56 protein-coding genes and 1 CRISPR repeat array (2 of these 57 only partly in view) are annotated in these 57,671 nt (G+C 50.3%); of the genes, 44 read left to right on the top strand and 12 right to left on the bottom strand.

Features of this window, described 5'->3' with window-relative positions; genetic code table 11:
* From mnmE to HUN04_16060, 9 genes are all read left to right on the top strand, one after another.
* Positions 1-807, top strand: partial view of a tRNA uridine-5-carboxymethylaminomethyl(34) synthesis GTPase MnmE gene (gene mnmE / locus HUN04_16100; GenBank protein ID WDP91135.1) — the 3' portion only. It extends 573 nt beyond the left edge of the window; the window shows 807 of its 1,380 coding nt (coding positions 574-1,380); its start codon lies beyond the left edge, outside the window; its stop codon occupies positions 805-807.
* Positions 808-819: 12 nt separating this feature from the next.
* Positions 820-1,476, top strand: coding sequence for a YkgJ family cysteine cluster protein (locus HUN04_16095; protein ID WDP91134.1), 657 nt, complete (start codon positions 820-822; stop codon positions 1,474-1,476).
* Entirely contained in the window at positions 1,469-1,825 is a 357-nt protein-coding gene (locus HUN04_16090; GenBank protein ID WDP91133.1) for a hypothetical protein, read from the top strand. The genes HUN04_16095 and HUN04_16090 overlap by 8 nt, the downstream gene beginning before the upstream one ends.
* The gene (locus HUN04_16085; protein WDP91132.1) at positions 1,812-2,627 is read left to right on the top strand and encodes a 50S ribosomal protein L11 methyltransferase; all 816 of its coding nucleotides are present in this window, start codon (positions 1,812-1,814) and stop codon (positions 2,625-2,627) included. The genes HUN04_16090 and HUN04_16085 overlap by 14 nt, the downstream gene beginning before the upstream one ends.
* Positions 2,628-2,682: 55 nt before the next feature.
* Positions 2,683-3,312, top strand: coding sequence for a thermonuclease family protein (locus HUN04_16080; GenBank protein ID WDP91131.1), 630 nt, complete (start codon positions 2,683-2,685; stop codon positions 3,310-3,312).
* 166 nt (positions 3,313-3,478) lie between these two features.
* Positions 3,479-4,183 carry a hypothetical protein gene (locus tag HUN04_16075; protein ID WDP91130.1) on the top strand — a complete coding sequence of 235 codons (705 nt, stop codon included), beginning with the start codon at positions 3,479-3,481 and terminating at the stop codon, positions 4,181-4,183.
* Complete coding sequence (locus HUN04_16070; GenBank protein WDP91129.1) at positions 4,180-5,115, top strand: chemotaxis protein CheV; 936 nt, start codon at positions 4,180-4,182, stop codon at positions 5,113-5,115. Before HUN04_16075 ends, HUN04_16070 begins: the two co-directional genes overlap by 4 nt.
* Before the next feature lie 183 nt (positions 5,116-5,298).
* The gene (locus HUN04_16065; protein ID WDP93314.1) at positions 5,299-7,425 is read left to right on the top strand and encodes a chemotaxis protein CheA; all 2,127 of its coding nucleotides are present in this window, start codon (positions 5,299-5,301) and stop codon (positions 7,423-7,425) included.
* Between the two features lie 30 nt (positions 7,426-7,455).
* Positions 7,456-7,842 carry a response regulator gene (locus HUN04_16060; GenBank protein WDP91128.1) on the top strand — a complete coding sequence of 129 codons (387 nt, stop codon included), beginning with the start codon at positions 7,456-7,458 and terminating at the stop codon, positions 7,840-7,842.
* Positions 7,843-7,929: 87 nt separating this feature from the next.
* Here the strand turns inward: HUN04_16060 and ssb are convergent, their stop codons facing one another.
* Positions 7,930-8,505 (bottom strand): single-stranded DNA-binding protein, encoded by a 576-nt coding sequence (gene ssb, locus HUN04_16055; protein ID WDP91127.1) that lies wholly within the window; start codon positions 8,503-8,505, stop codon positions 7,930-7,932.
* A gap of 187 nt (positions 8,506-8,692) precedes the next feature.
* On the opposite strand from ssb, the gene HUN04_16050 reads away from it, so the two are divergent.
* The 6 genes from HUN04_16050 to HUN04_16025 all read left to right on the top strand — a co-directional run bounded on the left by HUN04_16050 (position 8,693) and on the right by HUN04_16025 (position 15,519).
* Positions 8,693-9,481, top strand: coding sequence for a TrmB family transcriptional regulator (locus tag HUN04_16050; GenBank protein WDP91126.1), 789 nt, complete (start codon positions 8,693-8,695; stop codon positions 9,479-9,481).
* 29 nt (positions 9,482-9,510) lie between these two features.
* Complete coding sequence (locus HUN04_16045; protein WDP91125.1) at positions 9,511-10,791, top strand: aspartate aminotransferase family protein; 1,281 nt, start codon at positions 9,511-9,513, stop codon at positions 10,789-10,791.
* A gap of 267 nt (positions 10,792-11,058) precedes the next feature.
* Positions 11,059-12,558: an SDR family oxidoreductase gene (locus tag HUN04_16040; protein ID WDP91124.1), complete on the top strand. Its 1,500-nt coding sequence runs from the start codon at positions 11,059-11,061 to the stop codon at positions 12,556-12,558.
* Positions 12,559-12,757: 199 nt separating this feature from the next.
* Positions 12,758-13,483 carry a GntR family transcriptional regulator gene (locus tag HUN04_16035; protein ID WDP91123.1) on the top strand — a complete coding sequence of 242 codons (726 nt, stop codon included), beginning with the start codon at positions 12,758-12,760 and terminating at the stop codon, positions 13,481-13,483.
* 25 nt (positions 13,484-13,508) lie between these two features.
* Positions 13,509-14,735, top strand: coding sequence for a tryptophan synthase subunit beta (trpB, locus tag HUN04_16030; GenBank protein ID WDP91122.1), 1,227 nt, complete (start codon positions 13,509-13,511; stop codon positions 14,733-14,735).
* The gene (locus HUN04_16025; GenBank protein WDP91121.1) at positions 14,728-15,519 is read left to right on the top strand and encodes a tryptophan synthase subunit alpha; all 792 of its coding nucleotides are present in this window, start codon (positions 14,728-14,730) and stop codon (positions 15,517-15,519) included. The genes trpB and HUN04_16025 overlap by 8 nt, the downstream gene beginning before the upstream one ends.
* Positions 15,520-15,615: 96 nt before the next feature.
* Here HUN04_16025 and HUN04_16020 read toward each other — a convergent pair whose 3' ends face one another.
* The 3 genes from HUN04_16020 to HUN04_16010 all read right to left on the bottom strand — a co-directional run bounded on the left by HUN04_16020 (position 15,616) and on the right by HUN04_16010 (position 18,002).
* Entirely contained in the window at positions 15,616-16,824 is a 1,209-nt protein-coding gene (locus HUN04_16020) for an IS256 family transposase (protein ID WDP91120.1), read from the bottom strand.
* Positions 16,825-17,155: 331 nt separating this feature from the next.
* Positions 17,156-17,518: a hypothetical protein gene (locus HUN04_16015; protein WDP91119.1), complete on the bottom strand. Its 363-nt coding sequence runs from the start codon at positions 17,516-17,518 to the stop codon at positions 17,156-17,158.
* 70 nt (positions 17,519-17,588) lie between these two features.
* The gene (locus HUN04_16010; protein WDP91118.1) at positions 17,589-18,002 is read right to left on the bottom strand and encodes a hypothetical protein; all 414 of its coding nucleotides are present in this window, start codon (positions 18,000-18,002) and stop codon (positions 17,589-17,591) included.
* Positions 18,003-18,612: 610 nt separating this feature from the next.
* Here HUN04_16010 and HUN04_16005 point away from each other — a divergent pair.
* Complete coding sequence (locus tag HUN04_16005; GenBank protein WDP91117.1) at positions 18,613-21,096, top strand: amino acid permease; 2,484 nt, start codon at positions 18,613-18,615, stop codon at positions 21,094-21,096.
* Positions 21,097-21,105: 9 nt separating this feature from the next.
* On the opposite strand, the gene HUN04_16000 is transcribed toward HUN04_16005, so the two are convergent.
* Together HUN04_16000 and HUN04_15995 are read right to left on the bottom strand one after the other, a co-directional pair.
* Complete coding sequence (locus HUN04_16000) at positions 21,106-21,435, bottom strand: inorganic pyrophosphatase Ppa (GenBank protein ID WDP91116.1); 330 nt, start codon at positions 21,433-21,435, stop codon at positions 21,106-21,108.
* Positions 21,436-21,502: 67 nt separating this feature from the next.
* Complete coding sequence (locus HUN04_15995) at positions 21,503-22,219, bottom strand: class I SAM-dependent methyltransferase (protein WDP91115.1); 717 nt, start codon at positions 22,217-22,219, stop codon at positions 21,503-21,505.
* 174 nt (positions 22,220-22,393) lie between these two features.
* On the opposite strand from HUN04_15995, the gene HUN04_15990 reads away from it, so the two are divergent.
* The 9 genes from HUN04_15990 (at position 22,394) to HUN04_15950 (ending at position 29,125) form a co-directional block, all read left to right on the top strand.
* Positions 22,394-23,044, top strand: a complete 651-nt coding sequence (locus HUN04_15990) for a DUF2959 domain-containing protein (protein ID WDP91114.1) — start codon at positions 22,394-22,396, stop codon at positions 23,042-23,044.
* A 31-nt stretch (positions 23,045-23,075) separates the two neighbouring features.
* The gene (mtnA, locus tag HUN04_15985) at positions 23,076-24,188 is read left to right on the top strand and encodes an S-methyl-5-thioribose-1-phosphate isomerase (protein WDP91113.1); all 1,113 of its coding nucleotides are present in this window, start codon (positions 23,076-23,078) and stop codon (positions 24,186-24,188) included.
* 8 nt (positions 24,189-24,196) lie between these two features.
* Positions 24,197-24,829 (top strand): class I SAM-dependent methyltransferase, encoded by a 633-nt coding sequence (locus HUN04_15980; GenBank protein WDP91112.1) that lies wholly within the window; start codon positions 24,197-24,199, stop codon positions 24,827-24,829.
* Positions 24,830-25,011: 182 nt separating this feature from the next.
* Positions 25,012-25,509, top strand: a complete 498-nt coding sequence (locus HUN04_15975; GenBank protein WDP91111.1) for a hypothetical protein — start codon at positions 25,012-25,014, stop codon at positions 25,507-25,509.
* Positions 25,510-25,574: 65 nt separating this feature from the next.
* On the top strand, positions 25,575-26,411 hold the full coding sequence (gene murI / locus HUN04_15970; protein ID WDP91110.1) for a glutamate racemase: 837 nt from the start codon (positions 25,575-25,577) through the stop codon (positions 26,409-26,411).
* Positions 26,412-26,516: 105 nt separating this feature from the next.
* Positions 26,517-26,993 carry an Lrp/AsnC family transcriptional regulator gene (locus HUN04_15965; protein ID WDP91109.1) on the top strand — a complete coding sequence of 159 codons (477 nt, stop codon included), beginning with the start codon at positions 26,517-26,519 and terminating at the stop codon, positions 26,991-26,993.
* Positions 26,983-28,341: a cobalamin B12-binding domain-containing protein gene (locus HUN04_15960; GenBank protein ID WDP91108.1), complete on the top strand. Its 1,359-nt coding sequence runs from the start codon at positions 26,983-26,985 to the stop codon at positions 28,339-28,341. The genes HUN04_15965 and HUN04_15960 overlap by 11 nt, the downstream gene beginning before the upstream one ends.
* Positions 28,342-28,406: 65 nt before the next feature.
* The gene (locus HUN04_15955; GenBank protein WDP91107.1) at positions 28,407-28,853 is read left to right on the top strand and encodes a DUF1178 family protein; all 447 of its coding nucleotides are present in this window, start codon (positions 28,407-28,409) and stop codon (positions 28,851-28,853) included.
* Positions 28,854-28,945: 92 nt separating this feature from the next.
* Positions 28,946-29,125 carry a hypothetical protein gene (locus HUN04_15950; GenBank protein WDP91106.1) on the top strand — a complete coding sequence of 60 codons (180 nt, stop codon included), beginning with the start codon at positions 28,946-28,948 and terminating at the stop codon, positions 29,123-29,125.
* Between the two features lie 15 nt (positions 29,126-29,140).
* Here the strand turns inward: HUN04_15950 and HUN04_15945 are convergent, their stop codons facing one another.
* A complete protein-coding gene (locus HUN04_15945; GenBank protein WDP91105.1) occupies positions 29,141-30,175 on the bottom strand; it encodes a proline racemase family protein in 1,035 nt (344 codons plus the stop codon).
* A gap of 209 nt (positions 30,176-30,384) precedes the next feature.
* Here HUN04_15945 and HUN04_15940 point away from each other — a divergent pair, with 209 nt between their 5' ends.
* The 4 genes from HUN04_15940 (at position 30,385) to HUN04_15925 (ending at position 33,357) form a co-directional block, all read left to right on the top strand.
* Positions 30,385-31,290 (top strand): zinc ABC transporter substrate-binding protein, encoded by a 906-nt coding sequence (locus HUN04_15940; protein ID WDP91104.1) that lies wholly within the window; start codon positions 30,385-30,387, stop codon positions 31,288-31,290.
* Between the two features lie 107 nt (positions 31,291-31,397).
* Complete coding sequence (locus tag HUN04_15935) at positions 31,398-32,081, top strand: ATP-binding cassette domain-containing protein (protein ID WDP93313.1); 684 nt, start codon at positions 31,398-31,400, stop codon at positions 32,079-32,081.
* Between the two features lie 3 nt (positions 32,082-32,084).
* Complete coding sequence (locus HUN04_15930; GenBank protein WDP91103.1) at positions 32,085-32,915, top strand: metal ABC transporter permease; 831 nt, start codon at positions 32,085-32,087, stop codon at positions 32,913-32,915.
* A gap of 1 nt (position 32,916) precedes the next feature.
* Entirely contained in the window at positions 32,917-33,357 is a 441-nt protein-coding gene (locus HUN04_15925; protein WDP91102.1) for a transcriptional repressor, read from the top strand.
* 27 nt (positions 33,358-33,384) lie between these two features.
* Here the strand turns inward: HUN04_15925 and HUN04_15920 are convergent, their stop codons facing one another.
* From HUN04_15920 to HUN04_15905, 4 genes are all read right to left on the bottom strand, one after another.
* The gene (locus HUN04_15920; protein WDP91101.1) at positions 33,385-34,257 is read right to left on the bottom strand and encodes a hypothetical protein; all 873 of its coding nucleotides are present in this window, start codon (positions 34,255-34,257) and stop codon (positions 33,385-33,387) included.
* 109 nt (positions 34,258-34,366) lie between these two features.
* Positions 34,367-35,629 carry a tyrosine-type recombinase/integrase gene (locus HUN04_15915; protein WDP91100.1) on the bottom strand — a complete coding sequence of 421 codons (1,263 nt, stop codon included), beginning with the start codon at positions 35,627-35,629 and terminating at the stop codon, positions 34,367-34,369.
* A gap of 70 nt (positions 35,630-35,699) precedes the next feature.
* The gene (locus HUN04_15910; GenBank protein ID WDP91099.1) at positions 35,700-35,993 is read right to left on the bottom strand and encodes a hypothetical protein; all 294 of its coding nucleotides are present in this window, start codon (positions 35,991-35,993) and stop codon (positions 35,700-35,702) included.
* A gap of 784 nt (positions 35,994-36,777) precedes the next feature.
* Complete coding sequence (locus HUN04_15905; GenBank protein WDP91098.1) at positions 36,778-37,677, bottom strand: helix-turn-helix transcriptional regulator; 900 nt, start codon at positions 37,675-37,677, stop codon at positions 36,778-36,780.
* 485 nt (positions 37,678-38,162) lie between these two features.
* Here HUN04_15905 and HUN04_15900 point away from each other — a divergent pair, with 485 nt between their 5' ends.
* The 9 genes from HUN04_15900 (at position 38,163) to HUN04_15860 (ending at position 45,671) form a co-directional block, all read left to right on the top strand.
* Positions 38,163-38,414 carry a hypothetical protein gene (locus HUN04_15900; GenBank protein ID WDP91097.1) on the top strand — a complete coding sequence of 84 codons (252 nt, stop codon included), beginning with the start codon at positions 38,163-38,165 and terminating at the stop codon, positions 38,412-38,414.
* A 240-nt stretch (positions 38,415-38,654) separates the two neighbouring features.
* A complete protein-coding gene (locus tag HUN04_15895; GenBank protein ID WDP91096.1) occupies positions 38,655-38,927 on the top strand; it encodes a hypothetical protein in 273 nt (90 codons plus the stop codon).
* Between the two features lie 469 nt (positions 38,928-39,396).
* Positions 39,397-39,669: a hypothetical protein gene (locus tag HUN04_15890; protein WDP91095.1), complete on the top strand. Its 273-nt coding sequence runs from the start codon at positions 39,397-39,399 to the stop codon at positions 39,667-39,669.
* A 535-nt stretch (positions 39,670-40,204) separates the two neighbouring features.
* Positions 40,205-41,644 (top strand): IS21 family transposase, encoded by a 1,440-nt coding sequence (locus HUN04_15885; protein ID WDP93312.1) that lies wholly within the window; start codon positions 40,205-40,207, stop codon positions 41,642-41,644.
* A complete protein-coding gene (locus tag HUN04_15880) occupies positions 41,641-42,390 on the top strand; it encodes an ATP-binding protein (protein ID WDP91094.1) in 750 nt (249 codons plus the stop codon). The genes HUN04_15885 and HUN04_15880 overlap by 4 nt, the downstream gene beginning before the upstream one ends.
* On the top strand, positions 42,390-42,608 hold the full coding sequence (locus tag HUN04_15875) for a hypothetical protein (GenBank protein ID WDP91093.1): 219 nt from the start codon (positions 42,390-42,392) through the stop codon (positions 42,606-42,608). The genes HUN04_15880 and HUN04_15875 overlap by 1 nt, the downstream gene beginning before the upstream one ends.
* A 1,033-nt stretch (positions 42,609-43,641) precedes the next feature.
* Positions 43,642-43,992 (top strand): hypothetical protein, encoded by a 351-nt coding sequence (locus tag HUN04_15870; GenBank protein WDP91092.1) that lies wholly within the window; start codon positions 43,642-43,644, stop codon positions 43,990-43,992.
* Between the two features lie 338 nt (positions 43,993-44,330).
* Positions 44,331-44,852, top strand: coding sequence for a hypothetical protein (locus tag HUN04_15865; GenBank protein WDP91091.1), 522 nt, complete (start codon positions 44,331-44,333; stop codon positions 44,850-44,852).
* A 327-nt stretch (positions 44,853-45,179) separates the two neighbouring features.
* Positions 45,180-45,671, top strand: coding sequence for a hypothetical protein (locus HUN04_15860; GenBank protein WDP91090.1), 492 nt, complete (start codon positions 45,180-45,182; stop codon positions 45,669-45,671).
* A gap of 306 nt (positions 45,672-45,977) precedes the next feature.
* Here HUN04_15860 and HUN04_15855 read toward each other — a convergent pair whose 3' ends face one another.
* Positions 45,978-47,168: a TIR domain-containing protein gene (locus tag HUN04_15855; GenBank protein ID WDP91089.1), complete on the bottom strand. Its 1,191-nt coding sequence runs from the start codon at positions 47,166-47,168 to the stop codon at positions 45,978-45,980.
* A 690-nt stretch (positions 47,169-47,858) separates the two neighbouring features.
* Here HUN04_15855 and cas1f point away from each other — a divergent pair.
* Genes cas1f through cas6f form a run of 6 tightly spaced genes read left to right on the top strand, consistent with a single transcriptional unit; the run spans position 47,859 to position 56,064 of the window.
* Positions 47,859-48,818 (top strand): type I-F CRISPR-associated endonuclease Cas1, encoded by a 960-nt coding sequence (cas1f, locus tag HUN04_15850; GenBank protein ID WDP91088.1) that lies wholly within the window; start codon positions 47,859-47,861, stop codon positions 48,816-48,818.
* Entirely contained in the window at positions 48,815-52,231 is a 3,417-nt protein-coding gene (gene cas3f, locus HUN04_15845) for a type I-F CRISPR-associated helicase Cas3 (protein ID WDP91087.1), read from the top strand. The genes cas1f and cas3f overlap by 4 nt, the downstream gene beginning before the upstream one ends.
* 2 nt (positions 52,232-52,233) lie before the next feature.
* Positions 52,234-53,499, top strand: a complete 1,266-nt coding sequence (csy1, locus tag HUN04_15840) for a type I-F CRISPR-associated protein Csy1 (protein ID WDP91086.1) — start codon at positions 52,234-52,236, stop codon at positions 53,497-53,499.
* Entirely contained in the window at positions 53,496-54,449 is a 954-nt protein-coding gene (csy2, locus tag HUN04_15835; GenBank protein WDP91085.1) for a type I-F CRISPR-associated protein Csy2, read from the top strand. The genes csy1 and csy2 overlap by 4 nt, the downstream gene beginning before the upstream one ends.
* A 27-nt stretch (positions 54,450-54,476) precedes the next feature.
* Entirely contained in the window at positions 54,477-55,502 is a 1,026-nt protein-coding gene (gene csy3, locus HUN04_15830) for a type I-F CRISPR-associated protein Csy3 (GenBank protein ID WDP91084.1), read from the top strand.
* A gap of 10 nt (positions 55,503-55,512) precedes the next feature.
* A complete protein-coding gene (gene cas6f / locus HUN04_15825; GenBank protein WDP91083.1) occupies positions 55,513-56,064 on the top strand; it encodes a type I-F CRISPR-associated endoribonuclease Cas6/Csy4 in 552 nt (183 codons plus the stop codon).
* Between the two features lie 142 nt (positions 56,065-56,206).
* Positions 56,207-57,671: a CRISPR direct-repeat array (repeat unit 28 nt; unit sequence GTTCACTGCCGCACAGGCAGCTTAGAAA) (it continues 63 nt past the right edge of the window).

Raw genomic sequence — 57,671 nt, 5'->3', positions numbered from 1 at the left:
TTCACCGCCAGAGACCGGGAAGAGCTGGAACAGCTCATGGACCGCTGCCGGACCCTGATTCAAAAACACGAAGATGCCAGCTTCCTGAAAACCGGCATCCGGGTCGCCATCTGCGGTGAACCCAACGTGGGCAAATCCAGCCTGATGAACCGGCTTCTGGACAAGGAACGGTCCATCATCACGGCGATCCCCGGCACCACCCGGGATCCCATTGAAGAGGGCCTGAACATTGAGGGGATTCCCTTTGTGGTCATAGACACCGCTGGCATCCATGACACCGACGATCTGGTTGAGATTATCGGCATCGGCAAGGCCAAGGACCATATTGAAGCCGCCGATATCATCCTGTACATGACAGAACCCGGCCGCCCCTTTTCCGAAAAGGCTTTTTTGAAAATCATTCCCCAGGGCAAAAAAGTGATCCACGTGGTCAATAAAATCGATCTGGCGGAAAAAGGCGGTACACAGGAGATGCCCGAAGCCTGCTCCCGGATCCCCCTGGTTGAGATCTCTGCCCTGAAAAACCAGGGCATCGACAGGCTCCGCCAATGCCTCACGGACACCTGCATCCGAAACCTGGACATGGAAAACGACGCCGTCATCCCCAACCTGCGGCATAAAAACGCATTAACCCAGGCCCTCACCCATCTGGAATACATCCATACCGGCATGGCAACAGGGCAGGAAGAAGAAACCCTGGCAATGGATGTGAAAAACAGCATCGAATCCCTGGGATTAATTACCGGGGAAACTGCATCAATAGATATATTGGATGCTATTTTTAACAACTTCTGCATAGGAAAATAATAAGGAACTCCCATGGCAATTAATTTAGAAGAACACTTTGCAAAATATGAAGCCGTGGTCCAGATGGTGGACCAGATATTTGAACGGGTAAAACAGGAATTTCCCAAGGAGGTCTTCTGCCGGGAAAAATGCTCAGACTGCTGCTACGCCATTTTCGACCTCACCCTCATCGAAGCCCTTTACCTGAACCATAAGTTCAAAGAAAAATACGCCGGCAGGGAAAAGGCAGATCTCATTGCTGCCGCCGACAAAACCGACCGGGCCCTGGCAAAGATGAAACGGGACGCCTTCAAAAAGATCAAGGACGGGGCCAACGAGCTGGAAATCGTAGGCCGCATGTCCCAGGAACGGGTGCGCTGTCCCCTGCTGGGAGCGGATAACCTATGTCTCCTTTACGACTCCCGCCCCATCACCTGCCGGGTATACGGTATTCCCACGTCCACGGCCGGCGCCTCCCACATCTGCGGCAGGACCAATTTTGTCCAGGGCACCCCCTACCCCACCCTGAACATGGATAAAATCTACACCCAGCTGCAGCTGCTCTCCGCAGAATTGGTCAGGGATATCAAATCCAGCAACATCAAGATGCATGAGATGCTCATCCCGGTATCCATGGCCATGGTCACCGATTTTACCGACGACTACCTGGGAGTGAAACAAAATGGATAATACCTTCAGCCCCGAAGAAATCGAGTCCCGCAAAAAAGCCATTTTCGACGCCATGGGCAAACGGGGCCAGCGCCAGATTCTGAAAAAGGGGTATGAGCAATGGGACCCCTTTGAAGAGCCAAAGGACCCCATCGATATCCGCAAGGACAAAACCAAGCGGACCACCCAGGTGCTGATCCGGGAGTTTCTCTCCTCCGTGGACCATGAGGAGTATTCCAACACCTTTGCCGAAGGCGCCTTTGAAATGTGCCTGGGCATTGTAAACGAAGAGGAAAAAATCCGGGGCATGTTCGAATTTGCCAACTGGTATGCCGACCTGCTCAAAAAAGAGGGGTATGGCTCCCTTTAACAAAACCCGGGTCCTGGACATTCTATTTGAGTCCGAGGCCCGGCTTACAGCCCGTGCCTATATCCGGGAAATTGCCTCGGAATGCGGCCTTTCCCCCAGGGAGGCCAAAAAAATCCTGACCACCCTGGTCAACGACCAGACCCTGGCCTACCAGGATCTCTATGGGTCAACCTATGTCATGGAGAGTTTTTCAAAACCGGTCCGGATCACGGACCGGTTTATCATCTCCCCGCCCGGCACAGGACGGACACCCCACGGACCGGATGACATAGACATCACCATCCTTGTGGGCATCTCCTTCGGCTCCGGCCACCATCCCACCACCCGGCTCTGCCTTGAGGCCCTGGATCGCCTTTTTTACATCAGCCCCGGACGTGACGCCCTGCCCGGTAAAAACGGCGGGGATATCGGCACCGGTTCGGGCATCCTGGCCATTGCCGCCTGTAAAGCCGGCATGGCAACCTGCCGGGCATGGGAAATCGATGCCAACGCCGTCAGCGAAGCCCGGCAGAATGTGGCTGCCAATAATCTGACGGCCCGGATCCCCGTCATCGACAGCCTCATGTCCCCGGACGGCCTGAGTCTCGGCCTGATCACGGCCAACCTGCGGTTCCCCACCCTCAAGCAGATCGCCCCGCTGATCAGGGCGGCCCTGCTTCCCGGCGCCGCCATCGTCCTCTCAGGCATCCGCACCTGGGAAACCCAGGACCTGAAAACCCACTACCAGACCTTTGGATTCACACCGCTGTGGGAAAAAAATAAAAAGAACTGGTCCGTTGTCATTTTTAAATATTCAGGGTAGACTGAACCATCTTAATTGACCTCAATCCACGAACCCGGATATTTCAGGATACGCTATGGTCCGGAAGATCAGACCATTAACAGCCGTTTTTATTATTTTATTCCTGGTGGGCATCCCCCGGGGATGGGCGGATTTCTACATCTGGACCGACGAAAACGGGATACGCCACTATTCCAATATTTCCCCGCCGGACAGGGGGGGCATTACCCAAATGGCGGAAAGCCTCCCGAACCTATTACCCGGGACCCGGTTCAAGGTTGTCCGGGTCTTTGACGGCGACACCATTGAAGCCCGGGGATCGGGCCTCACCTTCAAAGTCCGGCTGGTGGGCATCGACTCCCCGGAAAAAGGGAGAAAAGGCCAGAAGGGGCAACCCTTTGCCCTGAAAGCGAAGCAGACGCTGGCCAAGCTGGTGTCCGGCCGCCAAATCAGGCTCAAGCAATACGGCACCGGGGGCTATAACCGGCTATTGGCAGAGGTATTCGCCGATGCCCGCAACATCAACCTTGAAATGCTGAAAAGTGGTCTGGCTGAAGTCTATGGGGGGAAAATGCCCAAGGGCCTGAACGCCGATGCCTATCAAAGGGCCCAGACACAGGCAAAAGCCAAAAGGCTTGGTATATGGTCCTTAGGAAAGCATTACAAAAGCCCCAGGCAGTGGAGAAAAGAAAATCCCTGGAAATAAATTGGCCATGTTTTATTTTACATCCCCAATTCATCTATGGTACATTGACCGAGTTATCGGATCTGACGCCCTTAAATCCATTATCCCTCCGGGGAAAACCCATTTCGCGGATCTGAATGACAGATTATCCAAAATACTTTCGCATGAAGGGTCATAGACACCAGGTATGAAAAATACGTTTCCGACCATATTACGCTGCACCAGGAAACTATTTTTATGTACGCTACCTGCCCTGGCATGCCCCTCGGCGGCGGCCCTGGCACAGGTGCCGGGCGGTACCAGCCCGAAAATCCAGCCCGCCCTGATCCTTGCCCTGGCCCTGACCAGCCTGGTATTGTTCTGCATTTATCTTTTCCAAAAACATAAAACAGAAAAAGAACGGACAGCCCAGGGCCGCTGGACAACCAGAGACAACCCCTTCCATACCCGGCTGTACGAAACCCACAAGGCCTTGCATACCCTTTTGGACCAGCCCGGTATTCCAATGGCAAAAACCGCCCTGGAAGAGGGCAGAATCTTGGACGCCACCCCTTCTCTCTACCGGGCCATGGGATATACAAAAAAGGAATTCTTAAAGCAGCAGCCGAGTGAACTGGGCATACTGCCCACCGGGGAAGACGATATCCGCAGCCTCATTGAAAACGGATGGGCACAGAACCCGTCGGGACTATGCCACAGGACCACTGGTGAACCGCTCAACTGCCCCATCCTGAATATTGCAACCCACCTTGACGGGCACCCCACAATATTGAGTATCGTACCGGGGCTTGCCCAACCCTGTTCCGAGGCTCCGGCACCATCCGCCCTGGCAGGATATGTTGACGATTTTAACAAAAACCGTCAGGACAAACGGCCAAAGGAGAAAAGATGAACATACAGGCAGCAACAAATTCAGGGATTCTGCTTGAATCCGGCACCAATGAAATGGAACTTCTCACCGTTCTTGTAGAGGGCCAGGCCTTTGGCATGAATGTGGCCAAGGTCCAGTCCATTCAGCAGTATGATCCAGAAAAGGTCACCCCACTGCCGGAATCGCCGCCCGGGGTTTCCGGCATGTACCTTTACCGTGACCAGACCATTCCCCTGATCAACCTGTCAGAAGTATTGAACATTAAAGCCGGCCATGAAGCAGAGCGGGAAATCATCGTGGTCACAGAATTCAATAATTCGGTCAACAGTTTCAAGGTTCAGGGCGTCAAGCGGATCTACCGGATGTCCTGGACGGAATTCGTGCCCATGGATACCATGCTTGAAACCCAAACCTGCTTCACCGGCTCGGTCCATGTTGAGGATACGCAAATCCTGGTGCTGGATCTTGAACAGATCCTGGCCGACATCTTCCCCGACCTCATCATTGAAGAGGTGTCCGAAGAGGTGATTCTACAGCAGAACACCATCTCCAGAGACCAGATCCAGATCATCTTTGCCGAGGATTCCCCCCTGATGCGCAAAAGTGTTATGAAAAGCCTGAAAAAAACAGGATTTGCCAATATCGAAGAATTTTTAAACGGCGAACTGGCCTATGCCCATATCCGGGCAAAATACCAGAATCCCACCCCGGAAGAGCTTCGCCGGACGGTGCTGATCACGGATATCGAAATGCCGAAAATGGACGGGTTGACCCTGTGCCGGCAGATTAAACAGGATCCGGTACTCCAGGATATTTACGTGGTCATATTCTCATCCCTGATCAACCGGCAGATGACCGCCAAATGCGAAAAGGTAAAAGCAGATAATTATGTAACCAAACCCGAAACCACCGAACTGATCAAAATGCTTGACAAAAGATGCCGGCAGGACTAACCATCCTTCGATTGACATCAGTGGTTTCACTGGACACCGAAATTTCCAGGCAAGGTTCGAATTCCCATTGGAGGCAAACGAGTGGATAATAATGCTGTATTGAACGATATTTCAACGCTTCTGGAACGATTCTCTAAACTCATTGGCGCATTCTGCCCCGGCGACACGCCGGATCTGGGCAGCATGATCATGCTTCTGGAGGAACTTTCCGTGGCAGCCAAGCAGTGCCGGTCAGAAACCTTTCCCAAGGTGGCGGCCTCCTGCCTCAAATATGCCGAGAACATGTCCCTGGAAACCATGTCCGACACCAAGCCCCTGGAAGATGCCCTTCTCCTTCTGGAAGCCATTTTCAGGCATATGAAAAAAGGCATTGAATTCACCTTTGAGACCAGGGATGTCATGGACATTCTGGACTCCGCCATCCTCACCCGCCGGCCAGAGGCGGAGCCGCCGGCCAAGGTGGTCCCCCCCTCCGGTGGGGATGATGCCCCGGGCAGACCTGAACCGCCCGCCGTAACCGACACCAGCCAGGGCGCCCCCACCCCCATCTCCGAAGATGATCTCGAAATTCTGGTGGACTTTGTGTCAGAGGCCGAAGACAACCTGGATGCCATTGAGGTCCATCTCATAGAACTGGAACAGGACCCCACGGATACGGAAATCATCAACAATATTTTCCGGCCCGTCCATACCATCAAAGGGGTGGCCGGATTTCTCTCCCTGGAAAAAATCAATAAGCTTGCCCATACCACAGAGAATCTGCTGGACAGCGCCCGGAGCGGTGAATTCATCATAGACGATGTGGTCACGGATGCCATTCTCGAATCCGTGGACATGCTAAAAAAACTGGTGGCCCGGGTAAAAGAAGGGATTTCCCAGGGCCTCAAGCTGCCGGACAATGACCTGAACGTGGAAAACCTGAGGGACAAGCTTGCCGCCCTCCACCTCCGGCTGACCAAGGGAACCAAGGCCCCCATCGGCGAAATCCTGGTGGAAAAAGGAGTAATTAATCGGGAGAGCCTGGAAGAGACCCTTGAAATCCAGAAGGAAGACCAACCGGATAAAAAAATCGGCGAACTCCTGGTGGAAAGAAAAAAGGCGGAACCCGCCCAGGTGGCCCAGGCCCTAATGGACCAGAAAACCGAAAAGAAGAGGGTCGCCGCCCAGGTAAAAGTCAATACGGAAAAACTGGATGACCTGGTGGACTACGCCGGAGAGCTGGTCATTGCCCAATCCATGCTCAGGCAGAAGGTGGCCGGCGATCCCTCCCTGATCCAGAGCGTCACCCATCTGGGACAGATCGTCTCCAACATGCAGCACATTGCCATGTCCATGCGCATGATCTCCATCAAGGCCACCTTCATGAAGATGATCCGTCTGGTCCGGGACCTGTCCAGGAAATCCGGCAAGCCCGTGAACCTGACCATGGCCGGGGAAGAGACGGAAATCGACCGGAATGTGGTGGACGCCCTGTACGAGCCCATGGTCCACATGATCCGCAACTCCGTGGACCACGGCATTGAGCCCCTGGCGGACCGCCGGGAAACCGGCAAGCCCGACCAGGGCACCGTTCACCTGAGCGCCTACCACAAGGGGGGGAATATCATCATCGAAATCCAGGACGACGGCAAGGGGCTGGACCGGGACCGTATCCTGGAAAAAGGCATCCAGTCGGGCCTGGTCAATGAAGGAGACCAGCTCACCGATGGACAGATTTACGATCTCATCCTCCAGCCGGGCTTTTCAACCGCCAGGAAAATCACCGATGTCTCCGGCAGGGGCGTGGGCATGGATGTGGTCAAATCCGGTATTGAACGGTTCCGGGGCCACCTGAAAATAGAGTCCCAAAAAGGTGAGGGCACCAAATTCACCATCAGCCTGCCTTTGACCCTGGCCATTATCGACGGCATGCTGGTAAGAGTGGGCAATGAAAAATACGTCATCCCCACCACGGCCATCCAGCGGGCCTTTAAACCGGAAAAAGACAATTGCTTCACCGTTGAAGGCAAAGGGGAAATGATAAAGGAAAGAAACCGGCTCATCCCCATTGTACGGCTCAAACGCCTCTACTCAGATGAACCGGATGGCACACCGATCTGGGAATGCCTGGCTGTGGTCGTTGAATCCAAGGACGAGCAGAAGGCCCTCCTCATTGACGAACTGCTGGGCAAGGACGAATATGTCATCAAAAGCCTCGGCGGCAACCTTGAAGGCATTCCCGGATTCTCAGGCGGAGCGATACTGGCCGACGGAAGGGTCGGCCTGATTCTGGATATCCACGGCATATTCCAGCTGGCGGAAACCGATTAATTCCTTTCTTTCGAGACTAAAGAGGTAACTATGTCAGATAAAACCATACTCGTGGTCGATGATGAAACCACCATTTTAAACATGTTCAAGCTTGCCTTTACACAGAAGGGGTATGAGGTCAAAACCGCTGCCAGCGCAGAAGACGCCCTTGAACTGCTGAAAACCGAAAAAATCCATGTCATGTTCCTCGACCTGAACCTTCCGGCCATGAACGGAATTGAGCTGTGCCGGGCCATCAAGAGCCAGATGCCCATGGCCATTCTCTACGCCCTCACCGGGTATGCCTCACTGTTTGAACTTTCCGACTGCAGGGATGCCGGCTTTGACGATTATTACAAAAAACCGGTGAGCATTGCCGAACTGCTCAAGGCCGCTGAAACAGCTTTTGAAAAAATAGAGCGCTGGAAAAATACCTGAGCCAGCTAAAACAGAAGGAAGCCGTTCTCCGGGGGCAGTTGAACACCCCCGGAGAACCAAGTGCAAAAAAGCAGTCTGAACAAAGGGCTAGAAGGGAATATCGTCGTCGGGAATGGGATCAGGTCCCCCGGTCATCCCCGGATTGGTCTGTCCCTGGAAATTATCAGAATTGGGTGCAGTTCCGCCCTGGGATTGCTGCTGATAGCCGCCGCCCTGGCCGCCCTGCTGCTGGTATCCGCCTTGATTCTGGTAGCCTCCGCCCTGGTTTTGATATCCGCCGCCACCCTGCTGGTAGCCGCCCTGGTTCTGGTATCCGCCGCCCTGGTTGTCGCCGCGGCCGCCAAGGAACTGGAAATTTGACGCCACAATTTCAGTTGTATAATGGGTCTGGCCGTCCTTTTCCCAGGAACGGGTCTGAAGCCGCCCCTCAATATAGATAGAGCTTCCTTTGGACAGATATTTACCACAAATTTCCGCCTGCTTTCCAAAAACGACAATTCGATGCCACTCTGTTTTTTCCTGGCGTTCTCCTGTGTTTTTGTCTGTCCACTGTTCACTGGTGGCAATGGAAAAATTCACCACAGCATTCCCCGACTGAAGATACCTTATCTCAGGATCGCGGCCCAGATTGCCGATGAGCATGACCTTATTCAAACCTGCCATTATTTATACTCCTAATATTAATTTTGCATTGGTTAGTTTACATATCAAACTCATCATATGCGCACAGCAGGCGAAAATTGTCAATCCCGGGGACACCGCCAATTCCACCGCGCCCCCTTGACAAATTTCCACATTTTGATTATGTTGCTAACAAGGTAGCAACATAAAAAGAGTGTAATGAAATTATATGGATAACAGATCAGCATTAACCCAGCTCGGCTTCTCCCAGTATGAGGCTTCATGCTATATGGCCCTGGTGGGCAGCCACCCGGTAAACGGATCCCAGCTCTCCAAGGTGTCCGGCATTGCGCGGTCCCGGATTTACGACGTGCTGCGCAGCCTCATTGCCAAGGGCTATGTCATAGAGGTCCAGGCCGGGCAGTACGCCCCCCTGCCGTCGGATGAATTGATACGTCGTTTGAAGCGGGAATTCAACACAAACATTGCCGAGGTGGAAAAAGAACTGACCAAAGCCTCCCAGAAAGAGGACTTTGAATATGTCTGGACCCTGACCGGATACGACAATGTCATGTCCAAGGCCAAGGACATGATCGGAGCCGCCACAGAAGAAATCTACGTCCGCCTCTTTCCCGAAGCCGACCGCCGCCTGGCAGCATCCCTGGAAGCGGCGGAAAAAAGAGGGGTGGCCATCCGCTACATTGCCATGGGGGATGTGCCCGACCGGTTTGACATCCAGGTCACCCACCCGGACAAGGAAGACCTCATCGCCAAAATCGGCGGCCGTTCATTCGATATCATCACGGACAAACAGGAAGCCCTGGTGGGCATATTTGAGAGCGGCAACGAAGATGAGTCCCCCATCAACTGGACCCGGAACCAATGGTTCATCATCGCCAACCGGGACAGTCTCCGCCATGACTTTTACCACTGCTTCCTTGAAAAAACCCTGGACCGGAGCCAGCCCCTGACAGACCACGAAAAAAGGATTTATACCCTGATTAAACAAGACAATTAATCATTTTATATTTTTAACGGAGGTGCGCCATGACAACCATGAGAAAAATCCATTACTTTGACGGGTTCTCCAACGAGAGCGACAAGACCATTTTCAATCTTGAGGAGGATTACGGCGCCCACCACTATGAACGGATCAACCTGGTGGTCCGCCATGCCAAGGGCTGCTGGCTCACCGACGACAAGGGCAAAAAATACCTGGACTGCCTGGCCGCCTATTCCGCGGCCAACCCCGGCCACCACCACCCCAGTATCACCAACGCGGTCATGGACGCCCTTCTCGGCAACTATGCCTCTGTGCTCTCCAATGTCGTTTTTACCGATCCTCTAGGGATTTTCCTTTCCGAAGCAGCTAAATTCGCCCCCCAGATGGCCCCCCGGTTCGGCAACCACGGCAACAAGGTCCTGCCCAAAAACGGCGGGGTGGAATCCGTTGAGACCGCCATCAAAGCCATGCGCTACTACGGGTTCAAGCAGAAGGGCATTGCCGACGGCAGCCAGGAAATCATTGTATTCAACAACAATTTCCACGGCCGGACCATCTCCGTGGTCTCCTTCTCCTCCAGTAAAAAATACAGTGAAGGCTTCGGCCCCCTGACCCCGGGTTTCAGGTCCGTCCCCTTCGGCGACCTTGAAGCCGTAAAAAAGGCGGTCACCCCCAACACCTGCGGCATCCTGGTGGAGCCCCTCCAGGGCGAAGGCGGCATGCTCATCCCGCCCAAGGGATTCCTCAAAGGCCTGAGGGAGGTTGCAGATGACAACGATCTCCTCCTGGTCTGCGACGAAATTCAGGTGGGCATGGGCCGTACCGGCAAACGCTTCTGCTTTGAGCACGAAGGCATCGTGCCCGACGGGGTCATCCTGGGCAAGGCACTTTCCGGCGGCCTGGTGCCCCTCTCGGTCTTCATCACCAATGCCAGACTCATGGACATGATCTTCTCCAAGGGCTCCGACGGCTCCACCTTCGGCGGCTACCCCCTGGCCTGCGTGGCCGGCACCGCCTCCCTCAAGGTCTTTGAAGAGGAAAAACTGGCCGAACAATCCGCCGAAAAAGGTGAGCGCCTTAAAAAGCGGATTCAAGAGATCGGCAGGCGCTCCCCCCATGTCAAGGAAGTACGGGGTCTGGGCCTGTTCATCGGCATAGAGGTGAAAAAGGGCAATGCCATGGAATTCTGCCGCAAACTCCTGGATCTGGGGCTGGTGGTCAACGACAGCCACGGCCACACCATCCGCATCTCCCCGCCCCTGGTCATCAATGAGGCGGAAATGGACTTCATGGTGGAGGCCCTGGAAAAGGTGCTGATACCTTAAAAGCAAGTTTCATATCAATACAGGGGCAGGCGTTGGATTCACCATCGCCTGCCCTTACTTTTTTCACTTCATTTTATTCACTTCAAAATGTCTTTGATCGCCCTCTGAAAATTTCAATATTCTTATATTCCCTTGACAACCAATATCAACTCAATCTAAAAAAACAAATGGTTCCGAATACGAACCGCCTGTTATAATTAATTTAATACGTGCCTCACCTCAGCAACAATTATAAAATTTTCTAACAATGTTTTGCAAAAGGAGACGATGATCGATCACTCAAAGACCATCAGGGCATTGGCGGGGAAGAATATCCTGCTCACCGGCGCAACGGGGTTTATTGGTAAAGTCGTGCTTGAAAAACTGCTCAGAACCCTGCCGGGAAACGGGAAAATCTACCTGATTCTCAGACCAAACAAAAAATACGAATCCGCCCAGAATAGGCTGCACCAGGAGGTATTGGCCTCTTCTATTTTTGATCTTTTGAAACAACAGCGCCGCTGCGATTTTGTCGGCATGATCAAAAAACGGGTCCGCCTGGTTGCCGGAGAATGCACTGAAGCCTGCTTTAATATGGATCCTTCCCAATTCTCCGCCCTTGCATCTGAAATTGATATCATTGTCCATTCCGCCGCCTCGGTCAACTTTCGGGAACCGCTTGACACGGCACTGAAAATCAACACACTGGCATTGGAAAATCTGATCAGACTCTCCAGCCTGGCAGGCGACTGCCCGCTGGTTCATGTATCAACCTGCTATGTCCACGGCCATCATAAGGGAGTGTGCAAAGAAGAGAATGTTGTGCCGAAACATGCGCCTGAACATGAACTGATGCCCCGCACAAGCCAGGGCTACTATGAAATCGGAGCGCTTCTGTCCCATCTGGAAACTGAAATCAGGAAAATAACAAAACGCCTGCCCCCAAAGAAGCATGAAACCGCCCTCATCGATCTGGGTATCCGGCTGGCCACAGAATTCGGCTGGAATGACACCTACACCTTTACGAAATGGATGGGCGAACAGCTTCTGATAAAGGCATTTCAGGGTAAAAGCCTGACCATTCTACGGCCCTCCATAGTAGAGAGTGCGCTCACCGATCCGGAACCCGGCTGGATCGAAGGCGTTAAAGTCACCGACGCCCTCATCCTTGCCTATGCCAGGGAAAAAGTCATGCTGTTTCCGGGGAATACGAGATCCATTCTTGACATCATACCCGTTGACCTGGTGGCCAATTCCATTATCATGAGCTCTGCCGAGGCATTGTGCAGCAAACCGGAAATCCGGATTTATCAGTGTTCAAGCAGCAATGAAAATCCAATTAAAATATCCTTTCTCATCAACACGATCCGGAATACCGCCCAAACCCATTATGAAAAATTTGAACGGCTCTTTTACCGCAAACCCCAAAAACCCTTTATCATGATTCCGCGCTGGCTGTTCAGGCAATTAATTACTGCAGGGTATTTTATTGAACAAAAAAAGTACCGCATTAAAAATTATCTCGGCCTGAAAACCTCCCGGAAATCACTAACCAATTTTGAAACCACCCTAAAGCTGGCACTGGTTTTCTCTTTTTACACCTCCCACTGCTTCACCTTCCTGAATGAACAGCTTTTAGCATTGTCGAACCGGATGGGCGAAATCGACCAGGCCCTTTTTCCGGTTTCCGCTTCACAAATTGACTGGCGGCATTATCTTTCCGATACCCACCTGAAGGGGTTGAACAAGTATGCGCTCAAGCCCAAAAAACTAAAGAGAAAAATTTAAACGGGAAATTAGACCTGGGGGCGAGGCGTTTCCTATGATTTCCGCCCCTTCAAAAATCCGGACACAGGAAGTCGGAGCCCCAGGCCCTCCCCCAGCATTGCTTCCCAGGCCTTTCCGTATCGATGCATCAGAACAAATGTCTTGACAACTTGACAAATTTATTTTACCATGCCTCAAATTTAACCCAGATGAGGCAGATATGCTTAACCCCGACTCACCCATCCCATTATACCACCAGCTGGCCGAGGTCCTCCAGGACCGGATCCGTTCGGGCATCTATGTGCCGGGGGAAATGATCCCTTCAGAAATCGGGCTGGCCAAAAAATACGGCATCGGCCGTCCCACGGTGCGCCAGGCAATGGATCTATTGGTCCAAAAGGGGCTGATTTACAGGAAACGGGGGGCCGGCACCTTTGTGAAAAAGCCCTCACCCCGGGTGGACCTCTTTTCCCTGGCCGGCACCTCCCAGGCCTTTTCAACCAAGGGGATCCCCGTTGAGACCCGGATTATCTCCCCCATGGCCATGGAGCGGGTGGACAGGGATGTGGCCAACCCCTTCCACGGAAAATCGGCCTACTCAATGTCCCGGCTGACCCTGGCAGAGGGGACGCCCGTGCTTTTGGAAGAAATCTTCATGAATCCCGAGCGGTTTGCCGGAATTGATGACATTGACCTGTCCAACCGGTCGCTTGCCCAGGTGGTGGCCGAGCATTTTTACCTGACCCCCCTCAACGGCACCCAGCAGTTCAAGGTGGAAAACCTGGGGACAAAAAAAGCCGAATTGATCGGCATCTCCCCCAAAGAGGCCGCCCTGGTGGTCCGGAGATCCCTCAATTTCCCGGATGCCCCGGCTGCCATCTTCTCCACCCTTTACTGCCGCACCGACCGGTTCGCCTTTTCCCAGACCATCCAGGGAGACCAATAATGAATAAAATTACGGAGACATACATATGAAAGACCGCGGATACTACGGCCCCTTTGGCGGCGCCTTCCTGCCGGAAATCCTGGTGGCCACCTTTGACGAACTTGTGGCCCGGTTCCGGGAAATCAAAAACGATCCCGCCTTCTGGGAGGAATATGTCAGCCTCATGTCCTCCTATTCCTGCCGGGCCACCCCCCTGACCTATGCGGAAAACCTGACCCGGCATTTCGGCGGGGCAAAAATATACATCAAGCGGGAAGACCTCAACCACACCGGGGCCCACAAGGCCAACAACGTCATGGGACAGGGCCTGATGGTGCGAAAAATGGGAAAAAAGCGGGTCATCGCCGAAACCGGGGCCGGCCAGCACGGGGTGGCCACGGCCACCATGGCCGCCAAGTTCGGATTTGACTGCACCATATATATGGGAGAGGTGGATGTGCTCCGCCAGCGCCCCAATGTCTTCTGGATGGAACAGCTGGGCGCCGAAGTCATCCCGGTGAAGGACGGCACCCGCATCCTCAAGGACGCCATCAACGAAGCCTTCAGGGACTGGGTCACCAACATGGACACCACCCACTATGTCCTGGGAACGGCCTGCGGCCCCCATCCCTTCCCTGAAATGGTCTCCTATTTTCAGTCCATCATCGGAAAGGAGGCCAGAAAACAGATCCTTGATGTCGAAGGGAAACTCCCCTCCCGGGTATATGCCTGTGTGGGCGGGGGCTCCAATGCCATGGGGATCTTTTCCGGATTCCTGGAGGATCCCGTGGAGCTGGTGGGGGTGGAAGCCGGGGGCAAGGGCATTGCGTCCGGGCTGCACGCCTCCCGCCTCTGCTCCCAGGATGCCAGTCCGGGCATTGCCCAGGGGTACAAAACCTATTTCCTCCAGGATGACGACGGCCAGATGAAGGAGACCCACTCCATCTCCGCCGGCCTGGATTACGTGGGGGTTTCCCCCATACTGGCCCGGATGCACGACGAGAAAAAGGCCCGGTTCGAATATGCCACCGACGACGAGGTGGTGGCGGCCCTGAAACTGACCATGCAAAAGGAAGGGATCATCCCGGCCCTGGAATCCTCCCACGCCTTTGCCCGGGCATTCAAGGAGGCCCCGGAAATGTCCAAAGACGAAATCATTATCATCAACCAGTCCGGCCGGGGGGACAAGGATATCTTCACCGTGGCCGACGCCATCGGCGACCCCAAATGGAAAGACTTTATCCGATCTAAAGCAGGAGAGTACAATGACTAGCATACCGGGGGACGGCCCCCTTGAATCCTATATCCGCGACCGGCTGCAGAAAAAAGAGATCCTTTTAATGACCCATATCGTCATGGGCTATCCCTCCTTTGAGGCCTCCTATGAGATCGTGGCCCAGATGGTGGAAGCCGGGGTGGACCTCATGGAACTCCAGATCCCCTTTTCCGAGCCCATGGCCGACGGACCGGTCATCCTCAAGGCCAACCAGCAGGCCATTGAAAGGGGGTCCACCGTGAAAAAATGCATGGACTTCGCCCGGAAGGCGGCGGCGGATTTCAACATCCCCTTTTTGTTCATGAGCTATGCCAACATCCCCTACAAATACGGGATGGACGCGTTTGCCCAAGAGATGGCGGCCATGGGCATGCAGGGTGCCATTGTCCCGGACCTGCCCCCGGAAGAGGCCGGCGACTACCTCTCCGCCATGGAAAAAAACAATCTGTCTCCCATTTTCATCTACTCCCCGGAAACCACGGACCCGCGCATGAAAATGATCGACAGCCATGCCAAAGGATTCATCTACTGCCTGGCCAGAAAAGGGGTGACGGGAAAGGAGACGCAATTCTCCCAGGACATGGCCGCCTATCTCGGCCGATGCCGGAAAGCCACCGACCTGCCCCTGGCCGTAGGCTTCGGTGTAAAGGAAAAGGCGGATATCGATTTCCTCAAAGGCAAGGCCGACATCGCCGTGGTGGGATCCCAGACCATCCGGGAGGTGGAGGAAAAAGGGGTGGACGCCACCGCCCCCTTCATCCGCAGCCTGATTGGCAGTTAGACACACACCCGGCCTTGAACGGGAAGGGGCCGCCGCTAAATTTCCGCGGTCGTCCTGACCGAGCCTGGAAGCCATTCTGTGTAACTGCAAATTTTCCTATACATGAAATCTGCCCTCAAATTCGATAGCAAACCGATTCATCGCTGGCTTCCATTTTTGAAGCGGCATACTCCATTTCTTTGAAGCAGAGATTATTGCTAAATAGATAATTTTACAAGCCGATTTATCACTTGGAAAAATTTTGCGGTTTTTTATCGCCTTTCTGATAACGCTATTCAAGGATTCAATGGCATTTGTTGTATAGATAATCCGCCTGATCTCCTGAGGATAATCAAAAATAGTGATCAAATTGTCCCAATGGCTGCGCCAGGATTTACTAATGGGCGGATATTTCGAATCCCATCGTTCAGAAAAATCATCCAGAGCCTTTTCCGCATCTGCCAATGTGGCTGAATTATAGATGGCTTTAAGGGCTGTCGCCACTGACTTCTTGTCTTTGTGAGTAACATATTTCAGGGAGTTTCTGACCATATGAACAATGCAAAGCTGGATTTTTGCTTCCGGATAAACCGTCTTGATAGCATCAGGGAATCCCTTGAGTCCATCCACACAGGCAATGAATATGTCCTTCAACCCTCTGTTTTGTAGTTCAGTGAGAACAGATAGCCAAAACTTGGCCCCTTCGGTCTCTGCGATCCACAGCCCCATGAGTTCTTTATAACCTTCAGAGTTTATACCTAATGCAATGTATACGGATTTGTTGACGACCTGGTTGTCCTGACGGACCTTGATAACAATGCAATCCAGATAAATGATTGGATAGATATCATCCAGTGGCCTGTTCTGCCAGGCATGGACTTGGTCAATAACAGAGTCGGTCACTTTGGAAATCAGAGTGTGAGAGACTTTGGCCCCATACATTTCATCGAAGGTGGCAACAATGTCTCGGGTGGTCATTCCTTTGGCATATAACGCCAGGATCTGATCATCGAACTGGGTCAGCCGGGTTTGGCCTTTTTTAACAAACTGGGGTTCGAAGGTACCGTTTCTATCCCTGGGTGTTTTTATCTCTATATGGCCGAAATCGCCCTTGAGCGTTTTCGAGGTATGGCCGTTACGACTGTTGCCAGAGTTACGGCCATCTGGGCTATTTTTGGGGTAGCCCAGATGATCCTCTATCTCGGCATTTAAAGCCGTCTCGACTGTCAGCTTGACGATTTCACTGGTGAGTGCTGAGAGATCTTTTTCTGATTTAACATCTTTGGCAAGTTCCTTTGCCAGAGCTTCAAGTTTCTTTTTGTCCATGTGTGTGCTCATCCTTCATTGTAAGTTCTTGGTAACTTATAGAACTATGAGCAGTTACACAATTTGATTTCCAGGGCCTCCTGACCGCTACAAAGCGTTCGGTCCGGCCTTTTTGCCGTCCATGGCAGTCCGGCCCTCAACGCCGCTTACGGCCCCTTCCCGCCCAAGGCCTGACCACCGTGGTTCAAAATCCACTGTACTTTTCCATGACAAATACCGAGGTGAGAACAAGGATGAACTGAATTATACTCCTGCCTTTCCATGTTCTTGGAATAGAAAAGGTTCTAATGTAATAAATGTACTCTTGACGACTAAGCACTCTGTCTGCTGCTCAGTTGAAAACAATTATGTTCCCTTTATGGGGGGCAAAACTTGCTGCTTCTGGGCCTGTATAATCTTCATCTTTCATAGAAACGGAGAGCGAATACCCTTTTTCAAAATTCAGACCTATCACCGACTTTGTGCAATATGCTGAAACTACTTTAAGGCCAATTAAATTACTAATTTCAGCTTTTTCTTTTTGGGGATTTACAATCGTAAAAGGATTTTCGATTACAAAAATTCCAATATCAAATTCAAAGGAAAATCCATTTATTTCCATAGGTCCTTTTTTACTATCAATCCCAACATAGGTTGCTTTTGTCGTTGATACTTCTTTTAAAACTCCACCTTCTATTTCCTTAAAGTTATTCATCACTTATTAGCATACCAACAGGTCAAATCTTTTAAAGTATTAAATGGCCGCTTACTTTTCATTCTTTTGCTTATAACCAGACAGCATTTTTAGGATTCCACTCTTTTTGAATATCCCAATTAAAGGTGTCTAAAAACCACCCGTCTGTTTCATCATAATGTACCACAATAGTAACTTTAGCCTCTGGGAATTCGTTCGTAATTCGTGTACGCCAGGCTATTCCAAGCTCAACTAATTGTCTTTTCGTTTTCTTATCGTATTTATCCTTATTCCTTTTTCCCCAATAATAAGTGGAGAATTCCACATCAGCTGTGTGATAACCGTCAAATTTTTTTATATCTTTGTATACCCCAGAATCAATAGCTTCTTGCACCGTTAATGGTTCATCACAGCCCGGGGGGAAATGATAAGCGGCCCCGTCAAAGACGAGAATTTGGGAAAGACCAAACCCTGTGAAGCATTCAATGGGTTCAATCTTTAGCATATCGATAACCCGTTGTTGACGTTTTAATATTCTCGATAAATAGCTCATTACTTAAACTTTTGATGTTTATTAAAATCAAGATTATTGGAGAGTATCCTTACCCCATAAAGAATTGCAAGGGGTAAGAATATGTAAAATTGAAAATATCCGAATCTGCCTGGGTGGTCAGGCGGCGGTGCGGGCGGGTGCTGGAGTGGCGTGAAGCCTGTTGGCTGCCAGGACGGCAAAGACGGCAGGCGATTCGCTGCATTCCCGCTCAGGACGAGCGGGAATGCTTTAACGGAAGCACCCGCCCGTGCCGCCGCCGGGTTTTACCCAAAGCATATTGTAAAGCAAGTCTGCCGGTGATTTTTTCTCGGCTCTATGGAAGAAGACGAGGCCATATATTTTTACCGGCGGTTAGCAAAAAATGCCCTGGTTTCTTCCATGAATATCTTTAACGTTGGGGAGATCCATTTCCCCCGGTGGCGGATCATCAACACAGCGGTTCCCATGGGGCCCTCCGCCCAGTTGATTTCAGCACCGGTCAATGGTAGGGTGATTCCATTGTTCTGTGAGTGTAAAAACCAATGCGCCCCGCGGGCAAACGCCCGCTGTAAGTGGAGTCTTTATGGAAAATGAAACCACTGAAAAACTCGGCACGTTTTCGGGTGTGTTCACCCCCAGCATCCTGACAATTCTGGGCATTATTCTCTTTCGGCGGCACGGGTATGTGGTGGGCAGTTCGGGCCTGGGGCCTGCGCTGATGATCATGGCCGTGGCAAACCTTATATCGATCCTTACCAGCTTTTCCCTGGCTGCCATTGCAACAAATATGAAGGTAAAGGGAGGGGGGGATTATTACCTGATTTCCCGGACATTGGGAAAAGAGTTCGGCGGTGCCATCGGTCTTGTGCTTTTCCTGGCACAATCCGTATCCATCGGATTTTATTGCATTGGATTCGGGGAGGCCGTCGAGGGGCTTCTCCAGGCCTCGGGTACCCAAATCTCCTCCCAGGCGATTGGATTTGCCGCGGTATTGTTCCTATTTGTTCTTGCATGGTTCGGCGCGGATCTGGCAACCAAATTTCAATATGTGGTCATGGGTTTCCTGGTACTTGCTCTGGCCTCTTTTTATGCGGGGGGCATTCAGAACTGGGATACGGGCCTGCTCATTGAAAATTGGTCCGTATCAGAACCGAAAATGGGATTTTGGCCGCTTTTTGCCATTTTTTTCCCGGCAGTCACGGGATTTACCCAAGGTGTCAGCATGTCCGGGGACCTGGAAGATCCGGGAAAAAGCCTTCCGTCCGGGACGTTTGCGGCGGTCGGTCTTTCCATTGCAGTCTATTTCTCTGCCGCCATTATCTTTTCGGCTTCAAATACAATGGACAGCCTTGTAACCGACTATGATGCCATGAAGAAGACAGCCGCCGCAGGGTTCTTGATCGATGCGGGTGTTATCGCCGCCACCCTTTCCTCTGCCATGGCCTCATTTCTGGGGGCCCCCAGAATTCTGCAATCCCTTTCAGCGGACAAAATTTTTAAAAGCCTGACTCCCTTTGCAAAGGGATACGGTCCGGCAAACAACCCCAGAAAGGGGGTCCTTTTATCCCTCGCCCTTGCTGCAGGCGTCATTTCCCTCGGGCAGCTTGACCTGATCGCCGGAATTGTTTCCATGTTCTTTCTAATTTCATACGGGCTGCTGAATTACGCCACATATTTTGAAGCCTCTACCCAGAGCCCTTCATTCAGGCCGCGTTTCAAATGGTACCACCGCTACGTCAGCATGGCCGGTTTTCTGGCCTGCCTCGGGGTAATGCTGGCCATTGATATCAGAACCGGAATCGCCTCAACTGCCGTGCTTTTTGCCATCTATCAATACCTGAGCCGGGTGGAGGGCCCTGCCCGATGGGCCGACAGCCAGCGGTCCTACCACCTGCAGCGGGTCAGGTATAACCTATTGAATGCATGGGGAGACATGGCGCACCCAAGAGAGTGGCGGCCTTATATTATAATCCTTTCCTACAACCCTCTGCATCTGCCGGAACTCCTCCGGTTCTCTGATTTGCTTGAAGGCGGCAGCGGTATTTCAACCGCTGTGAAGCTGGTCCGGGGGAAGGGGCTATTGGCCATGAAACAGCGTCAGGCCGCCCTTGATCAATTAAAAGAGGCGATAAAGGCGGAAAAATCCAGCGCCTTCCCCCTGGCCGTCTCTGCAATGGGGATTGATACGGCGGTAACGACGCTTTTCCAAACCTATGGCCTCGGTCCGATAAAGGCGAATACCGCTATTTTCAACTGGAAGGATTTCCAAGGCGCATACGCAGGGGAAAAGGAAAAACAGCGCCTGAATAAATATTTAAAGTCGGCCGTACAGGCCCGATGCAACATCCTATTGCCCAATATGAACCAGACGGCCGGATCAGGCAGCCCCCCGGAAGACACCATCCGTCGGATCGATGTCTGGTGGAACGGCGACGACAGCAGCCGGCTGATGCTGCTGCTGGCATATCTTGTGACCCGTGACAAACGGGCCGCCTCCGCCGAAATCAATCTTCTGGCGGTCAATTATGACCGGGAAAACAAAGATGTCAAAAGAGAGCTGGCGGAGATTTTGGATGATTACCGCATTGACGCCTCCCCCTCGGTGGTCCTCGGGCTGAATCCGGGGACCATTCTTGATAAATCAAAGGATGCTGACATCGTCTTCCTCCCCTTTATCCTTAAAAACGGGGCGCCGGCCATTCTTGGAAAATTTGAACCGGAACCCCTGATCCAGGGACTTCGGAACACCGCCATGACAATGGCGGCGATCCCCATTGATCTTGATGCGGCCCCGGAAGAAGGTGAGGCAGGGGAACTGGCCGCCATCCATGATGAACTCGAACATGCCATCACCAGGGTTTCGGCGGCAGAAAAGCAGGTGGAAAAGACCATCGACATGGCAAAGGAGCGTTTGGCGTCCATCAGTGAGCGGGAGGGCGGACTGGAGTCAAAGATGGCGAAAAAACTGGTTGAAAAGATCAACGGGCAGATAGCCGATGCCAGAAAAAAAGCATTGAAAGAAAAGGTCAAGCTGGATGAGTTGGCAAAGAGGGCAAAAAACCCATAGATACCCTTTTCAGCCTTTGATTTCATCAATGACAAAGGGAGTGCAGCGGATGCCCACGCGTTTTTTGGCCACCCAGATCCGGGCCATGGGCACCGATTCGCCGTCAATATTGGTGATGCTGGGCAGCTCTTCGGCACAGCCAATGTCCGCAATTTTAAATTCATAATAAAAGGTGTTGGGGGTGAATGGATCCGCCACAAGAATAAAGCGTTCCGGGTCCCATGGGTGCTTTCGCGGTGATCCCGAAAAGGGGACATGGGTGTTCCGTTCAACATTGGCGGCCTTGCTGTATTTCTGGATTTCAAACTTTTCTTTGGTGCTCAAAGGGGAAATACTCATAATAATCTCCTTTGCATGTCAGGTAAGCGTCATTATAAGTATACACCCATCCCCGCCTGCCCTTCAATTAATAAATCCGTGCCAGGAATTTTCCATCCCCGCCCGTCATGACCTGCTCGCATTTCCAGCCGTGGAACCGGGCATAAAAGGCCAGGGTGGCATAGTCGATATAAAGCCAGTCAAAGGGCTCGGACGCCATGCCCTTGTATGACATCACAAACTCCGTCTCCCCATAATAGGCTTCCTCTTCACCGGGCATCAGGGGCAGGCGGGTATGCATGGCCGCCAGATCCGTGGAATCGGCCAGCACCTGCCCCCCCGGGGTCAGGATGCTGCGGATATGCTGGAAAAAATAATTGAGTCCGGCAATGGTCCCGCAGATGCCGATGCCGTTCATGAGCATGAGCAGGGTGTCGAAATGCCCCTTGGTCAGGTTGAACAGACTGTCCAGCACCCGCTGTTCCACCCCCCGGGCGGCCATGGCGGCCATGCAGCCGGGAGAAATATCCAGGGCGGTGACATCACGGCCGGCCGCCTGGAGTTCCAGGCTGTGGCAGCCGCTGCCCGCCCCCACATCCAGGATCTTACCCCGGCAGAGATCCATGGCCCTCAATTCCAGTTCACTCATTTCATCCCGGTCCCGAAACATGGTGGCCCCATCCATTTCGGACATCTCCAGCAGCGGGGATTCCACCGTCAAAAAGGCCGTTGTGTCTCCGGCCAGATAATCACCGAGCATGGCCCCCATGGGATCCCTGTCCCGGGGCAGTATATCTTTTTGCATCTCATCCATTCCTTTTTAAGTGTATTGTTTTTTTCTGGCGTTTCCAGCCGCCAAAGTCAACCCAAATCCGGTCCGGTTCCCGGAAAAAGAAAAGCGTTAATAAAATCCAAACCATCTGGTATAAGAATGCTAACCGATCTGTAATAACCAAAGATATTTTAGGAGAGAGATGCTATGAAACCCGGACGCACAAAATTGACAAGCATTCTGATCGTTCTCGCCTTCCTGGCCCTCAGCGGCTGCCAGACGGTGTACTACTCCGCCATGGAAAAACTGGGAAAGGAAAAACGCCACCTGCTCAAGGACAATGTGGAAGATGTCCAGGACAGCCAGACCAAGGCCCAGGAAGAGTTCAAGGACGCCCTCACCCGGATCAAGGAGATCACCAATTTTGACGGCGGGGACCTGGAATCCTTTTACAAACGGCTGAAATCCAGTTACGAGGACTGCGAATCCAGGGCGGACCAGATTGAAAAACGAATTGACAAGGTGGAAACCGTGGCCTCGGACCTATTTACAGAGTGGCAAAACGAGATCAACCAGATGAAGGACAGAAAACTCAAATCCTCCAGCCGGGCCTCCCTGGCCGATGCCAGATCCAAGTACCAGCGGCTGGCGGCAGCCATGAACCAGTCCACCAAGGGCATGTACCCGGTGCTGACCAAGCTCAACGATTATGTGCTCTACCTCAAGCACAACCTCAACGCCCGGGCCGTGGGCGCCCTGGGCGGGGAAGTGGTCTCCATTGAAAAAGAGGTGACAAGCCTGATTTCAGATATGAACAAATCAATTACCGAAGCGGATAATTTTATAAAAACATTTTAAACGAATATAAAGCATTTACGGAGAGATTTACATGAAGGTGGACGGAAAGGATATGCGACCCATCTGGTTCGACCGGGAAACCCAAACCGTACAGGTCATTGACCAGCGGTTTCTCCCCCATGAACTGATCATCGAAGACCTGAAAACGGTGGATGCCGTCATCCACGCCATAAAAGAGATGTACGTCAGGGGGGCCCCCCTCATCGGCGCCACCGGCGCCCTGGGGGTTTACGTCATCCTGGTACAGGAAGGCAATAAGGGCGCAGATGATGCCTGGTTCCAGACCCAGTGCGACCGCCTCAAGGCGGCCCGGCCCACGGCCACCAACCTGGTCTGGGGGGTGGACCGGGTCATGGAAAAGGCCATAGGGGAAAAGGATTACGAGGCCCGGGTAAAAACGGCCCTGGCCGAAGCCCTTGAAGTGGTGGAGGAAGAGGCGGTCAACTGCCGGAAAATCGGCGAATACGGCCTGGCCATCATCCGGGAGATCGCAGAAAAGAAAAACGGGGAGCCCGTGAACATCCTCACCCACTGCAACGCCGGGTGGCTGGCCTGCATCGAATACGGAACGGCCACCGCCCCCATGTACACATCCTTTGACGCCGGCATAAACATCCATGTATGGGTGGACGAGACCCGCCCCCTGAACCAGGGATCGCGGCTGACCGCATGGGAACTGGGCAAACACGGCATCAGCCACACCGTGATCACGGACAATGCCGGGGGCCACCTCATGCAGCACGGCATGGTGGACCTGGTCATCGTGGGCACGGACCGGACCACCCGGGCCGGGGACGTGGCCAACAAGATCGGCACCTACCTCAAGGCCCTGGCCGCAAAGGACAATGATATCCCCTTTTACGTGGCCCTGCCCTCCTCCACCTTTGACTGGGAGATCACCGACGGGGTCAAAGACATCCCCATTGAAGAGCGGGACCCGGACGAAATCCGGTATGTCCAGGGGCTGTGCGAGGGAAAAATCCAGAGTGTGCTGGTGCCTCCTGCAGACAGCCCGGCCGCCAACCACGCCTTTGATGTGACCCCGGCCCGCCTGGTCACCGGCTTCATCACCGAACGGGGGATCTGCGAGGCATCGGAAACGGCCATCATGGCGCTTTTCCCTGATAAAAAGAAAGACCTATAGAGGCCGCCATGGCAGAAAAGAGAGAGGATTCAAAACGGGAACGGTTCAACCATCTATACGAAACCGGAGCACCCCCCTGGGAGTTGGACCGGCCGGACAATGACCTTATGGGCTGGGTGGCCGGGTATCCCATAGAACCCTGCAAAACCCTGGAACTGGGCTGCGGCACCGGTGTTAACGCCCTGTGGCTGGCCGGCCAGGGCTTTGAGGTCACCGGCATTGATTTCTCTCCTTTTGCCCTTGAAAAGGCCCGGGCCAATGCCCGGGCCGAAAATATAGCGGCCTGTTTCATGGAAATGGACTTTTTAAGGGAACACCTCGATACAACAGACTTCTCTTTTGTCTTTGACAGGGGCTGTTTTCATTCCTTTGATGATCCCGATGACCGGGCCGCCTTTGCCCAAAACGTCCACCGCCACATGGCGGCCCAAGGCCTCTGGCTCAGTTTCCTGGGCAGCGCAGACGCCCCGCCCAGGAATCAGGGCCCGCCCATGCGCTCGGCCCTGGACATTGTCCGGGCCGTGGAGCCCTGGTTTGAAATCCTCACCCTGACCACGGCCGTATTCGACTCAAACCGGAAAACACCCGCACGGAACTGGCACTGCTTCATGAGAAAACGGTCGCACGGTAAAGCCGCCTAAGCCCTATGGGTCCACAACGAAAATAAAGGACAGCGAAGTTTATTTCCTTGCCTTTTGTCACCGGGAATGGTTATCTCCTATAAAACCTTTCTTTACCGCTTTTGCGCCTAAACAATTTAGATGGATCTGAATATAAAAAACAGACGCATTTTATCAAATTGGTACCGATAACGAGTGTGGACATGACGAATAAAGAATTCAACAGGGAGTTAACCAGGCTGCAGCAAAAGAAAAAAACCGAACTGCTGATCATTATTGCCGCCGTTGTTCTTGTATACATAATTGCATCCCAATATGATATCATGGAGCGAATAATCGCATTTTCCATGCGATATGAAAACTGGGAAGCTGACGAAATTCTGACCGTATCCATTTTTCTCGGCTTTGCATTTTTGATTTTCGCCATCAGAAGATGGCATGAGCTTGCCCTTATCCAAACCATGCTGTCCCGGAGAAACGAAGAACTTGAAGCCGCACTCACCGAAATAACCCAGCTCAGGGGGATATTGCCAATCTGTTCAAAATGCAAACAAATCAGGGACGACGAGGGGTATTGGCATCAAGTCGACCTGTATATCACCAAACATTCGGACGCAAAATTCACCCACAGTATCTGTCCGGACTGTGCCCGGGAACTCTATCCGGAGCTGTTTGAAAAACAGGTTCAAGAACAAGAATAAACAAAAGGACAGATAGGCCCGGTACAATAAGATCCAGGGCAGGACCGGCTGAGGATGGAAGCCCCATGATAAAATCAAACCCCATAGGCGTATTTGATTCAGGTGTCGGCGGCCTGTCGATTTGTCACGCCATCAAGGAGATTCTTCCCGGCGAGCATATCACATACTTTGCGGATATTCATTTTTCCCCATATGGGAATAAACCAGGGCCGCTGATTAACAAGCGGTCGGAATACATTGCAGAATTCTTAATCAATAGGGGATGCAAGGCAATTGTGGTGGCCTGCAACACAGCAACGGTGACCTCAATACAGCGTCTCCGATCCAAGTTTTTAATTCCCATTGTCGGTGTCGAACCCGGCATAAAGCCAGCGTCATTGAAAAGCAATAACGGCATCATTGGCGTGCTGGCCACCGCCCAGACACTGGATAGCGATTCCTTTAAATCTCTCAAAGCCAGATTTTCAAAACAGATAAAAATCGAAGTGCAGGCCTGCCCTGAATTTGTGGACCTGGTTGAACACCTGAATCATAACAGTGAAAAAGCAGAGCGGATTGCAACAAAATATATTCATCCCCTGCTGGTGAAAGGGTGTGATCAAATTGTTCTCGGGTGTACCCATTTTTCGTTTTTAAAACAGGCCATTGAAAAGGTATCCAGCGGCAGGGCGGATATAATTGATACCGCCGTACCCGTTGCTAAAGAGCTGAAAAGACGCCTGTATGAATCAAACCGTCACAATGAATCCGAAGCCCATGGAATGATGGAATTCTGGACCAGCGGCCTCTCTTCCCAGATCGAACACCGGATAAACAGACTGTGGGGGACCGATAGTATTGTTTATGAGGCCCCCCAGCCAGGTAAGGCTCCAGAAAACCTGGGGGATTCATCCGCCAGGTGAGCCACAATGCCCGGGCCTTATTTTATATTGACAACCCACCCCCAAACAGGCAGAATTATTCGTTCAAACATAAATTCCAACGGAATCAGGAAAACAAAATAGAATATGACCGACCTTACAGACCTGGAAAAAAAAATCATTGCCCTGCTGCAGACCGACATCCCCGTAACCAAGCGCCCCTTTCTGGAGATGGCCGAACAGATCGGCATTACGGAGGATGAATTCTTAAAGGTCCTCAAGGACCTCAATGAAAAGAAGATGATCCGCAGGTTCGGCGCCACCCTCAAGCACCAGAAATCCGGCTATAAAGCCAATGCCATGGTGGCCTGGAAGATCCCCGAGGACCGGGTGGAAGAGGTCGGCCCCATCATGGCGTCCTTCAGGGAAGTCACCCACTGCTACCGCCGCAATCCGGCGACGGACTGGGACAACAACCTCTACACCATGGTACACGGCGCCACCGAAGAAGAGTGTTACGCCATTGTCGAAAAAATATCCAACGCCATAAAAGAAGATACCTATTCCCTGCTCTTTTCCCGGGAGGAATTGAAAAAGACCTCCATGAAGTATTTTGAAGACTGATCCCCCCCATATTCTCTGCGTCAATCCCTGGATCCACGACTTTGCCGCCTTTGACTTCTGGGCCAAACCCCTGGGGCTGCTCTCCATGGCGGCCATCCTCAGGCAGAACGGGGTGAGGGTCTCCTATCTGGACTGCATGAACCGGTTTCATCCCAAACGGACCCGTCCGGCCAAAGTCCAGCGGGACGGCCGGGGCCCCTTTGACAAGACCCCCATTGACCTGCCCGGCCCCATGGCGGCCCATCTGCCCGGGGAAACCAAAACCTTCAGCCGGTACGGCACACCCAAGGAATGGATTGAAGCCGACCTTGAAACCCTGGCCGCAGGGGACAGGCCCGACCTGGTCATGGTAACCTCCCTGATGACCTATTGGGCATCGGGGGTTGCCGAAACCATCGCCGCCGTAAAAGAATTTCTGCCCGGCGTGCCTGTGGTGCTGGGCGGCATTTACGCCAGCCTGTGCCGGGACCACGCCGAAGAATTTTCAGGGGCCGACCGGGTGATCACCGGCCCCGGAGAACCGGAACTGGCCCAGCTGATTCTGGAATTTACCGGATTTGCCATGGACCGCATTCCCGACCCCGGCGACCTGGACCACTGGCCATTTCCGGCCCTGGACCTGCAGGACCATTTGGCCTATGCCCCCATCCTCACCTCCCGGGGCTGCCCCTTTTCATGCGAATACTGCGCCTCCTCCTTTCTGGAGCCGAAACTTAGGCGGCGATCCCCGGCCCATGTGTTTAAGGAAATCCGTCACTGGCACGACAATTTCGGGGTGACAAATTTCCCCTTTTACGATGATGCCCTGCTGGTCAACCCGAAACGATACGCCTTTCCCCTGCTGAAAAAAATCATCGACTCGGACCTGGACATCAATTTCCACACCCCCAACGCCATCCACATCCGGGAGGTTACCCCCCGGTCCGCCGACCTCATGTTCCGGGCCGGATTCAAGGCCATCCGCCTGGGGCTTGAAACCACGGACTTCTCAAAAAACCGCCACCACGATGCCAAGGTGCGCAAGGATGAATTCTACGGGGCAGTGGACAGCTTGAAACGGGCCGGGTTCAACCGGGAACAGCTGGGGGCCTATCTGCTCTGCGGGCTGCCCGGCCAGGACCTGGACGACGTGGAAGCCTCCATAACCCTGGTGAAATCCCTGGGAATTCTGCCGGTGCTGGCCTATTACACCCCCATCCCCCACACCCCCATGTGGCCGGATGCCGTTTCCCGCGCCCGGCTTGATATCACGGCCCACCCCGGCCTGACCAATAACAGCCTCTTTCCCTGTGTATGCTCCCAGGCCGAACTGGACCGCATTTCCCAATTGAAAAAAATGCAGAAATAGCGTATTCCCTATATTTTCTAAGGATTATTTGGTAAAGATGAGTAAAGGGGTTGGGGGAATTTAAGATGATTGTTTTTGATCTTGAATGCATAAACGGACATACCTTCGAAGGGTGGTTTGACGACCGGGCGGACCTGGACCGCCAGCAGGAGGAGGGCCTCCTCCAGTGCCCGGTATGCGAAACCTTTTCCGTGGTGCCCAAACTCTCCCCGGTGGCTGTCCGCACCTCATCCAGCACCCCCTCCCTGCCGCCGTCCACCCACCAGGCCATGCAGGCCACCCAGGAAGCCGTGGCGGAATTTACGGACCGGGTGGCGGATTTTGTGGAAAAAAACTTTGAAAACGTCGGGTCATCCTTTGCCAAAGAGGCCCTTCAGATGCATTACGGGGCCAAGGAGCACCGCAATATCCGGGGGACCACCACCAAAGAAGAGGAAAAGGCCCTGGCCAAAGAAGGGGTCCAGGTGCTCAAGGTGCCGGTAAAAAAGAAAGAAAACGACGACCTCAACTGATATGCCCGGCCGGGCAACGGCCGGCGCCCCCCTTTTAAATTCCCCCAAGGGTATTACCTTAAAGGCACCACCGAAATTTCCAAGGGGGACCAATGGCCTTTGTCAACATACCGGACCTTCCCGGCAAGATATATGTCCCGGACAAAAAAAAACACAGCCCCTGCAAACACGGATGCAGGGACTGCTTTTCCTGTGAATTCTGCTCCGACGACCGGTGCCGCATCTGCCTTAAACAAAAAGAAAAGATGCCCGGCAACAAGCCAAAACCCTGATCCGGACGGGGCGGCCTACCCCATCAGCCGGGGCCAGGTATCCGCCACCTTATAGCCCTGGGGCCAGGGATCGTCGGGATCCAGCATATGCTGGTGGGTGCCTGTCACCCAGGCCCGGCCGGAGATGGAGGGGATGATGGCATCCCAGTCCCCGGCTTTGGCATCGGATTCATACCTACAGTGGAACCGGGACCCGATCACCGATTCCCCGATATACATGTCCCCCTTTTTGATCATTCCCCGTTTGGCCAGCACCGCCATCCGGGCCGAACATCCCGTGCCCGTGGGGGACCGGTCCAGTTTGCCCGGCTGGATGGCCACGGTGTTGCGCCCCACAAAAACACCGTCTTCCTCTTTCAGGGGAGCGGCAATCTGGCAGAATGAAATATGGTCCCAGTCCGGGTTCTCCGGGTGGACAAATCCCAGCTGCTCCGTGGCGGCATTGGTGATCCGGATTCCCATTTCGGCCATGTCACGGGCCTCGTCCGGTGTGACCTCAAAGCCGATATCCCGGGCATTGACGATGACAAAACTGTCACCGCCATAGGCCGTATCCACCTTGAGGGTGCCTATTCCCTCCACTTCCAGGTCCGCATCCAGCCGGTGGACAAAAGAAGGGACGTTATGGACGGTCATCCGCTTTACATGGCCGCCTTCGCAGTCGGCCACGGCCCGGATCAGGCCCCCCGGGGCTTCCAGGGTGAGACGGGTCCGGGGCTCTTCCATGGGCAGGATGCCGGCTTCCAGCAATACCGTGGAAACGCAGATGCTGTTTGATCCGGACATGGGCGGGGTGTCCTCCGGCTCCATGATGATCCAGCCCATCTGGGCCTCGGGGTGTTTGGGGGGCACCAGCAGGTTCACATGTCGGAACACCCCGCCCCTGGGTTCGTTGAGCATGAAATTTCTCAGGGTCTGGTCCCTGGCGATCCACCGGGACTGTTCCCACAGGGTATCCCCGGGCGGCGGCGCCACCCCCCCCACAATCACATCCCCCACCTCTCCTTCTGCATGACAGCTGACCGTATGAATAATCTTTGAAGACCGCATCTGATTCTCCTGAATCTCGGGTTAAACTGAATTGGATTCAAATCCGCTTTTTCCCTTACCATCAATCCTAAAAACCTGCAATCTAGTTGCACGCTGAAAAGAGACGGCCGCCCCTTTTGCCGTTTTTTTCTCCTAGCAACCCTTGCAATTTCCAAAAAATGCAATAAAGTTGCATTATAAGCCAAAACATAAAAAGATGGACCTGAGCCATGAACAGACTACTAATATCAGCTTTTGCAATCATACTCACAGCCGTGGCCGTTGGTACGGCCTTTGCCTCGGCCCCCCTGCCTGTCTCCGTCAGCATTCTTCCCCAGCAATACATGGTGGAACGTATCGGAAAAGACAGGGTGGATGTCCAGGTCATGGTCCGGCCCGGGGCCAGTCCCGCCACCTATGAACCCAAACCGGCGCAGATGGCGGCTCTGTCAAAGACCCGGCTCTACTTTTCCATTGGCGTGCCCTTTGAAAATTTCTGGCTGGACAAAATCACTGCCTCCAATCCGAAAATGAAACTGGTCCATACGGATAAAGGCATCCCCAAGATCCCCATCGCCGCCCATGAACACGACCGCCACGAGCACCATAAAGATCACGCCCATCAAAACGAAGCAGACCACGGCCACACCGGGATGGATCCCCACATCTGGACCTCCCCGGCCCTGGTCAGAATCCAGGCCCACACCATCTGCCAGGCACTGGCCGAAGAAGACCCGGCCAACCGCGCCTTTTACAGGGAGAATTACGATGCCTTCATCCGGGAAATCGACGGCCTGGAAAAAGAGCTCCACAACCTGTTTAAAGATAAAACCGGCACCCGGTTCATGGTCTTCCACCCCTCATGGGGCTATTTTGCCCGGGACTTCGGCCTGGACATGATCCCCATTGAAATGGAAGGGAAAGACCCCAAACCGGCCCAACTCATGGAACTCATCCGCCATGCCCGGGACGCCGGCATCCGGGTCCTCTTTGTCCAGCCCCAGTTTTCCGCCAAAAGCGCCCGGCTCATCGCCAGGGAAATCAACGGCCGGGTGGTGGCGGCAGACCCCCTGGCCCAGGACTGGATGGAAAATATGAAAACCATTGCCAGCCAATTCAAGGAGGCACTGAAATAGTACAGATTCTCGAAAAAGCCCTTGTGGAGGTGGCCGATGTCAGCTTTGCATACAACGGTCAGCCCGCCCTTAACGGCGTAAACCTCACCATCCGGGAAAAGGATTTCATGGCCATTATCGGCCCCAACGGCGGGGGGAAGTCCACCCTGCTCAAGCTGATCCTGGGTCTGCTCACACCGGACCGCGGCAGTATCCGTGTCATGGGGAAGCCGCCCAGGAACAATTCCGCCGCCGTGGGCTATGTTCCCCAGAACGTCCATATCAATGAACGCTTTCCCATCACCGCCCTGGACGTGGTTCTCATGGGCGCGCCCAAATCCGAGAAAAAGGACGAGGCCCGGGAAAGGGCCATGGCAACCCTGTCCCGGCTCCACATGGCCGGACATGCCCAGAAAAAAATCGGCCAGCTTTCAGGGGGGCAGCGCCAGCGGGTGTTCATTGCAAGATCCCTGATGACCCAGACCCGGCTCCTGCTTCTGGACGAACCCACGGCCAGCATCGACACCAAAGGCCAGGCTGATTTTTATGAATTGCTGGAAGAACTGAACAAGGATGTGGCCATTGTGGTGGTGAGCCACGACCTGTTTATCGTATCCAATTACGTCAAGTCCGTGGCCTGTGTGAACCAGCGCCTCCACTACCATCCCCACGAGGAAATAACGGGCAGCATGATGGAAACCATGTATGCCTGCTCGGTTGAAGACGTCTGCCGGGTGCAGGTGCTGGCCCACGGCATGCCCCCGAAACATAAAATCAAATCCAACATACAGCACACAAAAAAAAGGGCCTGACCCATGGAAATACTCCAGTTTGAATTCATGCAGAACGCCATTGCCGCCGGGTTGCTGGCCAGCATCATCTGCGGCATCATGGGCACCCTTGTGGTGGTGAACCGCATTGTATTCCTCTCCGGCGGCATTGCCCATGCGGCCTACGGGGGGATCGGCATGGCCTTTTACTTCAAATGGCCGGTGATGCTCTCCACCATGGGATTTTCCCTGGCCGCCTCCCTGCTCATGGCCGCGGTCACCCTCAACGCCCGGCACCGGGCCGACACCATCATCGGCGTCATCTGGGCCCTGGGCATGGCCGTGGGCATCATCATGGTGGACCTCTCCCCGGGTTACAATGTGGATCTGATGAGCTATCTGTTCGGCAGCATCCTCACCGTCCCCCGGTCGGACCTCCTTGTCATGCTGGCCATGGGCGGTCTCCTGGCCTTCCTGGTTTCCTGGTTTTACAAGGATATCCTGGCGGTCTCCTATGACGAGGAATTTGCCCGGGTCAGGGGCCTTCCCGTAAAACGGATCTATTTCGGCCTCATTGCCATGCTGGGCCTCACCGTGGTCATGGTCATCCAGGTGGTGGGGCTCATCATGGTCATTGCCCTGCTCACCATTCCGCCCTTCATGGTGGAAAAACATGCCAAATCCCTGGGGATGATGATGGCGGGCTCCAGCCTGCTGGGAGCCGGGTTCACCCTCTCCGGCCTCTGGCTCTCCTACCGGTTCAACCTGACCTCCGGCGCCGCCATCATTCTGGTGGCCGGCACCGCATTCATGGCCTCACTGGTCTGGGAAAAACTGCGGCAGCACCGGCCCGCCCTGAATACGGAAGGGCGATAAAATGTGCATCCACTGCGATTATAAGGATCTGATGAAACAGGCCGGCCTGTCGCCCACCCAAAACCGCCTGAAGGTGATGGAAATCATCGGCAACAACAGCTTTCCCCTCTCGGCCACAGAAATCCATGATACCATGGACCGCCAGGGCCCGGTGAACCGGGTCACGGTCTACCGCATCCTGGACCTGCTGGTGGAAAAGGGGCTGGTGGACCGGATCGCCACCGGTGGCCGGGCCGCATACTACGGGCTGGCCCCCAACGACATCCACCAGTCCCATGCCCATTTTTACTGCACCCAATGCGGCCGCATGGACTGCCTGAGCCCCGAAAGCCTGAGTGTGGAATTCAGCCGGTTCGCCCAAAATTTTCCCGGGAGGATCGATAAACTGGAAATGCGCCTGGACGGCATCTGCAGCAATTGCCTGAAAAAAAACGGCCATTGATGTTGCAGCGGAACAGGCCGGTTCAGATCAATATTTGTCTCCGGCACTGAGCTGGCGCAGGAACACCTTTTCAATCCGCCGGACCTGTTTTTTCCGGTCCGGGGTGAGGAAAAGCCGGTACAGGGGGTCGGAATCTGAATTATCCATGCCCAGTATAAACTTTTCAATGCCGGCAAGGACCTGGACGGAGACATCGCAGGCCGGATACCCCTTGTCGTCCAGATGGATATATTTATCTTCCTTCACCTGGACAATATTGTTGATGTCCACCAGCTTGATCCCCCCTTCAGGGGTGAGAATAAGGTTCCCCACCCCGGCCAGGTCCGGAATATATCCGGTCCCGCCCATGAGGCGGCGGACCCCTGCGGTGAACACGGCAATATTTTCAAGGGCATTTTCCATCCTTGCTTCATGGGAAAGGTCATGGGCCATGGCGGAAAGCAGGGCGGCAATGCTTTCAGGACCGGAGAGCCGCCAGGGATCGATCATCTGCCCCTCCACATATTCCTGGAGGCCGCAGAGCACCGTTCTTCCTTTCCCGGTCTGGTCCCTATAATCGGCAATAAACTCTTCGGACAGGGCGATGTATTTCTCCCCGATATGATCCAGCAGCAGCTTATACCGGCGGATCTCCTGGAAGATTTCCTCTTTGGAGCCGAACCGGCTTCTGAAAATCCTGAACATTTTAACGGGCGTTGCCCTGGGAAATACCCGGATGCCGTCCTCCACCACCCCGGCGCTTTCCCTTTCCACATCTTCGGCCCTGAGCAGCTCAAAGATATGGGAGCGCAGCCCGGACCTATAGAACTTACGGAAAAGATAGCGGTCCGGATCCCCGATAAAATTCAGCCGTTTCAGGTCTTGACCGGATAAATGGGCCTGGCTTCTGATATCGTCCATAATCCGTTAATATTCCCTTTAATCACAGGTGCTTATTTTTGCACCCACCCTCGCTTTCACATCACTTTCACGGTGATTTCGGTGTGAAAATAGGGGATTTAAAAAATAACTACTTGAAATCATAACCGAAATACTCCCGAATTTGTATCGTGTCGGTTTCAAGACCCTCAACATAGTCCCCGTAGACCTCATAAATCATCTTTTTTGAGTTGTGACCCATGAGCTTGACCAACCGGTTCGGGTGCATGTCCAAGGCCAGGGACCAGGCGGCAAAAGTATGCCTCATGGTATAGGGTACCTTGTACTCCAGACCGGCCTTTTTGAGAGCAAGCGGCCAGGCACTGTCCCGGAAGGAATGATTCACTGCATTGCCCCGGGCGTTCCGAAAGACATACTCGGAACTCGTCTGGTGTATGGCCACATTCAGAACCTCCCTGAGCTTTTTGGTCAGCGGTACCTTCCTTCTCCGGTAAGAGGTCTTCAGCTCCTCTTTCTCGTAACCCCGGACAATGGAGTTCTCAATGAGGAAGTGATCATCTTTAATGGACGACTTCTTTAAGCCGGCAGCCTCCGACATACTCATCCCGGTCATGATCATCGTTTCGATCATGGGCCGGTAATGGGGAATCATGTTGTCAACGAGGCTCATCCACTCAGCGAACCGGAAGACCTCAGGATCTGCTTTCTTGGGTCTCTTTTTGAAGTCTTCCCGCAGGAACTTCCTGATAAAGGTAAACGGGTCTGACCTGTCCCACTGATACTCTTCGACGGCGTCATCCCAGATGGCCCGTAAAACGGTCAGGATCTTCTTTGCCCGGGAGGTGGACAGCTTATGTCCCCTCTTCTTTCCAGACTTGTGCTTGAAGGTCTTCACAAAGCTCTTGAGGGTGATCCCGGTAATATCCCCGAAAGTCATATGATTGAAGTAAGGTTTGATCCAATAATTAATGACACCCTTATAGTCAGCCTTCTTGATCGGGGTAAAGCCATCAAGGTTGTTTTCGGCCCAGCGGTCAACATAAGCATTGAAGACAAAGCTACCGACCTCTGCCCTGTGCTCTGTACCTTCAAGTTGAGCGTGAAGAGCCTTTTTCTTCTCTGAGGCGTTGGGAAAGGCCTCGGCAAATACGAAGGTATCATTGGCGATCTTCTCCCGTTGATCGGCCACCCAGGCTATCAGCAGCTTCTCATTTTCCGGAGTGTCCTCCAAGCGCGAAGATATCTGCTCTCTGATCCCGTTGGGGTAGAGTTCCACATAGAGCTTCGTTGAGTTGGGTTTCCTGATCACGCCAGTCTTCTTTTCTAAGGGTTCTTCTTTGGGTTTCTCTTTTTCAGATTGAAGTTGCTCAAACTGTATCATCTCTGCTACCATCTAATGCTCCATTTCACCCTCCTTTCACTTTGGCTAATACGCACGATACTAACCAAAGTGAAAGGCTTTTTCAATAATCCAGATTAATCCCACCGCCGTGTGGTCTTTTGCTGACCGGTTTTTTACGTTTTGCCGGTGGCTTCTTTTCGGTGGAACCAACCTTCATGATATTGCGATCACAGAGATCCAGGAGTATTTCTTTGGTCCAGATAAACCGAACCACATGCCCGGCCTGGGTGTAGTGTTTACCGGGTACAAGTATGCCGGTCTTTTTCCACTTATGTACAGTGGTCCGGCCGATCTTCATCCTTTCCATGAACTCTTCCGTGGTCAGGACTTCAAACTCTTCTTGGGTTTCCGTCATAAGCCTCCTAAAGTAATGGATGGTTGGTTCTATCTCCAAAAAGCAGCCGGAGGCTGCCATTTTTCCTGTAAGGACGCCATTGACTATCCTATTTCAGGATTCTTTACCAAAAGGCATGTCAGGTATAGATAGAAACTTAAAAGTATTTACACCTTTAAATTCGAGAGGTTATTTTTTTCTGGATTAAAAAATAAAAAATTGTAGGGTCCGGTCCTGGTAAGTCAAAGATGGTGGAATGGATCCAAAGGAAGGTTCATGTCCCCGACAAGGAACCGGAGGTTCCAAGGTGAACTTTAATGTATAGGATTTTATCTTTCATCTATACCAAAATCGTGGGACAACCACGAACTCAAAATCTGAGATCACGGTCAAAATTATCAGTGTTGTTTAAGATGAAAGATTAAATGTATTGAACTAAACCTGAAGAAAAAAGGTGGGCCAACCACGGTTTTTCATAATCTATGGAGATTGTATTTAGATCCTTGTTTATCGGTGGTTCCACAGTTTCACGATACTGAGAACAAGGCTGTTAAAAATAGCAATCATGATGATTGAATATCACAGTTCAGCTAAAAGAAAAATCTTTCAATATGAAGACACACTAAAAATTTTGAAAAAGTGGTTGTTCTACCCCACCGCGCAGCGGTTTAGTTCAATGTAATATTAAACGACTATTTTAGCCCTGATTTTAGGGCTCAATAAGAAGCCCTGCAAAGTCGTAGACAGAATACGACTAAGTGCAGGGCCAGGGCACGAGGACCATACAGATAAGCTTATAACCTAATTAAGAACTCAAGCTCTTTTCCAGTTTTTCGGTTAAAAAATCTATTTTGTTGTGAAGATCATTAATCGTTAATTCCATGCGCTGTATTTTACGGAGTATGAGTTTGTCTTGGTAGGGGAGAAAAAGTTCTAAATCATCGTGTCCCTGACATAGTGGAGCCTCTTCCTCACCCTTTAGTTGTGCAATACTTAAGTTCAGCAAGTTGAAGTAATCGGTGCGAAATGATATATTTTCGTCTCTCATGATTGAGCACATGTATTCAATCTTTTTATAAAGGTTAATTTTTGTCATTTCGTTGTGGCTTTGAACGGAACTTAAGTCTGCTCCGTTAACTCCCAATACATCACTATTAGTAAAACAGAGAGCATAATTAATCATGTAATTATAAATGTCGTCTTCAATATCAGCAACGGCGTCATGAAGAGAGGACATATATGTAGCGCACCATCCGGTTAGTACTTCGTAGATCTTTATATAATCCAGTAATAAAAGTTCAAAGTTTGTTAAACTTCCCCCCTCTTTTATTTTTTTTGTCGATGGTTTTTTTTGAGGTACTGCTATGCCGATGTTAGATAAAAAGAGTATTATTTTCGGGACGAACTCTTCCGGGTGGGATTCTATGTCAACACTTTTTGTGTTGCCATCATACTGCTCATTCAACAAAGTTACGTAATTTATCCATGCATCGCTATCTTTTTTATTTTTTACAAATACAGCCCACTCTGGATTTTCTGTAAATAAATCAGCAAGCACCATAAGTTCATCTTTTCTACGGGGTGGTATATGTTCCCCAGATTTCCATTTAGAGATTTGTGCCCGGCTTACCTTCAGCATGTCAGCTAAATCTTTCTGTTTGAGGCCTTTTGTTTTGATGATATATTCGATGATGTTTAGTGGCATGTGACCTCCTTTTTTTGTTAAGTTAATTTTAGTTTATGTTAAGTTAATATTCTATTGGCCCTACCAAGTCGATAGTTTTTTGAAGATCGTATTGAGATTGGGCGATTGCCCCTCCTGTCATCAATTAACTATCTCCCTGTGTTGTGTATGTGTCTTGTGTGAACAAAAGTAATAAGCCCAAAAAAGAAATGACCTACCCCGAAGGGTAGGCCACAGAGGGGTTGCCGATATGAGGGTTATCGGCTGAAGCACAGGAAGGCGCCACCTTCCCATCTTTGAGGCCGAAGGCCTTACTGTTTGAATTTTTAGGTCCGCTTTTTCCTGACCCCGGGGGGGCATATTCTGGTAGAGGAGCCAGTCAACAAGAACTGCTCCCGTAAGTAGATGAGATTTTTCAGAAAAACCCGAGCACTCTCCTCTATACATTTTGATCCGGATATGTATATTAAAGGCCCGTTGACTTGATACCAGGAAAGGAGCTGAATATGAGTGATTTAGAAGTGATCCAGGATTATGTAAGAGCCAACTACGACTTTAGCGAGTATGAGAGCACTGAAGACCCGGTGGATGTAATTAAGATTACCCGGTATGATCAGCAGGCTGTGGACATGGTGCCAGAAGAAGCAGGCTTCCATAAAGTCTTGCGGGTTGGTGACTGGTTCATCAAAGACTTGGAGTGTGGTTACTTGGTTCGGGTAGTAGAGGGTGAGGTCATGGAGTTGTGGGCCAGCGCCTAAACAACAAAAGCCCAGATGAACTTAATCACCTGGGCCTTTGCTGAAAGGAGCTATCACTATGATAGGAGGTACTGTCCCCTGTTATCTGGCCACCTGGGGCTGGGCCTAATGCAAACCATATACAATGCGTAATCCACGGGGAGAAAATTGGATAAAAGCCCCGCTGATGAAAAAGGTTCTACCAAATAAAAATTTTTAATACAAAAAATGCTGTTAGGTATAGATAGGAAAAAAAAAAAAATGGTACTGAAAATTGTCGCGTCGGCTACGGCCGGCTTCTGTTCTCTTGTTGGTGTGTGGTTCGTTCTACTGGTCTTGGAAACTCAGATGGGTATAAATCTATATCTTGAAGGTCCGGTGGCTGCCGTCTGTATTGGGGTTCCCCTGGTTGTGACAGGTATCACCTTTAAGAAGTATAAAGCCAAACCTACCTTGGCCGAGAAGATTGCCGCTAATAAGATGAAGATCATGAAGGCTGAACAGGAAGCTCGGCTAAAAGAACTGGAGAAATAACTCTTTTATTTATTTTACTTAGTTTAGTATACCCTTCCCCTCTACTTCCGTTCCGTGCTCGCTACGCTCCGCGCGGTACTCATTGAGGCCGGGTATACTAAACTAAGGGGATAATACTCTATTATTAATCTATTATTATACTATATATAACTTATTAGTATTATATATAATAGAGTATATAAGATACGCGAAGCCAATTCATTTTTCCTTAAATCGACCCGGGCGAGCCCTTTATAGCGATAAAAATTCTTTCTGTAAAATTCCCCTGTCAGGTATAGATAGTTCAGATCGTGACGAGAAGTATTTCAAACGCCGATTTTCCCTCCATAAAATTTATTTTGAGGTGTATTCTTTAAGCCGGACTGATCAGTTAATGATCTTGTTGAATAAATGCCTGTCTGATTGATGTATATATCCTTCAAGGATAGTGCCTATATTTATATCATCCTTGTTATGTCCTTCCTGATCGTTGGTCCTCCTGTTCCCTGAATATACTAACCTCAAACGATTCAAGATCCTGGTCACCAAGCTGGATAAGCGTACCCGGATCGGTAACGACTATTACAAGCAGGTCCGGGCCGGATTTTCTGACCACTCGTTCCAGGCCCATATTCCGGCTACCTTGGATTTCAAGTATGCGGAGCAGGCCAACCAGACGATCTTGCAGAACGCTGTCCGGTCTGCGGCTGCACGGACCTACCGGGCCGTAGTGAATGAGATCCTGGAGGCACTGGATGAATAGATACCGAGGATACATGGACTCCATGGAAGATGTCTTTGGTTCCGCAAAACCACCGGAGGTGGGTCAGGCAGACAGCCAGCCAGGCACACTCTCGGACAGATACGGAAGCAGACTCCAAGACGGGCAATCAAACACCCTCTAAGGCAGACAAGCAGACTCTCAAGCAGTCTCTCTGACGAACACTCAAGTGAACAGACAGTAAGACCAACAGACAATCAGACAATCAGGCAGTCTAAGTTTGAATGGATGTCCGACACACAGATGATTGTATTAGATTATCTCATGCGACAAGCCCCCTATATCATCCATTATCCGACCACTTTAGAGGCCACAGGGGTACCCCTGGGAACGGTACGAGGGTCAATAGCTGCGCTGGTTCGGGAGAATCTGATCAGCGTCATTTATAATTCCCGCCAAACGACAATTAAAATTCCCGAAATTTAAGAATCAAAAAAAATGGTAGAAACATCCAAATTGAACAGAAGGAGAGATTTGGATGGTAACGGACCAGCAAGTGAGGAGGTTGTTCAAGTTGATTCAGTCAGAGAAGAGTTTCGGGATAGCAGCAATGAAAGCTGGAATGGATGAAAAAACAGCTCGAAAGTACCGTGAACACGGGAAGTTGCCGAGTGAACTCAAAACGGATCATACATGGCGCACACGCAAAGATCCGTTTGAGGAGACCTGGGATGGTATCAAAGGCATGTTGACCATAAATCCAGGTCTGGAGGCCAAGACACTGTTTGAGGATTTGCAACGCAGACACCCCGGCCGGTTCGCCGATGGACAATTACGGACCCTGCAACGGAGAATAAAGCAATGGCGTGCTACAGAGGGGCCGCCCAAAGAAATCTTTTTTGCTCAAATTCATAAGCCTGGCGAATTATGCCAGTCAGACTTCACCCACATGGATAAACTGGGCGTCACTATAGGCGGCGTCCCTTTTGACCACCTGATCTACCATTTTGTTTTGACCTATTCCAATTGGGAGACAGGTACAGTCTGTTTTTCAGAGAGTTTCGAAAGCCTGAGCCAGGGCCTGCAAAATGCCCTATGGGAACTTGGTGGTGTGCCGCAGCAACATCGCACCGATTGTCTGACATCCGCTGTTAACAAGGTAAGTCACCCTGAGGAGTTCACCAGCAGGTATCAGGATCTTGTTGACCATTACGGTATCATTCCTTGCAAAACTAACCCTGCCAGCCCCAATGAAAATGGAGACGTGGAGCAGCGCAATTATCGGTTCAAAAAAGCCGTTGACCAGGCCCTGATGCTGAGAGGACACCGGGATTTTAAAGACCGGGAAGAATATGACTTGTTCCTGGCCAAACTGTTCGCACAGCTAAATGCCGGTCGTAGGAAACGGTTTACACAAGAACTGGATCTCCTACACCGGTTGCCCAAACGCCGGCTTGATGCATGTAAAAAGATGGATTTAAAGGTTGGTCCCAGCAGTACCATTCGGGTCAATCACAACGTTTACTCTGTAGACAGCAGGCTCATAGGAGAAAATATCCAGGTCCGCCTCTACATGGAATGCCTGGAGGTCTGGTACGGCCAGAGAAAGGTCGATACTTTGCCAAGGTTGCGGGGTGAGGGCAAATATAAAATCAATTACCGGCATATCATTGACAGCCTGGTCAAAAAACCGGGGGCATTTGAAAATTATCGTTATCGTAATGCCATGTTCCCCACCAGCCGGTTCCGGATTGCCTACGATCATTTAAGAAAGCGTTATACCGTTAAAAGCTCAGCAGCAAGGTATCTGAAAATATTATACCTGGCAGCAAAGACAAGCGAGGTGGCAGTAGACAGCGCCCTGATGGTTCTAATAAACGAGGATCAGGAAATCAGCAAAGAGGCTGTTAAACGCCTTATTGAGTCCAACGCCTCTGTCAGCAGGCCGGATGATGTTCATATCCAGGCAGTTGATTTGACTCGTTATGACCAATTGCTCAAGGGGGTGGCGGCATGATCAATGATCGGGATCAGATAGACACCAATCTTAAAAGCCTCCATATGCCGACCATGCGCCGCAGTTATGAAGAAATGGCGGATCAGGCCAGGGCGGAGGCATGGGGATATGAAAAGTACCTCTTACAATTGTTGAGTCTCGAATGCGAAGTCCGCTGGCAGAACCGGATATCACGTAACCTGAGGGCATCCAAGTTGCCATCTTCCAAGACATTTGAGAATTTTGATAAAAAGCGCCTCCCCTTAAAGGTTGCCAATCATTTAAGTGTCCTGGTCAACGGCGCTTTTTTAGAGCGCTGTGAAAACATCCTGGCCTTTGGTAATCCGGGTAGCGGGAAAACCCATCTGCTCTGTGCCATTGGCCATGAATTAATTGCAAAGGGTAAGCAGGTTCTTTTTATCTCATGCAGTCAGCTCGTCCAGGATCTGCTGATTGCCAAAAGGGATCTTGAGCTAACCAAAAAACTCAAATCCCTCTCCAGGTTTGATGCTGTGATTATAGATGACATTGGGTATGTCCAACAAAGCCGGGGAGAAATGGAAGTGCTGTTTACCTTTTTGGCGGAACGGTATGAACAGGGCAGCCTGATGATCACGAGCAATCTTCCGTTCTCTAAGTGGGAACAGATTTTTAAGGACCCTATGACAACGGCAGCAGCCATCGACAGACTCGTTCATCACAGTATCATCCTTGAATTGAATGTGGAAAGCTATCGCATGGAACAGGCTAAAATGGAGGCCGAATAATGATCGAGACCAGATATACCAGGCAGGAGATTGTTGAGATTATTAAAATGATCCGACTGGATTTATACAATCGAGGCCTGAACTGCGGTGCCGGTGCTATCAGCAAGGAGATGGAAGCGGAAAATATTGAACCAATGCCGTCAGCAAGCACTATCGGACGGATACTATCGATAGAGGGCTTAACCCATGGAAGAACCGGGTTTTGTGATGGTAATTAAAAGGACTTTTTACCGGATTATAATGGGGGCCAGCCCCCAAACCCCCGGAGTTTAGCGCATTATAGACCAAAGTATGAGAGCAAAAAGCGAAAGGCCGTACGTGGAAAATACGGCCCCTCATACTTCAGTCACCTTCTCGGCGCTCAGGTTGCTCTCCAGCATAGCCTTATCCTCCGGAAGGATGGTCTTAAAAAACATAATCAGAATTGTTTTGCAAGTATTTTTTAATGAAATTAAATGGTTACGCAGGTTGGGGAACGGGAGTTTTAATTGTCGTTGAAGGAAAAAAATATTTGTCGTTGATCAAGAATCTGATGTCCAAACCAAAGCGGTATAAAAAAGGGTATGTTCCAGGGAGTCAGCTACATGATAAATGAGCAGGAAGTTGAGGGCTTCCAACCGGCAGACACTCTGTCGGTAACTCTGACAATCGGTCTGATGATCATTCACTCAATCTGTCAGTCTGAAGACCGGTCCGAGGATCGGGATTTATCCGTTCAGCAGTACCGAAGAAAAATGACTGGAGGAAATCAAATGGCCCAGCAGGATGAACTTGCCCTGCGGCGTATGCCGGGACCGTGGACTTGATCAGCATATCAACGCCCTGATGTTATCAAAGTCTGAAGCATGCCCAGCATCATTCCCCTGGCCTTAAAGACCTGGGGGGCACAGGTAAAAGTAGTTTAAAGTTTTTTGCATGGTGGCCTTCGCAGATTTAAAAATATAGAAGAAGTGTCATTTTTAAACCTCTAAAAAAAAATTACATCAAATTCACGAAAATCCTCAAAGACAAAAAAATGGACTCTCAGTTATCTCAGGTGGGGATTTTCTCTAAGTAACGCAAGGTACATTATGGGTAAATAGCACTATCTATACTTGATAGATTTTTTTGATCCACCTGAAAAAAAAGCGTATACCCCTCAAAGATTCATCAGCCACCAGCTGCAGCGACGGTTATGGACCTAAATAGAATGAACCCGGTCGGTAAAATAAACTGACCGACGTCTGAAAAATGAAATTATGAGGATCGAAAATGACAGAAGAACAGTATTTGGTAATAGCTAATGATCGTGACAATGAGGGAAACAAAGCTCACAGTGTCGTGGGGTGGTTTGAGTCAAAAGAAGATGCGGTTAAATTTGCAAGACATTGCACTTTTTATCATGGATACCTGGAAGACCTATATGGTGACCGTGAAGATATCCCATCAGATACTGAACTTTTGGATAAAAATTTACGGTCCTATTCAACTTGGCCAGTATACCTAATTCAGACACTCCGCACTGAGAGTGTCTACCCAGATTACCTGGAGGAGTACCTTATTAGTAGGGGCGAAGACCCGTCCTTGCTTGAAGAAATAAGAAGGGCCCAATTGGCCTCTTAAGCTGCCTCTCACCTATTAACCATCGTGCCTCTTGGAGGATTCCTTCGTTACGATCAATTCACCAGGAGGCACGATCTCATTCAGAAACAAATATATTTGAGGTTTATATTGCAAAAAAAATACATCACCGAAAAAGAAGTGGCCGCGATGACAGGTCGCGCTCTGCAGACATTGCGAAACGATCGATTTAAAGGCCGGGGCTTTCCTTATATCAAAATTGGAAAATCCGTTCGATATGACGAGGAAGTAGTCATATCAATCATGGAGAAAAGCCAAGTGGAAACCTCTCCTTTTGAGACCGAATAAGATGGTCGTTTATCCTCCAGGAGAGTGTGGCAATGGGTAATGGTTACGGACGCGGAACATTTCTGGAGACCTCTATTTTTTTGTCTCCTGCCTTTTTATCATTGGGCAATAAAGGGACATCTCCAACCGTTTCAGGTTGTTCCGTAAAGATTCTGATATTGATCCTTGGTAAAAGGCAGTTTAGGCGCTCAAAGGCCAAAAAAGGAAGAGAGAAGATGGTACGGTCTGATGATAATAGGTTCACTTTGACCTACAAAGAACTTGAGGCTCGAGGAATAAAGCAGGGTGCTGCGACTCGAGGATTTGATGAGCTGTTAGCAAAGGGGTTCATCAGTATTGTTGATCCAGGTGGAGCATTTGAAAAGCACAAAGCGGTATATGCCCTGGAAGACAAGTACTTGATGTGGCGCATAGGGCATCCTCCAATTTATCAACGTCAAAGAGATGTACATCGAGGGTACCAGAACCCGGATCGTCGTGGTGAGCCAAATAAAAATGCAACGCTCGTCAATGATGGACACCCACATACGTGTCAACAGGGGACACCCCTTTAAAAGACACACTCGTTGACGGGGGGCACTCCTTTTTCATGAATATAATAGAAACCGCCTGATGGTGAAGGGCATCATGGAAATTAGAACATATAAGAGGTGTCCCCCGTCAACAAGCGCGTTAACATGTAATACCATGCCCCGGCAGTGCCGGGGCTCTCTCCTCTTGGGTTGTTTTACCAGTAATGCAGCAAATGTCTGCGAGACATATTATGGGCCGGCTGGCAGGCGGATGCCTGCCTTAGCGGCACAGAATATGGCGTGGCAAGGGCATTTGCTGAATTACTGGGTAGAAAGATAAAATAAGAATAAACGATAAGGAAACGGCTTTTGAAAACACTGACGATTAAACAAAATATGATTAAATCACTCGACTCCGATGAGAGCAAGCTGGAGTTTGCCAACACGGTTATTGCTCTTATATCTGGATCCGAAAAGACTGTTAAGGGCGAATTTAAACACATCTTGAGCAAGGGCTTAAATACCGACATCCCTGAGCCAATGGAAGGAGCACCAGACTTCGATTCCAGCAATATGGCTGCTCCAGCCTTCAGAAGATACTCCCTCCTGAAGGCTGGTTATGTTCCTGCTGGATACAAAGGGTTGAATTGTGGATATTCAGGATATGACTACAGGCATTTGAGCACTTTATCCGAGTCTGAAGTCAATTTTCTATGGAGGGCCGCTGAAGGCAAGCTGAAACAGAGTGATGGGAAGCGGGATTACACTAATTTTTTAAAATATCTTTGTGAAATTTATTCTTGGTTTCACCATATTACAATTATCCAACCGTTGTTGGAAGGGGACTCCCCAACTCCATGAAGCGTAACGGTTTTTTTTGAAGGGTTCTGTATTGTCTTGATAAAATGTAGGCTGCGCATAACCATTTTTTGGGATCTGGTACATTTAGTATATCGGATGAAAATTTTAAGAACTTCGCTGTGAATTATTGGGTTGATGCCGGTTATTATATAGGGCGTATATAGATTCTGGTTTTATCGGGATAGGGTATGGGGACAGGGATATGATTATTACTTATAATCCAGTGTTTTGGTATTTTTGGATGATGGCCAACAGGCAGGAGCATAAAACAATGTATACCCATCTCTTGGTGACCGAAGCCCCCTGTCACGATCCATGCACACGGGTAGCTTTCCGCTCATTCATGACTTTCATAAAAACTCTCAGCACCATGTCGGTCTCTTGAGTTTCTTTTTTAGTCATCCTATTGGCAAGATTGAAAGCTCTTTCCGCCTTTTCCAACTGTCCCTGAAACGCCAGCACGGTTGATAAGCACATCAGGGGAGAAGCGGTCATTGGATTCGCCTGGAATGCCCGCTGAAAATCCTCTTGCGCTTGGTTGTCTTTGCCCAACGCGAAAAGCGCAACACCCCTGATCATCAACGGCAAAAAAATACTGTCCCCACCTGCAAAGGGTCCACTTAGAGACAATAATCTACTTGACGCATCGTTCATGAACATCTGGTATGCATCGTTACTCCGCAACCCTTTGGTAGCGGTTTTAGCTGCGTCTTCATGTTGGCCTAAGGATAAAAGGCTCAATGCCTTGAGTTCTATAATACGGGGCTTTTTACAGTTCTCGGCTACAACGTCTTCTACAATAGATACATCGAGTGCCCTGTCGTAGTCACTGATAGCCTCCACGTGGTGCCCAAGAAGAGCTCGCTTCCAACCTGTAGCCACTAAAATGGGACGCATGATTTCTGGCGCTTCGGAACCAATAGAGCGTATTGCCACAAGCTTGTCGATGGCGGCATAATGATCTCCCTTTTTGGAGGCCTCTTTCGCCTCATGTAATATAGTCGTCATGAAATCCTCAAGTGCTGCGTACTTGGCTTTGATGTTAAACGTAGGGTCGCTCTTACCAGTGAGGTGCGCAGCGATCCTTTTCAGCCCCACGTTCCAGTTTGGAAAAAGATCGTACTGCTGAAAGGGAGCAAGGCGTGGGTCCTTCAACTCACAGTCCTCGATGCGAACAGGAATGATGGAAAACTCATTACCGTCCTTTGATTTTTCCAACTCCAGAGCAAGCATCAGTTCGCGGTGTTGAAATCCTTCCTTCCGAGCCAGTTTTGTCAGAGACACGTTCGAAAAGCACACTACGAAATAGCGACTTTGACTGATGGCTTTCTTGATCGACTCCTCCCATCGACCTGGCCCCAGTTGACAGCGATCAATCCAGGTTTTTACACCAACTGCCATGAGGTCGGCATACAGGTTCAGCATTCTTTCATAGTCCTCAGATGCATAACTAAGAAAGACCTTTGGTTGTGGGTCTGTTTCTTTCTTGGATGTCATGACCACTCCGCCCAATATGATGTGTGGATTCGCAACTTTATTATTTATCCGCCTGATTACGCATAGCCTGGAAGTCTTAATGATAGCCAACCATTAAAAATAGGTTGGTCTAAAGTTAAAAAATAGTTCAATTGGAGATTATCCTGACTGTCACAAGGAATGCAAGGTGAAAAAATTTGGAGGTTTGCATTGTGCCTGCCATTGACCAGGGTAAAAAGATAGACCTGGTTGCCTTTGATTAGCCTCCGGGATAAAACTCTACATCTTCAGGCCCTGGCCATCGTAAAGTATTCGTTGACACAAAATTATAATGATAGTATCGAATTTGTGGATTGATCAGCCTCTATATCTTTTTGTTTGGCTCTTTTTCTTATCAGTATTCCAAGGAGATCAAATGCCGAAGCTATTTTCTTTGTCCTCAGATGTGCGCCTCAACTTTTCTATATTACCAGTAACCATAAAATTAAAAAAAACAGTACCTCCAGACGGTTTCATCTATACACTTTCCTAACAAAAGTATCAAAATTCATAGATCTATGAATACTCATGGGGATTTGAGAAGGCCGCTTAGGAAAAGTGTCCGGTTTTATTTGAGCACATTAGGTGTGGGCGGCACTTTAAATCAGTTACTCACTCTAATGGCTCAGCGGTCATGTGACCAACTGGACGGAATGCGGGGATTATCTAACAATGGATCAACTCACTGATTTAAAGGCAATTTTACATTCTAAACGAGCAAATATTTACTATTTGGAAAAATGCCGGGTTATGCAAAAAGACGGACGGGTTCTTTATCTTTCTGAAGCTGGAAAGGCAAACCAGTACTGGAACATTCCCATTGCAAATACAACCGTGATTTTGTTGGGTATCGGCACCTCAATCACGCAGGCCGCCATACGGATGCTGGCGTCGGCAGGCGTCCTGGTCGGTTTTTGCGGTGGTGGGGGAACCCCGCTGCTGATGGGAAATGAAGTGGAATGGCTGACACCCCAGAGTGAATACCGGCCCACTGAATATCTTCAAGGATGGGTAGGGTTCTGGTTTGATAAAAATAAGCGGTTTGACGTTGCCAGAATCTTTCAGCATGCACGGATAAACTTTCTGCTCACGGTATGGGGAAAAGATCGCGACTTAAAAACCGCGGGATTCAATGCAGCAGACCCTTCCATTGTAGCGGCCCTGGAGACTTTTCATGCCAGAATGGCACAGGCCGCCACCTCATCGGACCTGCTTTTAATTGAGGCAGAACTGACAAAAGAGCTATATAAATACGCGGCTCAAAAAACAAAACTGGACTATTTCACAAGGGATCGAGAAGCTGCGGACAAAGCCAATGCCTTTTTAAACCATGGTAACTATCTTGCTTACGGTCTGGGTGCAACAACACTGTGGGTTTTAGGCATTCCCCATGGTTTTGCCGTCATGCACGGGAAAACAAGACGCGGTGCACTGGTCTTTGATGTCTCCGATCTTATCAAGGATACTTTGATACTACCCTGGGCATTTATCTGTGCCCGGGAGAATGCAAGTGAACAGGCCTTCCGTCAGCAATGCCTTCAGGCGTTTGCCTCCCACAAGGCGCTTGATTTCATGTTTAACCAGGTCAAAGCGGCGGCCCTGAAAACAGACTGGGAGGAAATCCCATCATGATGGTCACCTTTATTTCTCAATGTGAAAAAAAGGCGCTGGCGCGTACCCGACGTGTACTGGACGCATTTGCCAATCGAATTGGCGACAATACCTGGCAGACCGTCATTACCTCAGAAGGGTTGCTGGCCGTAAAAAAACTGCTGAGAAAAACAGCCTCCAAAAACACAGCGGTCAGCTGCCACTGGATCCGCTCCCGGGCCAGGAGTGAGTTTATCTGGGTGGTGGGCAACAAACATAAGTTTGACCGGGAAGGCAGGGTTCCCGTGAACACCACCATCGTGAATATCCCCTATCGCGATGACTTAAATGACTGGCACTATCTTCCATTAATTCAATCCCTGGCATGCCTGGCCGCGTTGCTGCACGACTGGGGCAAAGCCTGCACCCGGTTTCAGGACAAATTGAAAAAGAGTTATAAAGGCCGCATGGGAGATGCTTTACGGCATGAATGGCTCTCCTGTTTGCTATTAAAAGCGTTAATCACCTCTACTCAGGATCCGAAAACAGACAAAGGGTGGCTGACCATTCTTGCCAAAGGAGAAATTGACGAATCAGCTCTATTAAGCATGGACTTGAAAGCCATTGAAAAACCGCTTGAAGATTTGCCGCCAATTGCCCAGTTGATCGCATGGTTGATACTGACGCATCATCGAATGCCGCTTCTGCCGGATAAAAAAGAAATTAAAAATGAATGGCAGTATGAAGCTGCCGACAACATAAATCAACTATTTGAATACATAGATAAGAGGTGGGGATATTACAATGAAATTGCTGCAGGCACGCTCGGTGACTGTCTTCATTTCCCCAAGGGTCTGATTTCAAACTCAAAGCTGTGGTTAAAAAACGTAAAGCGCTGGTCCGGTAAGCTGATCGGTCAGCAGAAGCTGGTGGAGCAGATAATGAAAGATACTGACCGCAGCTACCGGCCGATTCTTTATTATGCCCGCCTCAGCCTTATGCTGGCAGATCATTATTATTCGTCCTTGAGCAAAAAAGAGTCGGGGCCCTGGAAGAATACCATCGATATGATCGCCAATACCCAGAAGGACGGCTCTGCTAAGCAGGCATTAGATCAGCACCTGGTCGGGGTTTATGAGCAGGCCAAACGAAATGCCCGTTATCTGCCTAAATTTGAACGGGAACTGCCGGTAACGGAAAACACCTCCGCCCTGAAACAAAAAAGTCCTGTTGCTAAATTTAGATGGCAGGATAAAGCGGAAAGAAAAATTCGGGCATGGGCGGATCAGCAAGAAGACCTGCCATATGGCTTTTTCACTGTAAATATGGCCAGTACCGGGTGCGGCAAGACCTTTGCCAATGCCAAGGTAATGCTTGCATTAACAAAGGATAACGACAGCTTACGTTACATTCTGGCACTGGGTCTGCGGACTTTGACCCTGCAGACCGGGGATGACTATCGGCAGCGTATATTCCAGAACAGTGACGGCAGTGACCTGGGCGTCATTATCGGGTCCAAAGCCATCGCTGATCTGCATGAAGACAAGGGAAGTAAAAAAAGCAAAGCCGTTTTCGAAGAAGGGGCGGAGTCTCAGCGATTTCTGATGGAAGACAGCACTGAACTGTTTTATGATGTTGATATCCCGGAAAATGAGCTTGCCACGATCCTCCCCCATGAAAAAAGCCGCAAACTTTTATACGCCCCGATTCTGGTATGCACCATTGATCATATCATCTCTGCAACGGAAACGACCCGGGGCGGCCGGTATATTTTACCTGCCCTGCGCCTGATGTCTTCGGACCTTGTAATTGATGAAATAGATGATTTCACCGGGGCTGATGCCATTGCCATAGGCCGCCTGATTCACCTTGCAGGGATGCTGGGACGAAAGGTGATGATATCATCTGCAACCATACCGCCTGCCCTTGCGGAAGGTTATTTCAATTGTTACCGGGAAGGATGGCAGCTTTTTGCAAAGACCCGAAATGCAGGCCCCAAAATAGGCTGTGCCTGGATTGATGAATTCACAACCGTTGTGAATGATTTTGGAACGGCAGATCAGGATGCTGCCAACCGGCAATATGCACAAGCCCATCAGGTTTTCATCAAGAAGCGTATCGGGAAACTGGCCCAGCAACCGGCCCTGCGGAAAGCAGACATTATCTCCTGTCAAACCGCCATTTCCTCACAAGAAACATCCGAAACAGCCAAACAGGAGACCTGGTTCAATGTCATCATCCAGGATGCTTTAAAAAAGCACCGCAGCCATCACGCCATAGATCCCAAAACCGGCCTGAAAGTGTCGTTTGGCGTTATACGGACGGCCAATATTCAACCCTGCGTTTCCCTGGCACAATATCTTCTGGAGTGTGACTGGCCTGAAAAAATAGCGATAAAGGCGATGCCTTATCACAGCCAGCAGGTTTTACTGCTGCGCCATGAACAGGAAAAGCACCTGGATTCTGTACTGAAACGAAAAGAGCCCCAGGAAGAACCGCCCGCAGCATTTCAAAATGGTGTCATACGCGGGCACCTGGACGCCCTGGCTGAAAGAGAACACCCTCCTGAAAATGTTCTGTTCATCCTTGTGGCAACGCCGGTGGAGGAGGTGGGGCGAGACCACGATTTTGACTGGGCCATTGTTGAACCATCTTCTTACCGGTCCATCGTGCAGATGGCCGGGCGCGTCAGGCGCCACCGGGACCAGGAGGTGCAAACACCCAATGTGGGATTGCTGCAATACAACTGGAAAGCGGTGCGTTTCGGCGACAAACCGTATGCCCAGTACTTTTCCCACCCGGGATATGAATTTAAAGGTAAGGTGATTGTCAATTCAAAACCCTTCAAGGCATCCTGCGGCACCTATGATCTGAATAAACTGGTCAACACGTCATCCATATCCGAAAACTTAAACGCCATTCCCCGAATTGATGATAACGCCAAACACGGTTCAAGACTGGCAAGCCTTGAGCATGCAGTTACGGCCCACTGGCTTAAAAACTATAAATCAAAAGGCCCTGAAAGCCTGCAGGGGTTTATCAGCGGGCATTGGTATCTGACAGCACTGCCCCAGGCCTTGAACCTTTTTCGGGAAGGTCTTGCCAGTCTTCACCTGTTCCGCTGTTTTGATTCAGCAGGGAAAACCTACTTCACGCTCAAGGATGACCGGGGCAAACCTGTTTTCTACGAGACAACGGATGATCTGGTGAATCAGGATGATGAAGGAACATACAAAATCACAACAACTCATTTATCGACCAAAGCACAGCAACGGTTGTGGTTAACCCGGGACTATTTTCAGTTGTTGATACGAGAAGCTGAGGCGAGAGAAATAAATTACAACCATGCATGCCTTAGTTTTGGGGAATTGGTGATCCCTGAACCCAGAGAAGGCTCTGTGACGGACTATGGATATAATGATCAACTTGGTCTTTTTAAACAGGAGAAAAAATAATCATGGTAGATCCAGCAATTCAAGACTTTTTCCAAAAACGAAAGGACGACTGGCTTAAAAAAAATCTAAACCAGTCAATGACAGAAGAGGAAATCCAACTCTGCAATGATGAGTGCACGGACAAATTTTCTTTAGAAAATTGGCTTCCCAACGCCGCAAAAAGAGCCAAGCAAATCAGTATATCTTCCCATCCCTGCACTTTCAGTCACCCCAGCGCCCGAAAAAATAAAAATGGCTATGTAACCCCAATCATAGCAAAGGCAGAACGTTTACCGGATGGCTATTTAAGAGCAGGAAATGTTGACGTAGAGTACGATGCTTTAGGGAATGCCGCAGCGATAGATGTTTATAAATTTTTAACCTTATCAATGAAAGACGGAAAAACACTTCTTTATCATATTGAAACTGACTCAAACGTTTCAAAGGAACTTTTGAACATAGGCACAGAATCTTATGAAACCCTGAAAGAGGGTTTCATGGCTATGGTGTGCAGTGATACTGAAAACATAACCAGTTCCAAACTAAAACAAGTTTATTTCCCGGTTGGCGACGACTATCATTTACTTTCGGTACTCAGCAATTCAGGTTTGATTTTTAAATTGAGATCACGGCTGAATTATCTCCGGTTTTCAGATGAACAAAAAGATAAACGTGAAAAAAAATACAAGGGAGAATTTCTCGAACATGGTTTTTCAGATGTCTTTGAGCTGACAACCATAGGCTATGGCGGAACAAAGCCCCAAAACATAAGTGTTTTGAACAATCAACATAGAGGGAAAGCTTATTTATTCCAGTCTATCCCTCCTCATCTCGATAAACGAAGCGTTCATTTCCCCCGGAAAAGTTTTTTTATCAATTCAATCTGGTATCGTGATATCCGGGAGCCACTCAAAAAACTGCATGGCATTTTCAAAACAGGATTGAACAGCGAGATCCCCCGTCGGAATTTAGAAAGCGGCAGAGACCATCGTATTGAGGAAATCCTGGATGTCATAATCGAACGGGCCGCTGTGCTGCGTTCCGTGTCCGGGTCCCAATACAGGGAAGAAAGCTGCGCTTTGCCGGACCACCAGAAAATCTGGCTTTGCCACGGTTTTGAACAGCCCCGCAAAGAACAAGACGAATGGCTGGAGACCTTATGCTCAGACCTTGCAACGTGGATTGCAGCCGCCTATAAAAAAGTGATTAAAAAGCCAGTCATGTTAGGCCCTGTGGAGCGCGATTATCTCAAAACATTCATCAACTTCAACCGGGAGGCCCTAAGATGATGAACCCAATACTATTGATTCCCCATATCCAAGTGCAAAATGCCAATGCACTTTCCAGCCCGTTTACCATTGGATTCCCTGCCATGACCGCGTGGCTGGGAGCCGTCCATGCACTGGAGAGGCATTTGAATGCCGCTTTGAATTGCAAACCGGCAGAAACCATTTCATTTCAGGCCGTGGGTGTGGTCTCACATCAATTTAAGCTGCACACGTATAAAGGTCCCGGGGATTATGAATTTTCCATTATCGGAACCGGGAACCCCCTAATTGAACCCAAAAATAAAAAGAAAAACAAACCCGAAGGCTATGCAGAACGCCCCTCTTTTATAGAGGAGGCGCGATGCCACCTGGAGGTCAGTCTTGTCATCGCCTGTGAGGGAATTGACAAATCACTTGAGCCGGATGTGATTGAACAGGTGGGTCAAATACTTCACAGCCGTATGAAAATAGCGGGCGGAGATATTTTAAAATTCCAGCAGCCAAAATTTTTCAGGGATTTTAAGCAGCTTAAACACCGGCTGATGCCGGGGTACGCCCTCATTGAGCGGCGGGAACTGATGATCAAAGCCATGGAGCAGGGGCAGGATGCACTGGATGCATTAATTGATTATCTGGCTGTCCATCATAATTGCGAGCAACAAGAAAAAAACGGTGAACTGGAGGTTACATGGAGCAGTCAACGCAAACAAACCGGCCCTGAGGGACAACGGGGATGGATCGTCCCCATTGCAACAGGCTTTCACGGCATCAGCGAACTTGGGTCTGCCCAAAATCAAAGGGACTCCGAAACCCCGCATCGGTTTGCCGAAGCAGTGGTAACCCTGGGTGAGTTCAGAATGTCCTACCGACTTAAGTATATAGAAGATCTGCTCTGGCATTATCACTACGATGCTGAAAACAACCTGTATCTTTGCCAACAGGATAAACACGATACGATAGAAGGATTCTAACAACATTAATATTTAAGGAGAACTGCAATGGTTAAAAAGAAAAACACTGCATCTGTTCTGGCATTTGAAAAAAAGATGGTACCGTCGGATGGGTATATGTACGGTACAACCTGGGAAGAGCGCGGCAATTGGGCACCGCTTAGACTTAAAGAAAAATCTGTTCGCGGCACTATCTCCAATCGTTTAAAAAAAACCATTCAGAACGACCCTGCAAAACTGAATAAGGAGGTTGAAAAAGCCAACCTTCAGACTGTAGATACCTGTGCACTTGAACCGGGCCAGGATACCATGATGCTCCGGTTCACATTAAAATTTTTAGGGGGTATCCACCGGCCGTCTGCCTGTAATAATGCTGATTTCCGTCAAAGCTACCGCAAAGCGGCTCAAACATATGTGGAAAAAACCGGATTTAAGGAATTATCACGCCGCTATGCCTTAAATCTTGCCAATGCCCGTTTTCTCTGGCGGAACCGGGTCGGCGCAGAGTCCATTGAAGTTCAGGTCAATGCATTGAATAAAGGCGCCGAGCAACAGTGGAAATTTGATGCCGGCACTTATTCCCTCCGTGATATGGATATTGCCGATGAAAATATTGACAGCCTTGCAAAGCGCATCGCACAGGCCCTGTCCAGCGATGATGATTTTCTTCTAATTGATGTTGTATGCTATGCCAAGATTGGCAAGTCACAGGAAGTTTATCCAAGCGAAGAACTGGTGCTGGATAAAGGGAAAGGAAATAAAAGCAAGGTTCTCTACGCTGTTAACGAAAATGCAGCAATGCATTCGCAGAAATTGGGTAATGCGCTACGCACCATTGATACCTGGTATCCTGAATTTAATGACCCGGCCCAGGGAATTGGCCCGATAGCAGTTGAACCCTATGGTGCCGTGACAAATTTGGGTAAAGCATACCGCACCCCCAAAGCCAAACAGGATTTTTATACGTTCTTTGATTCCTGGGCAAATGGCGAAGCTTTAAACAAAATTGAGGATGAGCATTATGTTATGGCCGTCCTGGTTCGTGGCGGTGTATTTGGTGAAAGCGATAAATAGAAGGTGAATTATGGATCACTATAAAGAAATTTTGCTTCTACCGGACCCGGAATTGCCGCTTCCAATACTCATGAACGCCCTTTTCAGCAAATTCCATAAAGCTTTATGCGATTTGCACTCCACTGATATTGGGGTCAGTTTTCCTAAACAAGGGCAAAGCCTCGGCAATTTGATGAGAATCCATGGGACATCAACAATGTTGATAAAACTCCAGGAACTTAACTGGATTGGACCAATGGCAGGGTACTGTAAAATCGGAGACATATTGCCTGTTCCGCCACAAGTAAAGTATTGTACTGTCTTCCGCAAACAGCCTACCATGAGTCCTGCAAAATTACGCCGACTTATTAAACGAGGCTCCATCGCTGAAGATGAAACGAACAAATATAAATCAAAAATGATGTCTAAAGGCCTGGCAGAGCCTTATATTGAATTAACAAGCAGCTCTACCGGACACAGGCATAGACGATATATAGCGTTCGGACCACTACAGGACAAACCGGTTACAGGGGGATTTGACAAATTCGGTCTTTCCAATACTGCGACCGTACCCTGGTTTTAATAACCGTTTTGAACCTTTTTTTTTGCTCTTTGAAAATTCGTTAATAAATCAGACAATTACAAATAAAGAAAAATTAATTGGGTAAAACAGCAAATCATTTCGAACTTGCTGTTTTACCTATTTTTTTATATTTTGCTGAACTGTTCACTGCCGCACAGGCAGCTTAGAAATCTGGAAGGCTCTTTGATGGGAAAACTCAGAAGTTCACTGCCGCACAGGCAGCTTAGAAATCACCTACCAGGGCTTCAGCCAATGCACCTACGTTCACTGCCGCACAGGCAGCTTAGAAACAAGGTTATATGCCTCATTCAGTTCTGCATCAGTTCACTGCCGCACAGGCAGCTTAGAAAAAGATAATAAGTGATGCGCCCCTCCGGGGCGTGTTCACTGCCGCACAGGCAGCTTAGAAATGCAAGAGTTGGCCGATGGTGGATTCCGAAGCGTTCACTGCCGCACAGGCAGCTTAGAAATATGAAATGCGAACCTGACAATCCGGAGAAAAGTTCACTGCCGCACAGGCAGCTTAGAAATAATTCCCGTAGTAGACCTGGACGATGACACTGTTCACTGCCGCACAGGCAGCTTAGAAAAGGCAGTGCGGAGAGACACCGTTGAAAAACTCGTTCACTGCCGCACAGGCAGCTTAGAAAGTGTCAATGAAGCTTGGCCGGGTTGTCTTAATGTTCACTGCCGCACAGGCAGCTTAGAAATGGAAAGCAAGTTCGATCACATGGGATATGCCGTTCACTGCCGCACAGGCAGCTTAGAAAAAAGGAGGGTAGCATGGCAACACTGAAATTCGGTTCACTGCCGCACAGGCAGCTTAGAAAAATCAGAAACCCCGGACCCGGTGCCGTTGTGAGTTCACTGCCGCACAGGCAGCTTAGAAATTAACAAGAGCGGGAATAGAAAGTTTTGCACCGTTCACTGCCGCACAGGCAGCTTAGAAACACGGCCCGATTCCGGAAGGAATGGTGGTGGCGTTCACTGCCGCACAGGCAGCTTAGAAAATCAAAGAAACAAAGCCCTTCAGGACTTGCCCGTTCACTGCCGCACAGGCAGCTTAGAAAATAAAAAGGATACCGGATCTTTCCCAGTAAGTGTTCACTGCCGCACAGGCAGCTTAGAAATGATATCTCACTTTAGACTTTGGTTCATCTGTGTTCACTGCCGCACAGGCAGCTTAGAAAAGAAAATCAACTCAGAGGTTTTGTAATTGTTCGTTCACTGCCGCACAGGCAGCTTAGAAAATCAACGGAAATGTTGGCGTTGTTGGTTTTTAGTTCACTGCCGCACAGGCAGCTTAGAAATTAGCCACATTGCCGGTCGGCCGGGCAATAGTGTTCACTGCCGCACAGGCAGCTTAGAAAATGATGAAGCCCCGGTCAATAAAGAGGTTGTCGTTCACTGCCGCACAGGCAGCTTAGAAAAAAGGTGTCCGCCGGCAAATCCCGGAGGTATCGTTCACTGCCGCACAGGCAGCTTAGAAAATGTAATGCTCGTGCCCAGGCCCAGTAAATACGTTCACTGCCGCACAGGCAGCTTAGAAATACCGTGCGCAGTAGCTCGCGGATAACATCTTGTTCACTGCCGCACAGGCAGCTTAG

The organism is Desulfobacter sp., assembly GCA_028768525.1.
Classification (GTDB): Bacteria; Desulfobacterota; Desulfobacteria; order Desulfobacterales; family Desulfobacteraceae; genus Desulfobacter.
Note: the sequence above shows the minus strand (reverse complement) of the source record. Positions and strands in the feature narration are given on the sequence as shown.

Coding starts and splice junctions, on each gene's coding strand:
- HUN04_16050 (WDP91126.1), top strand. CDS start 8,693: ATGGATAACAGATCAGCATTAACCCAGCTCGGCTTCTCCCAGTATGAG.
- HUN04_15880 (WDP91094.1), top strand. CDS start 41,641: ATGATCAATGATCGGGATCAGATAGACACCAATCTTAAAAGCCTCCAT.
- HUN04_15965 (WDP91109.1), top strand. CDS start 26,517: ATGACCGACCTTACAGACCTGGAAAAAAAAATCATTGCCCTGCTGCAG.
- HUN04_16010 (WDP91118.1), bottom strand. CDS start 18,002: ATGCTAAAGATTGAACCCATTGAATGCTTCACAGGGTTTGGTCTTTCC.
- HUN04_16020 (WDP91120.1), bottom strand. CDS start 16,824: ATGGACAAAAAGAAACTTGAAGCTCTGGCAAAGGAACTTGCCAAAGAT.
- HUN04_16080 (WDP91131.1), top strand. CDS start 2,683: ATGGTCCGGAAGATCAGACCATTAACAGCCGTTTTTATTATTTTATTC.
- HUN04_15855 (WDP91089.1), bottom strand. CDS start 47,168: ATGACATCCAAGAAAGAAACAGACCCACAACCAAAGGTCTTTCTTAGT.
- HUN04_15980 (WDP91112.1), top strand. CDS start 24,197: ATGGCAGAAAAGAGAGAGGATTCAAAACGGGAACGGTTCAACCATCTA.
- cas3f (WDP91087.1), top strand. CDS start 48,815: ATGATGGTCACCTTTATTTCTCAATGTGAAAAAAAGGCGCTGGCGCGT.
- HUN04_16075 (WDP91130.1), top strand. CDS start 3,479: ATGAAAAATACGTTTCCGACCATATTACGCTGCACCAGGAAACTATTT.
- csy3 (WDP91084.1), top strand. CDS start 54,477: ATGGTTAAAAAGAAAAACACTGCATCTGTTCTGGCATTTGAAAAAAAG.
- ssb (WDP91127.1), bottom strand. CDS start 8,505: ATGGCAGGTTTGAATAAGGTCATGCTCATCGGCAATCTGGGCCGCGAT.
- HUN04_15910 (WDP91099.1), bottom strand. CDS start 35,993: ATGACGGAAACCCAAGAAGAGTTTGAAGTCCTGACCACGGAAGAGTTC.
- mtnA (WDP91113.1), top strand. CDS start 23,076: ATGAAGGTGGACGGAAAGGATATGCGACCCATCTGGTTCGACCGGGAA.
- HUN04_15920 (WDP91101.1), bottom strand. CDS start 34,257: ATGGACGATATCAGAAGCCAGGCCCATTTATCCGGTCAAGACCTGAAA.
- HUN04_16070 (WDP91129.1), top strand. CDS start 4,180: ATGAACATACAGGCAGCAACAAATTCAGGGATTCTGCTTGAATCCGGC.
- murI (WDP91110.1), top strand. CDS start 25,575: ATGATAAAATCAAACCCCATAGGCGTATTTGATTCAGGTGTCGGCGGC.
- HUN04_15925 (WDP91102.1), top strand. CDS start 32,917: ATGTGCATCCACTGCGATTATAAGGATCTGATGAAACAGGCCGGCCTG.
- HUN04_16085 (WDP91132.1), top strand. CDS start 1,812: ATGGCTCCCTTTAACAAAACCCGGGTCCTGGACATTCTATTTGAGTCC.
- HUN04_16025 (WDP91121.1), top strand. CDS start 14,728: ATGACTAGCATACCGGGGGACGGCCCCCTTGAATCCTATATCCGCGAC.
- HUN04_16090 (WDP91133.1), top strand. CDS start 1,469: ATGGATAATACCTTCAGCCCCGAAGAAATCGAGTCCCGCAAAAAAGCC.
- HUN04_15905 (WDP91098.1), bottom strand. CDS start 37,677: ATGCCACTAAACATCATCGAATATATCATCAAAACAAAAGGCCTCAAA.
- HUN04_15930 (WDP91103.1), top strand. CDS start 32,085: ATGGAAATACTCCAGTTTGAATTCATGCAGAACGCCATTGCCGCCGGG.
- cas6f (WDP91083.1), top strand. CDS start 55,513: ATGGATCACTATAAAGAAATTTTGCTTCTACCGGACCCGGAATTGCCG.
- cas1f (WDP91088.1), top strand. CDS start 47,859: ATGGATCAACTCACTGATTTAAAGGCAATTTTACATTCTAAACGAGCA.
- trpB (WDP91122.1), top strand. CDS start 13,509: ATGAAAGACCGCGGATACTACGGCCCCTTTGGCGGCGCCTTCCTGCCG.
- HUN04_16065 (WDP93314.1), top strand. CDS start 5,299: ATGATCATGCTTCTGGAGGAACTTTCCGTGGCAGCCAAGCAGTGCCGG.
- HUN04_15945 (WDP91105.1), bottom strand. CDS start 30,175: ATGCGGTCTTCAAAGATTATTCATACGGTCAGCTGTCATGCAGAAGGA.
- HUN04_15950 (WDP91106.1), top strand. CDS start 28,946: ATGGCCTTTGTCAACATACCGGACCTTCCCGGCAAGATATATGTCCCG.
- HUN04_15900 (WDP91097.1), top strand. CDS start 38,163: ATGAGTGATTTAGAAGTGATCCAGGATTATGTAAGAGCCAACTACGAC.
- HUN04_16005 (WDP91117.1), top strand. CDS start 18,613: ATGGAAAATGAAACCACTGAAAAACTCGGCACGTTTTCGGGTGTGTTC.
- csy1 (WDP91086.1), top strand. CDS start 52,234: ATGGTAGATCCAGCAATTCAAGACTTTTTCCAAAAACGAAAGGACGAC.
- HUN04_16015 (WDP91119.1), bottom strand. CDS start 17,518: ATGAATAACTTTAAGGAAATAGAAGGTGGAGTTTTAAAAGAAGTATCA.
- HUN04_15865 (WDP91091.1), top strand. CDS start 44,331: ATGGGTAATGGTTACGGACGCGGAACATTTCTGGAGACCTCTATTTTT.
- csy2 (WDP91085.1), top strand. CDS start 53,496: ATGATGAACCCAATACTATTGATTCCCCATATCCAAGTGCAAAATGCC.
- HUN04_15995 (WDP91115.1), bottom strand. CDS start 22,219: ATGCAAAAAGATATACTGCCCCGGGACAGGGATCCCATGGGGGCCATG.
- HUN04_15940 (WDP91104.1), top strand. CDS start 30,385: ATGAACAGACTACTAATATCAGCTTTTGCAATCATACTCACAGCCGTG.
- HUN04_16035 (WDP91123.1), top strand. CDS start 12,758: ATGCTTAACCCCGACTCACCCATCCCATTATACCACCAGCTGGCCGAG.
- HUN04_15955 (WDP91107.1), top strand. CDS start 28,407: ATGATTGTTTTTGATCTTGAATGCATAAACGGACATACCTTCGAAGGG.
- HUN04_15990 (WDP91114.1), top strand. CDS start 22,394: ATGAAACCCGGACGCACAAAATTGACAAGCATTCTGATCGTTCTCGCC.
- HUN04_15975 (WDP91111.1), top strand. CDS start 25,012: ATGACGAATAAAGAATTCAACAGGGAGTTAACCAGGCTGCAGCAAAAG.
- HUN04_15935 (WDP93313.1), top strand. CDS start 31,398: ATGGCCATTATCGGCCCCAACGGCGGGGGGAAGTCCACCCTGCTCAAG.
- HUN04_16045 (WDP91125.1), top strand. CDS start 9,511: ATGACAACCATGAGAAAAATCCATTACTTTGACGGGTTCTCCAACGAG.
- HUN04_15875 (WDP91093.1), top strand. CDS start 42,390: ATGATCGAGACCAGATATACCAGGCAGGAGATTGTTGAGATTATTAAA.
- HUN04_16095 (WDP91134.1), top strand. CDS start 820: ATGGCAATTAATTTAGAAGAACACTTTGCAAAATATGAAGCCGTGGTC.
- HUN04_16060 (WDP91128.1), top strand. CDS start 7,456: ATGTCAGATAAAACCATACTCGTGGTCGATGATGAAACCACCATTTTA.
- HUN04_16040 (WDP91124.1), top strand. CDS start 11,059: ATGATCGATCACTCAAAGACCATCAGGGCATTGGCGGGGAAGAATATC.
- HUN04_16000 (WDP91116.1), bottom strand. CDS start 21,435: ATGAGTATTTCCCCTTTGAGCACCAAAGAAAAGTTTGAAATCCAGAAA.
- HUN04_15915 (WDP91100.1), bottom strand. CDS start 35,629: ATGGTAGCAGAGATGATACAGTTTGAGCAACTTCAATCTGAAAAAGAG.
- HUN04_15870 (WDP91092.1), top strand. CDS start 43,642: ATGACAGAAGAACAGTATTTGGTAATAGCTAATGATCGTGACAATGAG.
- HUN04_15895 (WDP91096.1), top strand. CDS start 38,655: ATGGTACTGAAAATTGTCGCGTCGGCTACGGCCGGCTTCTGTTCTCTT.